General features: G+C 40.1%; 58 protein-coding genes and 2 pseudogenes (2 of these 60 cut by a window edge). 44 read left to right on the top strand and 16 right to left on the bottom strand.

What is annotated here, in order from left to right; all coding sequences use genetic code 11:
* From DWY37_RS07550 to DWY37_RS07470, 17 genes are all read left to right on the top strand, one after another.
* Positions 1–82, top strand: partial view of a hypothetical protein gene (locus tag DWY37_RS07550; RefSeq protein WP_117947126.1) — the end only. Its footprint begins 143 nt before the window's first position; only the last 82 of its 225 coding nucleotides appear in the window; its start codon lies beyond the left edge, outside the window; it ends in the stop codon at positions 80–82.
* An 87-nt stretch (positions 83–169) separates the two neighbouring features.
* A complete protein-coding gene (murI, locus tag DWY37_RS07545) occupies positions 170–946 on the top strand; it encodes a glutamate racemase (RefSeq protein ID WP_118057078.1) in 777 nt (258 codons plus the stop codon).
* Positions 947–1,365: 419 nt separating this feature from the next.
* On the top strand, positions 1,366–2,562 hold the full coding sequence (locus DWY37_RS07540; protein WP_118057079.1) for a cation:proton antiporter: 1,197 nt from the start codon (positions 1,366–1,368) through the stop codon (positions 2,560–2,562).
* A 439-nt stretch (positions 2,563–3,001) separates the two neighbouring features.
* Positions 3,002–4,327 carry an MATE family efflux transporter gene (locus DWY37_RS07535; RefSeq protein ID WP_118057080.1) on the top strand — a complete coding sequence of 442 codons (1,326 nt, stop codon included), beginning with the start codon at positions 3,002–3,004 and terminating at the stop codon, positions 4,325–4,327.
* 39 nt (positions 4,328–4,366) lie between these two features.
* On the top strand, positions 4,367–5,527 hold the full coding sequence (locus tag DWY37_RS07530) for an ATP-binding protein (protein ID WP_118057081.1): 1,161 nt from the start codon (positions 4,367–4,369) through the stop codon (positions 5,525–5,527).
* Positions 5,528–5,613: 86 nt separating this feature from the next.
* On the top strand, positions 5,614–6,093 hold the full coding sequence (gene ybaK / locus DWY37_RS07525) for a Cys-tRNA(Pro) deacylase (protein WP_022242976.1): 480 nt from the start codon (positions 5,614–5,616) through the stop codon (positions 6,091–6,093).
* 46 nt (positions 6,094–6,139) lie between these two features.
* A complete protein-coding gene (locus tag DWY37_RS07520) occupies positions 6,140–6,736 on the top strand; it encodes an HdeD family acid-resistance protein (RefSeq protein ID WP_118057082.1) in 597 nt (198 codons plus the stop codon).
* 31 nt (positions 6,737–6,767) lie between these two features.
* Complete coding sequence (locus DWY37_RS07515; RefSeq protein WP_022242978.1) at positions 6,768–6,998, top strand: hypothetical protein; 231 nt, start codon at positions 6,768–6,770, stop codon at positions 6,996–6,998.
* A 74-nt stretch (positions 6,999–7,072) separates the two neighbouring features.
* Positions 7,073–8,125: an HD-GYP domain-containing protein gene (locus DWY37_RS07510; RefSeq protein ID WP_118057083.1), complete on the top strand. Its 1,053-nt coding sequence runs from the start codon at positions 7,073–7,075 to the stop codon at positions 8,123–8,125.
* A gap of 32 nt (positions 8,126–8,157) precedes the next feature.
* On the top strand, positions 8,158–8,724 hold the full coding sequence (locus DWY37_RS07505) for a TetR/AcrR family transcriptional regulator C-terminal domain-containing protein (protein ID WP_118057084.1): 567 nt from the start codon (positions 8,158–8,160) through the stop codon (positions 8,722–8,724).
* A 155-nt stretch (positions 8,725–8,879) separates the two neighbouring features.
* Entirely contained in the window at positions 8,880–10,964 is a 2,085-nt protein-coding gene (locus DWY37_RS07500) for an efflux RND transporter permease subunit (RefSeq protein WP_118057122.1), read from the top strand.
* A gap of 21 nt (positions 10,965–10,985) precedes the next feature.
* Positions 10,986–13,196, top strand: coding sequence for a hypothetical protein (locus tag DWY37_RS07495; protein ID WP_118057085.1), 2,211 nt, complete (start codon positions 10,986–10,988; stop codon positions 13,194–13,196).
* Between the two features lie 33 nt (positions 13,197–13,229).
* A complete protein-coding gene (locus DWY37_RS07490) occupies positions 13,230–13,805 on the top strand; it encodes a manganese efflux pump (RefSeq protein WP_022242983.1) in 576 nt (191 codons plus the stop codon).
* 925 nt (positions 13,806–14,730) lie between these two features.
* The gene (locus DWY37_RS07485; protein ID WP_158561826.1) at positions 14,731–16,218 is read left to right on the top strand and encodes an ASKHA domain-containing protein; all 1,488 of its coding nucleotides are present in this window, start codon (positions 14,731–14,733) and stop codon (positions 16,216–16,218) included.
* 20 nt (positions 16,219–16,238) lie between these two features.
* The gene (locus DWY37_RS07480; RefSeq protein ID WP_118057087.1) at positions 16,239–17,933 is read left to right on the top strand and encodes a B12-binding domain-containing radical SAM protein; all 1,695 of its coding nucleotides are present in this window, start codon (positions 16,239–16,241) and stop codon (positions 17,931–17,933) included.
* Positions 17,930–18,562: an endonuclease III gene (gene nth / locus DWY37_RS07475; RefSeq protein WP_118057088.1), complete on the top strand. Its 633-nt coding sequence runs from the start codon at positions 17,930–17,932 to the stop codon at positions 18,560–18,562. Before DWY37_RS07480 ends, nth begins: the two co-directional genes overlap by 4 nt.
* Positions 18,559–19,278 carry a 3'-5' exonuclease gene (locus DWY37_RS07470; protein ID WP_118542138.1) on the top strand — a complete coding sequence of 240 codons (720 nt, stop codon included), beginning with the start codon at positions 18,559–18,561 and terminating at the stop codon, positions 19,276–19,278. The genes nth and DWY37_RS07470 overlap by 4 nt, the downstream gene beginning before the upstream one ends.
* On the opposite strand, the gene DWY37_RS07465 is transcribed toward DWY37_RS07470, so the two are convergent.
* Entirely contained in the window at positions 19,275–19,868 is a 594-nt protein-coding gene (locus DWY37_RS07465) for a hypothetical protein (protein ID WP_117841646.1), read from the bottom strand. The genes DWY37_RS07470 and DWY37_RS07465 overlap by 4 nt on opposite strands.
* Before the next feature lie 352 nt (positions 19,869–20,220).
* Between DWY37_RS07465 and DWY37_RS07460 the strand changes: the two genes are divergently transcribed.
* The 11 genes from DWY37_RS07460 (at position 20,221) to rpsI (ending at position 29,581) form a co-directional block, all read left to right on the top strand.
* Complete coding sequence (locus DWY37_RS07460) at positions 20,221–21,846, top strand: VanW family protein (protein ID WP_118087817.1); 1,626 nt, start codon at positions 20,221–20,223, stop codon at positions 21,844–21,846.
* A 117-nt stretch (positions 21,847–21,963) separates the two neighbouring features.
* Positions 21,964–22,950, top strand: a complete 987-nt coding sequence (locus tag DWY37_RS07455; RefSeq protein WP_118087816.1) for an AIR synthase family protein — start codon at positions 21,964–21,966, stop codon at positions 22,948–22,950.
* 31 nt (positions 22,951–22,981) lie between these two features.
* On the top strand, positions 22,982–23,464 hold the full coding sequence (locus tag DWY37_RS07450) for an Lrp/AsnC family transcriptional regulator (protein WP_118087815.1): 483 nt from the start codon (positions 22,982–22,984) through the stop codon (positions 23,462–23,464).
* On the top strand, positions 23,461–24,642 hold the full coding sequence (locus DWY37_RS07445) for an aminotransferase class I/II-fold pyridoxal phosphate-dependent enzyme (protein ID WP_118087814.1): 1,182 nt from the start codon (positions 23,461–23,463) through the stop codon (positions 24,640–24,642). Before DWY37_RS07450 ends, DWY37_RS07445 begins: the two co-directional genes overlap by 4 nt.
* The gene (locus tag DWY37_RS07440) at positions 24,629–25,126 is read left to right on the top strand and encodes a tRNA (cytidine(34)-2'-O)-methyltransferase (RefSeq protein WP_022242739.1); all 498 of its coding nucleotides are present in this window, start codon (positions 24,629–24,631) and stop codon (positions 25,124–25,126) included. The genes DWY37_RS07445 and DWY37_RS07440 overlap by 14 nt, the downstream gene beginning before the upstream one ends.
* 11 nt (positions 25,127–25,137) lie before the next feature.
* Positions 25,138–25,995 carry an energy-coupling factor transporter ATPase gene (locus DWY37_RS07435; protein WP_117841650.1) on the top strand — a complete coding sequence of 286 codons (858 nt, stop codon included), beginning with the start codon at positions 25,138–25,140 and terminating at the stop codon, positions 25,993–25,995.
* Complete coding sequence (locus DWY37_RS07430; RefSeq protein ID WP_118172862.1) at positions 25,983–26,852, top strand: energy-coupling factor transporter ATPase; 870 nt, start codon at positions 25,983–25,985, stop codon at positions 26,850–26,852. Before DWY37_RS07435 ends, DWY37_RS07430 begins: the two co-directional genes overlap by 13 nt.
* Positions 26,846–27,700 (top strand): energy-coupling factor transporter transmembrane component T family protein, encoded by an 855-nt coding sequence (locus DWY37_RS07425; protein WP_117947109.1) that lies wholly within the window; start codon positions 26,846–26,848, stop codon positions 27,698–27,700. The genes DWY37_RS07430 and DWY37_RS07425 overlap by 7 nt, the downstream gene beginning before the upstream one ends.
* A 71-nt stretch (positions 27,701–27,771) precedes the next feature.
* Complete coding sequence (truA, locus tag DWY37_RS07420) at positions 27,772–28,509, top strand: tRNA pseudouridine(38-40) synthase TruA (RefSeq protein WP_118542140.1); 738 nt, start codon at positions 27,772–27,774, stop codon at positions 28,507–28,509.
* A 234-nt stretch (positions 28,510–28,743) separates the two neighbouring features.
* Positions 28,744–29,172, top strand: a complete 429-nt coding sequence (rplM, locus tag DWY37_RS07415; protein ID WP_022242744.1) for a 50S ribosomal protein L13 — start codon at positions 28,744–28,746, stop codon at positions 29,170–29,172.
* Between the two features lie 16 nt (positions 29,173–29,188).
* Entirely contained in the window at positions 29,189–29,581 is a 393-nt protein-coding gene (gene rpsI / locus DWY37_RS07410; RefSeq protein ID WP_022242745.1) for a 30S ribosomal protein S9, read from the top strand.
* Positions 29,582–29,915: 334 nt separating this feature from the next.
* Here rpsI and DWY37_RS07400 read toward each other — a convergent pair whose 3' ends face one another.
* Positions 29,916–30,971, bottom strand: a complete 1,056-nt coding sequence (locus DWY37_RS07400; protein WP_118542136.1) for a tyrosine-type recombinase/integrase — start codon at positions 30,969–30,971, stop codon at positions 29,916–29,918.
* Positions 30,972–31,028: 57 nt separating this feature from the next.
* A complete protein-coding gene (locus DWY37_RS07395; RefSeq protein ID WP_117947748.1) occupies positions 31,029–31,460 on the bottom strand; it encodes a helix-turn-helix domain-containing protein in 432 nt (143 codons plus the stop codon).
* A gap of 147 nt (positions 31,461–31,607) precedes the next feature.
* On the opposite strand from DWY37_RS07395, the gene DWY37_RS07390 reads away from it, so the two are divergent.
* The 7 genes and pseudogenes from DWY37_RS07390 to DWY37_RS07370 all read left to right on the top strand — a co-directional run bounded on the left by DWY37_RS07390 (position 31,608) and on the right by DWY37_RS07370 (position 35,839).
* Entirely contained in the window at positions 31,608–31,844 is a 237-nt protein-coding gene (locus tag DWY37_RS07390; RefSeq protein WP_117947747.1) for a hypothetical protein, read from the top strand.
* Positions 31,845–31,858: 14 nt separating this feature from the next.
* A pseudogene (locus DWY37_RS07385) lies at positions 31,859–32,855 on the top strand (AAA family ATPase).
* A 312-nt stretch (positions 32,856–33,167) separates the two neighbouring features.
* Entirely contained in the window at positions 33,168–33,401 is a 234-nt protein-coding gene (locus tag DWY37_RS16110; RefSeq protein ID WP_243006681.1) for a hypothetical protein, read from the top strand.
* A gap of 54 nt (positions 33,402–33,455) precedes the next feature.
* Positions 33,456–33,761, top strand: coding sequence for a plasmid recombination protein (locus DWY37_RS16105; protein WP_243092097.1), 306 nt, complete (start codon positions 33,456–33,458; stop codon positions 33,759–33,761).
* Complete coding sequence (locus DWY37_RS16100) at positions 33,727–34,413, top strand: hypothetical protein (RefSeq protein WP_243092096.1); 687 nt, start codon at positions 33,727–33,729, stop codon at positions 34,411–34,413. The genes DWY37_RS16105 and DWY37_RS16100 overlap by 35 nt, the downstream gene beginning before the upstream one ends.
* Positions 34,414–34,668: 255 nt before the next feature.
* Positions 34,669–35,523 carry a helix-turn-helix domain-containing protein gene (locus tag DWY37_RS07375; protein ID WP_118544475.1) on the top strand — a complete coding sequence of 285 codons (855 nt, stop codon included), beginning with the start codon at positions 34,669–34,671 and terminating at the stop codon, positions 35,521–35,523.
* Positions 35,524–35,629: 106 nt separating this feature from the next.
* A complete protein-coding gene (locus tag DWY37_RS07370; protein WP_118542130.1) occupies positions 35,630–35,839 on the top strand; it encodes a hypothetical protein in 210 nt (69 codons plus the stop codon).
* A 126-nt stretch (positions 35,840–35,965) separates the two neighbouring features.
* Here DWY37_RS07370 and DWY37_RS07365 read toward each other — a convergent pair whose 3' ends face one another.
* Entirely contained in the window at positions 35,966–36,577 is a 612-nt protein-coding gene (locus DWY37_RS07365) for a hypothetical protein (protein WP_118544476.1), read from the bottom strand.
* Entirely contained in the window at positions 36,577–36,816 is a 240-nt protein-coding gene (locus tag DWY37_RS07360) for a helix-turn-helix domain-containing protein (protein WP_118544477.1), read from the bottom strand. Before DWY37_RS07360 ends, DWY37_RS07365 begins: the two co-directional genes overlap by 1 nt.
* Positions 36,817–36,992: 176 nt before the next feature.
* On the opposite strand from DWY37_RS07360, the gene DWY37_RS07355 reads away from it, so the two are divergent.
* From DWY37_RS07355 to DWY37_RS07330, 6 genes are all read left to right on the top strand, one after another.
* Entirely contained in the window at positions 36,993–37,715 is a 723-nt protein-coding gene (locus tag DWY37_RS07355; protein ID WP_118542464.1) for a TRM11 family SAM-dependent methyltransferase, read from the top strand.
* Positions 37,716–37,829: 114 nt separating this feature from the next.
* Positions 37,830–38,663 (top strand): DNA adenine methylase, encoded by an 834-nt coding sequence (locus DWY37_RS07350; RefSeq protein ID WP_118542466.1) that lies wholly within the window; start codon positions 37,830–37,832, stop codon positions 38,661–38,663.
* A 63-nt stretch (positions 38,664–38,726) separates the two neighbouring features.
* Positions 38,727–39,530 (top strand): DNA-methyltransferase, encoded by an 804-nt coding sequence (locus DWY37_RS07345; protein ID WP_118542468.1) that lies wholly within the window; start codon positions 38,727–38,729, stop codon positions 39,528–39,530.
* Entirely contained in the window at positions 39,520–40,383 is an 864-nt protein-coding gene (locus tag DWY37_RS07340; protein WP_118542470.1) for a type II restriction endonuclease, read from the top strand. Before DWY37_RS07345 ends, DWY37_RS07340 begins: the two co-directional genes overlap by 11 nt.
* Positions 40,384–40,398: 15 nt before the next feature.
* On the top strand, positions 40,399–42,093 hold the full coding sequence (locus DWY37_RS07335) for an AIPR family protein (protein ID WP_118544478.1): 1,695 nt from the start codon (positions 40,399–40,401) through the stop codon (positions 42,091–42,093).
* Between the two features lie 703 nt (positions 42,094–42,796).
* Positions 42,797–43,594: a hypothetical protein gene (locus DWY37_RS07330; protein ID WP_118541968.1), complete on the top strand. Its 798-nt coding sequence runs from the start codon at positions 42,797–42,799 to the stop codon at positions 43,592–43,594.
* A gap of 194 nt (positions 43,595–43,788) precedes the next feature.
* Here DWY37_RS07330 and DWY37_RS07325 read toward each other — a convergent pair whose 3' ends face one another.
* From DWY37_RS07325 to DWY37_RS07310, 4 genes and pseudogenes are all read right to left on the bottom strand, one after another.
* Complete coding sequence (locus tag DWY37_RS07325; protein WP_118177182.1) at positions 43,789–45,168, bottom strand: aldehyde dehydrogenase; 1,380 nt, start codon at positions 45,166–45,168, stop codon at positions 43,789–43,791.
* Entirely contained in the window at positions 45,168–46,379 is a 1,212-nt protein-coding gene (locus DWY37_RS07320; RefSeq protein WP_118057094.1) for an iron-containing alcohol dehydrogenase, read from the bottom strand. Before DWY37_RS07320 ends, DWY37_RS07325 begins: the two co-directional genes overlap by 1 nt.
* A complete protein-coding gene (locus tag DWY37_RS07315) occupies positions 46,372–46,848 on the bottom strand; it encodes a MarR family winged helix-turn-helix transcriptional regulator (RefSeq protein WP_158575674.1) in 477 nt (158 codons plus the stop codon). The genes DWY37_RS07320 and DWY37_RS07315 overlap by 8 nt, the downstream gene beginning before the upstream one ends.
* Positions 46,849–47,092: 244 nt before the next feature.
* Positions 47,093–47,535, bottom strand: a pseudogene (locus tag DWY37_RS07310) (glycerol-3-phosphate responsive antiterminator); the annotation flags it as partial.
* Positions 47,536–47,660: 125 nt separating this feature from the next.
* Between DWY37_RS07310 and DWY37_RS07305 the strand changes: the two are divergent.
* On the top strand, positions 47,661–49,424 hold the full coding sequence (locus DWY37_RS07305; RefSeq protein ID WP_118541972.1) for a glycoside hydrolase family 13 protein: 1,764 nt from the start codon (positions 47,661–47,663) through the stop codon (positions 49,422–49,424).
* Positions 49,425–49,499: 75 nt separating this feature from the next.
* On the opposite strand, the gene DWY37_RS07300 is transcribed toward DWY37_RS07305, so the two are convergent.
* The 6 genes from DWY37_RS07300 to DWY37_RS07275 all read right to left on the bottom strand — a co-directional run bounded on the left by DWY37_RS07300 (position 49,500) and on the right by DWY37_RS07275 (position 54,617).
* A complete protein-coding gene (locus DWY37_RS07300) occupies positions 49,500–50,051 on the bottom strand; it encodes a DUF6548 family protein (protein WP_117696637.1) in 552 nt (183 codons plus the stop codon).
* A gap of 15 nt (positions 50,052–50,066) precedes the next feature.
* Positions 50,067–50,648 carry a sugar O-acetyltransferase gene (locus tag DWY37_RS07295; RefSeq protein ID WP_117696640.1) on the bottom strand — a complete coding sequence of 194 codons (582 nt, stop codon included), beginning with the start codon at positions 50,646–50,648 and terminating at the stop codon, positions 50,067–50,069.
* A 57-nt stretch (positions 50,649–50,705) separates the two neighbouring features.
* Complete coding sequence (locus DWY37_RS07290; RefSeq protein WP_118541974.1) at positions 50,706–51,272, bottom strand: glycerol-3-phosphate responsive antiterminator; 567 nt, start codon at positions 51,270–51,272, stop codon at positions 50,706–50,708.
* A gap of 213 nt (positions 51,273–51,485) precedes the next feature.
* Complete coding sequence (locus DWY37_RS07285; protein WP_022243593.1) at positions 51,486–51,854, bottom strand: DUF1667 domain-containing protein; 369 nt, start codon at positions 51,852–51,854, stop codon at positions 51,486–51,488.
* Positions 51,855–51,858: 4 nt separating this feature from the next.
* Entirely contained in the window at positions 51,859–53,172 is a 1,314-nt protein-coding gene (locus DWY37_RS07280) for an NAD(P)/FAD-dependent oxidoreductase (protein WP_118541976.1), read from the bottom strand.
* Positions 53,169–54,617, bottom strand: a complete 1,449-nt coding sequence (locus DWY37_RS07275) for an NAD(P)/FAD-dependent oxidoreductase (RefSeq protein ID WP_118541978.1) — start codon at positions 54,615–54,617, stop codon at positions 53,169–53,171. The genes DWY37_RS07280 and DWY37_RS07275 overlap by 4 nt, the downstream gene beginning before the upstream one ends.
* Before the next feature lie 248 nt (positions 54,618–54,865).
* Here DWY37_RS07275 and DWY37_RS07270 point away from each other — a divergent pair, with 248 nt between their 5' ends.
* Entirely contained in the window at positions 54,866–55,852 is a 987-nt protein-coding gene (locus DWY37_RS07270) for a helix-turn-helix transcriptional regulator (protein ID WP_117947732.1), read from the top strand.
* A gap of 15 nt (positions 55,853–55,867) precedes the next feature.
* A complete protein-coding gene (locus tag DWY37_RS07265; protein WP_118057102.1) occupies positions 55,868–56,272 on the top strand; it encodes a hypothetical protein in 405 nt (134 codons plus the stop codon).
* 99 nt (positions 56,273–56,371) lie between these two features.
* Here DWY37_RS07265 and DWY37_RS07260 read toward each other — a convergent pair whose 3' ends face one another.
* Positions 56,372–57,671, bottom strand: the 3' portion of a protein-coding gene (locus DWY37_RS07260) for a CTP synthase (RefSeq protein ID WP_118172853.1). The gene runs 311 nt beyond the window's last position; 1,300 of the gene's 1,611 nt are visible here — the last part of the coding sequence; its start codon lies off the right edge, out of view; the stop codon is at positions 56,372–56,374.

Below are 57,671 nucleotides of genomic sequence, written 5' to 3'. Positions count from 1 at the left end.
AAAAGGACTGGTAGACTGTGCTCCGTGTGATGTGCAGGACTGCAATATTAAGAGAGTGCGTAGATGCCCGAGGGAAAACTAAGAATTGCTGCTGAAAACGGAAAATCTGTTTTCAGCAGTTTTTTACGAAAGAAGAGAACCTATTTGTATGCGAAAACAGGGGGCTATCATGAAACAGACCGAAAGACCAATTGCAGTATTTGATTCAGGTGTAGGTGGAATAAGTGTATTACGTGAACTGGTACGCCTGATGCCAAATGAAAATTATATATTTTTTGGAGATTCTAAAAATGCACCGTATGGTGGAAAGAGCTTAGAAGAGGTGCGGAAACTGACGGAATGTCATGTGAGACATCTTCTGTCGGAAGGAGCAAAAGCAGTAGTGATTGCCTGTAATACAGCAACCAGTGCAGATGTCTCGATTTTGAGAAAAGAATATCCGGATGTACCGGTGGTTGGAATTGAACCTGCATTAAAGCCTGCAGTACAGTTTATGGAGCATCCACGGGTACTTGTTATGGCAACGCCAATGACAATCCGGGAAGAAAAATTTCAACGGCTTATGGCACGGTATGAAAAGGATGCGGAGATTTATCCACTGGCATGTCCCGGAATTGTAGAATTTGTTGAGCGTGGAGAATTAAACAGTGCAGGATTGAAGGCATTTTTATACAGGCTGTTGAAACCATATTGTGAGGGAACAGTGGATGCAATCGTTTTGGGATGTACCCATTATCCTTTTGTAAAGGATGCAATAGCAGAAGTGATGGGAAATACGGTGGAATTTTTTGATGGAGGAGCTGGCGTGGCACGGGAGACCAGACGGCGGCTTATGGAAAAGGAATTATTGTATACCGGAGACGGAAAAGGCAGGGTAATATTTGAAAACAGCGCGGCAACACTGGAAAAGTTGCGATTGTGCGAAACATTACTTAATTCTAAATAAAATATAAACTAAATGGGAATATTTTTTTAGATTTTTTTAGAATCCTTTTCGAAAACTGACACACTTTAGACACATTTCATGGATATAATGAATCTATCAAATGAAGGAACGCAAAAATAAAAAAACAGATTTCCTTTCGTTTGAGAAAAAAGTGGCAATAATTTCCTTTTAATAGATGAAACATTTTCATAACTAAACTCCTCGAAAAAACAGTCCGGAAGGGCTGTTTTTTCATGCTAAAAAGAAGGACTGATTTCTAATTGTGAAAAAGTAACAAAAAAATCTGGAAAATATATAAATATTAAGTAACAAAAAAAGAAAAAATATATTGCTATTACCAACAAAAAGAGTTAACATAGTTCCGGGTTTAGGAGAATGTAAAAAGAAAAAACAAGAGAAGAAAGGAAAGAGGTCATATTATGGAATCTTATGAATTTCTGCTTTTTTTAGCAATTATTTTAATTTCAACAAAAGTATTAGGACTTTTCTCACGAAAAGTGCATATGCCGGCAGTAGTAGGAGCACTGGCAGCCGGTATTATTTTAGGACCATCTGTATTAAAACTTATCACACTGGATGGAACCAACGGAGTATACCTTGAAATTACAGCTGAAATCGGAGTTATTTTCCTGATGTTCTCCGCAGGACTGGAGACTGATTTGAAAGAAATCAAGGCAAATGCATTGGCATCCTTTATCGTTGCTTTAATCGGAGTTATTGTTCCTCTGATTGGTGGATTTTTAGGGTATGCATTGTATTTCCATACAGATTTTGCAGATTATCAGGAGGTATTGAAATCTGTCTTTATCGGAGTTGTGCTGACAGCAACATCTGTGAGTATTACAGTAGAAACATTGCGTGAACTGGGACGTTTAAAGGGAAGAGTCGGAACAACCATTCTTGGCGCAGCTGTTATTGACGATATTCTTGGAATTATTGTACTTACCATTGTAACGAGCTTAAAGGATACCAGCGTAAATCCGGTTACTGTTATGGTTAAGATCGTTCTTTACTTTATTGTAATCGGAATTTTATTCTTCCTGGTATCAAAATGCAAACCATTAATTGAAAGCGAAGGTCAGAAAAGACGTGTTACTGTATTTGCACTGGCATTCTGCTTCCTGTTATCCTATGTATCGGAAAAATTCTTCGGCATTGCAGATATTACAGGGGCATATTTTGCAGGACTGATGCTTTGCAGCATGAAGAATGGTGAATATGTAAAAGACAGAATCAACTTCCCGTCTTACTTATTCTTCTCACCGGTATTCTTCGCAAGTATCGGTATTAAGACATCCTTAGACGGAATGACAGGTTCTATGATAGGATTTACCATTATCCTTTTAGTTATTGCTTTACTGACCAAGGTGGTTGGATGCGGACTGGGCGCAAAGTTCTGCCGCTATACAAATAAAGAAGCATTACAGATTGGTGTCGGAATGATTTCCCGTGGTGAGGTTGCGTTAATTGTTGCCCAGAAGGGATATCAGTGCGGCATGTTAGATGATAGATTCTTCGCACCAATCGTACTGGTAGTAATCGTGACAACATTGATTACCCCGATTCTGCTGAAGCTGGTAATGAATGATAAACAGTCTGAACAGCCGGCAGCATAAAAGTCAGATAGCGCAGTAAAATAAAATCCTGCAGACCAAAAATAAATGTAAGTTTGTTACATTTGCGTCCGCAGGATTTTCTTGTAATTGCGCATAGCTATTGATTTTATTATTATTTGCAGCTTGCTATTTAGTATTTGCTATTTAGATAAACGTTTGTGTAGTCTGCCAAAGCAGGGATGCTTATCGGGGCTGTTAGTAGTATCTGGAATTTGTTCTTTATCTGGCAACGCTGGTACAGGGATGTACCAGCGAGGTGCATAGGAACAGGGATGTGACTTTGCACCGGTTGCCGGAACAGAGACAACGAAAAAACAAATTCCAGATACTACTTACACCCTGATACCGCATCCCGTTTTGGCAGACTACACAGACGCCATTCAAAAAGATAAATTATAAAATGTAAAGAACTATCGAAAGAAAAGAAAGAGGACAAAACGTGGAACAAAAGAAAACTCTTGGACAATTGTTTGTACCAATCTGCCTGGAAACATTATGTTATATGCTTTCCGGCATGGTGGATACACTGATGCTTTCATCTGTGGGAGATGCAGCAGTCGGTGCTGTTGGAACAGCCAATACCTATATAGGTATTTTTATCATTATGTTTTCTGTTATTTCAGCCGGAATGATTGCGGTTATGACGCAGTATATCGGTGCCGGAAGAGAGGGGATTGCATATCAGGCAAGACAGCTTGGCATGTTATTTAACGCTATTGTAGGAGCAATTCTTGCGGTATTTTTGTTCTTCCAGTCAGGAATGATATTATCAGCGGTTGGTGTGGCAGATTCTCTGATGGAGTATGCAGAAACATATCTTAGGATTGTAGGGGGCGGATGCATTTTAAACGCACTGATTCCAATTTTTTCCAGCTACTTAAGAGCGTTTGGATATACCAGACAGCCTCTTGTGGCAACGGTATCTGCCAACATTTTAAATCTTATCTTAAATGCAGTATTTCTTTTTGGGTTCCACTATGGAGTAGCAGGAGTTGCTGCAGCAACAGTAATTTCAAGGGTATTGAATCTTGGGCTGGTAATCTGCTTCGGACATTATTATATCCATGCGAAGGAGAAGAAGGAGAGGCTTAAGAACCGTGTAGTATTCGGACAGATTGTCAAGGTCGGACTGCCTTCTGCCATGGAAACAGCACTATATAATGTGGCAATGACTTTGATTATCCGTTTCTTAAATCAGATGGACGCCAATGGAATGAACGTAACAGCCCGTTCCTATGCTATGCAGATTACAAATTTTTCTTACTGCGTAGGTGCAGCGTTAGCCCAGGCAAATGCAATTATGGTCGGCTGGCGGATTGGTGCACAGGATTATGAAGCCTGCGATAAAGGAACCAGAAAAGCAGCAGTTGTAGGTGTAATTGTTGCGACGATACTGGAGAGCATCTTTGCGTTATCGTCCCACTGGCTGATACGGATGTTTACGGCTGATCCACAGATGGTATCTCTGGTTGGAAAGCTGCTGGCTATCGATATTATCCTTGAAATTGGACGGGTGACTAATCTGGTATACGGAAATGCTTTAAAGACCAGTGGCGATGCGGTATTTACTACAGTAATTGCTGCGATATTCATGTACCTGTGTGCGGTGGGGGGAACTTATTTCTTCGGAATTCATCTTGGATTGCTGGTTTGTGGAGCATATATCGGTATGGCAATGGATGAATGTGTCCGGGCAGTGGGAATGATTTTACGGTGGCGGAGCGGAAAATGGAAACAGAAGGTATTGATAAAAGAAAACGCCTAGTATAAAATAAGAGAAAAATTGAAAGTAAGGAGCGGAAGCATGGCGGATACTGAGATTAATCTGGCACAATTAAAAGAATATAAGACTGGTGAATACCAGTTAATCGATATCAGAAATGAGGATGCCTTCCGCTATGGAAGTATCAGGGGAGCAGTCAATCTGCCGGAGCAGGAGATTCTTTTGAGAAAAGAGGAACTATCGGCAGACAAGCGTCTGATACTATTTTGTGCCAAAGGAATCAACAGTATCGGAGTAGCGGAAAGACTAAGGGAAGAAGGTTTTGATGCAGTCAGCTTAGAGGGCGGCTATGGCGCATATCTGCTGGACAGTTTCCAGAAGAAAACATCAGAGAAAGAGAAACGCTGTCAGGAAATTGAGAAGAGCATCCGCAAGAAATTTCATAAAGCAATCTTTAGTAAATTCGCAAAAGCAATCAATGAATACGAACTGTTGCAGCCGGGAGACAAAGTGGCAGTATGTATTTCCGGTGGTAAAGACTCCATGCTGATGGCAAAGCTCTTTCAGGAATTGCAGCGGCATAATAAATTCCAATTTGAACTGGTATTCTTAGTGATGGATCCGGGATACAGTGAGATGAACCGTAAAGTGATTGAACGGAATGCAGAGCTGATGCAGATTCCGATTACGGTATTTGAAACACAGATTTTTGATGCGGTATATGAGATTGAAAATTCTCCGTGCTATCTGTGTGCGAGAATGCGCCGCGGTTATTTATATAGTAAAGCAAAGGAATTAGGCTGTAATAAGATTGCACTGGGACATCATTATGATGATGTCATTGAGACTATTTTAATGGGAATGCTCTATGGTGCACAGGTACAGACCATGATGCCGAAGCTTCACAGCACGAATTTTGAAGGAATGGAACTGATTCGTCCAATGTATTTGATCAGGGAGGATGACATTAAGCACTGGAGAGATTATAACGATTTGCATTTTATCCAGTGTGCCTGCCATTTTACCGATACCTGTACCACCTGTGACCCGGATGGACGTACCGTATCAAAACGGATGGAAATCAAACAGCTGATTGCCAGATTAAAAGAAGTGAATCCATATGTGGAAAATAATATCTTCCGCAGTGTGGAAAATGTAAATTTAAGTACCATTATCGCTTATAAGAAAGATGGGGTAAAACATTCCTTTTTAGAAACCTATGTGAATGGAGCGGATGAGTAACATGCAGAAAGTTTCCGATACGGAAGCTGTAGTTGTTAAAACAGAGACTTTCAAAAAAGTAAAGAACCCAAAAGGAGCATAAAACCATGGGGAAAGAAGTAAAGACCAATGCCATGCGGATTTTAGACCGGCATAAAGTGGCATATGAAATCTTAAATTACGAATGTGATGAATTTATTGACGGACTGCATACGGCAGAACTGACCGGAGCACCGGTGGAACAGACTTATAAGACACTGGTCATGCAGGGAAAAAGCAAGGCATATTATGTCTTTGTGGTACAGATTGCAGAAGAGGTGGATTTAAAGGCGGCAGCAAGAGCGGCCGGCGAGAAATCCGTAGAAATGATTCATGTAAAAGATATTACAAAGATTACCGGTTATGTAAGAGGCGGCTGCAGCCCCCTTGGAATGAAGAAACAGTTCCCGACCATTTTGGATAAAAGCATGGAACAGTTTGATAAAATCTATATCAGTGGCGGAAGAATCGGCACATCCATGGCGTTATCTCCGGCAGACTTAGCAGCAGTAACCGGAGCAGCCTATGCAGATATTACTGCAAAATAAAGGAAAGAAATGAAATAAAAAAACAAGTGGAAGGAGCGTATTTATTATGAAGGAAACATTAAAGAGAATCAAAGCAGATGTTATATTATCCGCTATTCTTTGTGTGGCACTGGGAGTTATTCTTATGATATGGCCTACGCAGGTAACAAAGGTACTTTGCTATATTTTGGCAGCTATTTTATGCGTGATGGGAATCGGACATATTATTTCTTATATGAGAAATAAACTGGAAAGCAGGCTGGGACTGGCAACCGGAATTGCACTGGTTATTTTGGGGGTATGGATTCTGGTACAGCCATTGAACTTTGCAAAGATATTCCCGGTAGTAATCGGAGTCGTATTGCTGATGCATGGTCTGGAAGACTTACGGATGACCATCGAAGCAAAGCAGAATGGTGACACAGCATGGGGAATCCTGCTTTTGATTACAATTCTTAATTTTGCATTCGGAATATTATTAATCTGGAAAGCCATCGAGATGGTACAGATTGCTATGGTAATCGTAGGAATTGCACTGATTTATGACGGACTGAGTGATTTGTTTGTAGTATATCGTGTGGCAGGTGCTGTCAAAGCGGCAAAACAGGCGGCAGAAGCCATTGATGTAGAAGCAGTAGAAGAAGATTCAGAAGAAAATGAATAATTTAGAAGCATAATCAGGAGGCGTATTATCAATGCGGCAGATGGAGTTTAAAATGGAGAGAACCGGGTTACTGGAAGTAGGAGATGTGTTACCGGTGACAGAGAGTAAGCTGCCGACTTCTTATTACTATACACTTGGAAATGCATTTGCAATGTCAGCAAATTATACCTTCCGGGAACGCCTGAAGTCTACCGAAGGGACGGTAGTGGATGTAAAGGAAACACCGAAGGGCTTTTTTGTGACGGTAGAATTTGATGAGTAAAAAAGTTGTAATCGCAGATAAAATGTTATAGAATAGGCGTGTGGGGTAACAAAAGACAAAGAGGAGCAATTTAGATGCGTTATCTACCAATAAAAAGGGTGGAAGCCGGAATGGCACTGGCTCAGGACATATTAGACGGTCAGGGAGTCATGCTTTTAGGCAGACATCAGATTTTGAATCAGGAACAGATAGAGAATCTGGATAAGATGGGTTATCCGGGTCTTTATATTGATGATAAGTTTTCCGAAGAAATAGAGATTGCCGAAGTAATTAAGCCGTCTATTCACTCAAAGAGCCTGGAAATAGTACATCATCTGTTTGTTGACCGCATGGAAGAGGAAGATGTCAGTGAACAGGAATGGCAGATCCGGGAAGCTGTCATGCAGGTGGTGGACAGTCTTCTGGAAAATGAAGAAGTAATGTATAACATGATGAGTCTTAAGAATTATGATGATTATACTTATTTTCATTCTGTAAATGTGGGAATTTTATCCGCAGTAATCGGAGCACATTATGGAATGAATGAGTATGAGCTCCGCATTCTTACTACGGCTGCATTACTTCACGATATCGGAAAGAAATTCTTAGAGATAGATATATTAAATGCACGTCGTGCACTGACCGAGGATGAAAGAAGAATCGTATTACAGCATCCGAAGTTAGGATATGAGTTCCTGAGGGATAATTTTGATTTCGCACCGGAAGTATATCTTGGTGTATTAGAACATCATGAATGCTATAATGGCGAAGGTTATCCGATGCGCAAATCCGGTGATGAAATCAGTATTTATGGAAGAATTATCAAGCTGGCAGATGTGTATGATGCCATGATTTCAAAACGGCCATACCGTGATCCGATGCCGCCGGCAGATGTCATTGAATATATAATGGCAATGAACGGTTCGGAGTTTGATCCGAAGCTGGTGGAAGTATTTTTACGCTGGGTGGCTGTCTATCCGGCAGGCTGTGAAGTGGAACTTTCTGATGGCAGAATGGCAGTAGTAAAGCATAATTATCAGGGATTTGTGCTTCGCCCCATTGTAAAAGTCTGTGATACAGGAGAAATCATAGACCTTAAGAATGATAAGGAAGCAAGAAGTATCACCATAGTGCGACTGGTCGTTTAGACGGCTGTTTGATAGGAAGATGAGAGGAAGTTATGACGAATCAGGGAAGGAACGCAATCGATACACTGCTTGCGGAGAGCCTAAAAGAGCTGACAATCAAGCAACCTATAGAAAAGATTACAATCAAGGAGATAACTGATAAAGCGGGAGTTATCCGTCCGACCTTTTATAATCATTTTCAGGATAAGTATGAACTGTTAGAGTGGATTATCCGGACTGAATTATTAGAGCCGGTAAAGCCGTTGATTCAGAATGGAATGATTGATCAGGCGTTAATTATTATATTTGCTGGTATTGAAAAAGAAAAAGATTTCTATACCAAAGCAAGCCGCCTAGAGGGACAGAATTCTTTTGAAGATATTGTAAAGGAATGTATTACGGGAACATTGATAGAAGTATTGGAAGAGAAGAATCTGGATAAGAAGATTCCATCGCCATGGCTTACAAAAGAGCGGATTGCCCGGTATCATGCCCAGTCCTTATGTTTTCTGGTAATTACCTGGATAAAAAGTGGAATGTCTATGCCGGCAAAAGAGATGTCGGATATTTATAATTATATGATTCGCAATTCTATCGCAGATATTACAGGCGATAATTAATATACAAATTGGCAGATATGTATAGCAACTGTTACAGATTCAACAATTTGTATATTGGATTGATACAGCCAAAAAAGATTGCATATGTTCGGATGCAGTCTTTTTTTTTATACTCTTACCTAGAAAAACATGAAAAAGAAAGAGATGGTAAAGAGATGATTAAATTTGGAAAGGGCGTCGTAAAGCACAGAGTCCTGATACTTATTATCAGTTTTGCTTTACTGATTCCAGCAGCATTTGGTTACTTTAACACAAGGGTTAACTATGATATCCTTTCCTATCTGCCAGATGAATTAGAGTCCATGAAAGGACAGGATATTCTGGTAGATGAGTTCGGTACAGGAGCATTTTCCCTATGTGTCATTGAAGGTATGGAAGATAAAGATATCTCCACCCTTCGGGAACAGATTGCAGATGTAGACCATGTTAAATCTGTTATATGGTATGATTCACTGGCAGACTTATCCGTACCAATGGACGTATTGCCGGATGAAATTTATGACATATTCAACAATGATGAATCGGACAGCACGCTGATGGCGGTTTTGTTTGATACTTCCATGTCAGCAGATGAGACAATGGATGCCATTGAAGAGATTCGTGGAATCACAACAAAACAGTGTTACTTAAGTGGTATGTCAGCAGTTGTAACAGACATTAAGGATCTGACCAACAAAGAGGTTCCGTTTTATGTATTGATTGCAGTATTGTTATCTGTTCTGGTACTTTCCCTGACAATGGATTCCGCAATCATTCCGTTGTTCTTCTTATTAAGTATCGGAATGGCAATCGTATATAATCTGGGAAGTAACGTAATAAAAGGGGAAATTTCCTATGTAACGCAGGCGTTGGCGGCAGTCTTACAGCTTGGTGTTACCATGGACTACTCCATTTTTCTGTGGCACAGTTATCAGGAGAATCAGGAACGGTTTCCGGGAGATAAGAATCGTGCCATGGCACATGCAATTTCAAATACCATTACTTCTGTAGTCGGAAGTTCCATTACTACAGTAGCCGGATTTATTGCATTATGCTTCATGAGCTTTACCTTGGGACTTGACCTTGGTGTGGTAATGGCTAAGGGTGTTATCTTCGGTGTAATCGCCTGCGTAACCATTCTTCCATCCCTGATTCTGGTGTTTGACAAGGCAATTGAGAAAACGAAGCATCGTGTTATCTTACCGGACCTTGGAAATATTGCAAACTGGATTACCAGCCATCATTACATATTCATTATTTTATTCCTGGTAATCTTAGGGCCTGCAATCTGGGGTTATAACAATACGAACGTATATTATGATCTGGCTGGTACATTGCCGGATTCACTGGAAAGTATTGCAGCAAATAACAAGCTGGAAGAAAATTTTGATATGGGTGCTACCCACATTGTTTTAGTAGACAGCAGCTTAGAGCCAAAGACCATATCGAAGATGATTGATGAAATCGATGATGTGGATGGTGTAAAGGCAACACTTGGTCTGGATGCAATCGTCGGACCGGCAATTCCAAGAGATGTCATCCCGGATTCTATCCGTGGCGAGCTGGAAAATGAAAATTATGAACTGCTGCTGATTACTTCCGAGTATAAAGTAGCATCAGATGAAGTAAATGCACAGTGTGATGCCATCAGCGGCATTATTAAGAACTATGATGAAAATGGCATGTTAATTGGTGAAGCACCATGTACGCAGGATCTGATTACCACGACAGACCATGACTTCAAAGTCGTAAGTGCAGTATCTATCGGAGCAATTTTCGTAATCATCGCAGTTGTATTTAAATCTATATCACTGCCGATTATCCTGGTAGCTGCAATTTACTTTGCAATCTTTATCAACATGGGTATTCCGGCATACACCGGTACACAGCTTCCGTTTATCGCATCCATCGTAATCGGAACCATTCAGCTGGGTGCAACGGTTGACTATGCAATCCTGATGACCAATAAATATAAAAAAGCAAGATATAAGGGAGCCGAGAAGAAGGAAGCAATTACAAGTGCCTTGCAGAGCTCCATCCAGTCCATTATCGTATCCGCATTAAGTTTCTTCGCAGCAACCTTTGGTGTAGGACTTTATTCTGATATCGATATGATTAGTTCCTTATGTACATTGATGGCAAGAGGTGCACTGATTAGTATGTTGGTTGTAATCTTTGTACTACCTTCATTGTTTATGATATTTGATAAAGTAATCTGCGTAACCAGTGCTGGTTTCCGCAACAAGAACAAAACGGTATAGATTAAGAAGGAGGACATAACAATGAAATTTTCAGAATTAAAGAATAAATTCAAAAATAAATATGCGATTCGTGTAATCGCAGGTGTGCTGATGGTGGCAATGCTTGGAACCAGTTATGGCGTATGGCAGGTAAATGCAGCAAAGCCATCTACCGAAAGCGTATCAGAGGAGACTACTGAGAAAGAAGCTTCTACGGAGGATACAGATGCAGAAAATGCAGACGCAGAAGAAACCAAATCGGAATTAAAAGACCAGCTGGGAAATCTTCTGAATTCCGATAAGGAAACAGAAGAAACCGGAAAAGATGAAACAGTATATATGATTGCAGATGCAGATGGTACCGTAAATAAAACCATCGTAAGTGACTGGTTAAAGAATAAAGAGAATGCAGATACTTTGGAGGACGCATCTGATTTAAAGGATATCAAGAATGTAAAAGGCGATGAGACCTTCAAACAGGATGGAGATAAAGTAACCTGGGATGCACAGGGAAATGATATCTTCTATCAGGGTACTACGGATAAAGAAGCTCCGATTACCCAGAAAATTACTTACTATCTGGATGGAAAAGAAATTGCTCCAAAGGATTTAGCCGGAAAGAGCGGAAAAGTTACCATGCGTTTTGAATTTACCAATAATGAGAAGACAACAAAGACTATCGATGGCAAATCCACAGATGTCTATGTTCCGTTCTCTGTTGTAACCGGAATGGTATTAAATGATAACTTCACGAATGTAGAAGTTACCAATGGAAAAGTAATTTCTGATGGAAAAAACAATATTGTGGTAGGAATCACAATGCCAGGTTTAAAAGAAAGCCTTGGTATTGATGATGCTGACCTTGGTGATGATGTCCAGTTCCCGGATTATGTAGAAGTAACTGCAGATGTAGAAGATTTCTCACTGGACATGACAGTATCCATGGCATCCAGCAACCTTCTTTCTGAAATGAATGTAAATGGAGATATTGACTTATCTGTATTATCCGATACAATAGATGAGATGACTGATGCATCTGACCAGTTGGTAGATGGCAGCAGCGAGTTATCCGACGGACTGAAAACATTACAGAGCAGTCTTGGAGAATTTAAAGCTGGTGTTGGAACAGCACAGTCTGGTGTGAAAGATTATACTTCTGGTGCATCTGCAGTAGCAGATGGTGCAAATACCTTAAACTCCGGCATTGCAAAGCTTGCAGAAAGTGCTCCGGCACTGACAAGTGGTGTATCTGCATTAAAGACTGGTGTGCAGCAGGCAGGAGCCGGTGCAACACAGATTAATGGTGGAGTTGCCCAGCTGGTAGATGGAATCGGAACCTTGAAATCTACTGTAAATGGCAGTCTTGCAGGAATGGATGCTTATGCATCTTCAGCAGATGCACAGGCAGCATTTACTTCCGCATTGACTGATTATACCAGTGCAGCAGTAAATTATCTTGCAGTATTACAGCAGTTACAGACCCCGGGAAGTACATTAAACGGTGCCTATTCACAGGTAGTAGCAGCAACCGGTGGCGGATTACAGGCGGTTAATGCAGATGCTAATATTTATATGCTGGATGATACAACCAATGCAACACTTTTAGCAGTAACTACCCAGGCAGGCAGTGCGGTTGATTTCAATAGCTTAAGCACAGCTTATGCAGCCCAGTTACAGAATATTTCAGCAGTTGCAACCAAGCTTGGAACTACAGGTGGTGCACAGGCACTGGCTCAGGTACAGGCAGGACTTGCACAGTTTGATGATACACAGCTTGCAACCTTAAAGACTGGAGCAGCATCCTTAGATGCAGGCCTGAATGGTGACGATGGAATTGTAGCAGGTGTTAATACATTAGACAGCTCTGTAAATGGCGCACTTTCACAGGGAATTACAGATTTGACCAATGGTGCAAAACAGCTGGCAGACGGAGCAAATACCTTAGTTGCAAATAATGACAAACTGAATGCAGGAATGACTTCTTTGAAGAGTGCAACAGACCTTCTGATAAATGGTGTAGACCAGTTAGAGGATGGCTCTGAGACACTGGCAGATGGAATGGCACAGTTTGATGAGCAGGCAATTGAGAAACTTGCGGATGCTTACAACGGAGATTTGAAAGAGCTCTTGGATAAAGTAGATGCAGTGCTGGATGCCGGAAATGAATATAACACATTTACCAGAACAGCAGATGGTGTCAAAGGAAATGTAAAATTTATTTGGGAAACTGCTTCCATTAAGGCAGAGGATTAAGTATAATAATTTTAAGAGAAAGGAGGACGGAAGATGAACTGGATAGAAACATTAATAATTGTATGCGGACTTTCCATGGATGTATTTGCTTCAGTAGAATGTCAGGGAGCAATGTTAGCTAAGATTCGTACCAAACAGCTTGTGCTGGTGACATTACTGGTATCCGTATGGCAGGTAATTGTTTTATATCTTGGAAATCTTGGAGCCGACCTCCTGTGTAAATATGATATTAAAGAATCACAGGTTATATTAGGTGAAGTGATTTCAGTGGCAGTATTCCTGTGTCTGGGAATCCGGCTTTTGATTAAAGCCTGGAAGAATGACCGGATTGATGAACGCCGGGAAGAGAATCTTGGCGTACATAAATTCGTACGGATTTGTGCTGTAACATCATTTTATACATTCCTGACCGGTGCAGCATTTGGCTTTCTGGGAACAAGCCTACTGTCATTAATACTGGTTGGAATCATACTAACTGTTGTCTGTGTAGTCGGTGGTGCTTATGTTGGATATCATTTCGGCTATGAACAGAAGACAAAGGTATATCTGATTGGAGGAATTCTTCTTCTGATTGGCGGAGTAGATGTAATAATAAGGTTTATATTATAAATATAAGGGCGTGAAAATACCGCCGGCAACTGCGTTTGGGAGCGCAGCTGCCGGCGGTATTTGTAGTTTAAAGACGTTTTCGTTCCGAAGTTAAATCATGAGAATAGATGGATTCCCGACGAATAAGGGGACCGGTGTGAATAGCGTGGTTGGGATAGCCAAGATTAGTTAAATGTCTGTCAAAATTTGTAATATTTTCGGAAAGGGAAATGGATTGGTTGTGTAATACCATAGAAACAAGATAATAGGGAGCATGTGAATCATAGGGACCGAAGTCTCCGGATTCATCAATAAAAACGCTTAGAATTTTATTTGTCATAGATTTGTCCTTTGAATGATAGATATGTTGAAATAGTAATGGCGGGGAAATTCCCCGCCGCTCGGTGGACCAGGGTCGCTTGACCAGCCCAATTACTTTTTACTTATATGTTACCATCAGTCTATAAGATAATACATTATCTGTCAATTCTTTTTGAAAATTTTTATATAAATTTTATAGATAGGTGTGCTAAGGCAGAACAGAAAAGATTTTCCCCCTTGTTAAGTAGCAATGCCGGGGGGTATAATAGCCACAGTAGTGCAAATAAACAGACTTTCCGGTATTTGATATCGTAGCTGCATTGTCCATCGACTTCGAATGCATGATAAGGGCTGTTAGGGGCACTTAGAATTTTGCCTGCTTCCAGGCAACGCCGGCACAGGGAAGTGCCGGCGAGGCGCAATTGAACATGGATGTGAATTGGCGCCGGTTGCCGGAGTATACGATAGCTATGTCGAAATTCTTAGTGCCCCTTGCAGGCATTATGTTGCATTTGTAGTCGATGGATAATGCAGCGAGGCTATCAAAACAATGGAAAGGCGTTTTCGAGGAATGCTGGACAAGACAGCTTATAGGCAACCACAAGGAAAGGAGGCAGTGACCACAATGCTGAAACTTCGAATTGGACAACTACATCAGGACATTATTATGCAGCCGGGAGAAAGCATCGCACAGGCACTGCTTCGGAAAGATTATAAGGTTCCTATGGCATGTGGTGGAAACGGCACCTGTGGGAAATGTAAAGTAGAGATAGACGGTGCATGGGTGAATTCCTGTAAACTCTATCCGAAACCGGAAGAAGATATTATAATTTCCGCCTTTGGCTGGGGAGAGGGAAGAGAAGAATTAACCCAGATTGCAGGAGTAGAAAAAATAAATATAACAGAAGGCAGAGCACGGGAGGCAAAAGGACAAACGAGAAAAACTTTCCTTGCAGTAGATATCGGGACTACCACCATAGCTGCAGCGCTGGTAGAGAAGGAAACAGGAGCAGTGCTTGCTACAGCAGGCTGCGGCAACAGCCAGCGTATATTTGGACAGGATGTATTAAGCAGAATTAAGGCATCTGTAGCGGGAACGGGTGAAAAATTAAAGACATTAATCCGGCAGGATATTTTAAACCTGTCAGAAGAGATACAGAAGAAACAGAAAGACATTGTAATTGAGCATATTTATATTGCAGGAAATACCACCATGGAACATCTTTATATGGGAGATTCCTGTGAGGGACTTGGTAAGGCACCATTTACTCCGGTCAGTCTTGCAGAACGAAAGGACAGCCTTTCGAACATACCGGTGACGTTACTGCCTGGAATTTCAGCATTTGTGGGCGCAGATATTGCAGCTGGCATGCTGGCGTGTGGGATGGATGAAGAAGAAAGACCTTCCCTGCTTTTGGATTTGGGAACCAATGGAGAAATGGTGCTGGCATTAGAGGATAAGATGATTGCCACCTCTGCACCGGCAGGACCGGCATTAGAAGGTGGAAATATTTCATGCGGTGTTGCCAGTGTGACCGGAGCAATCAGCAAGGTGCGTGTCATTGGAGAGCGGGCAATTATTGGAACGATTGGAAACACACCGGCAACGGGAATCTGTGGAACCGGCGTGTTAGAGCTGGTGGCAGGACTTTATGAAAATCATATCATAGATGCATCCGGTCAGATGAAGGAAAAATACAGGGAAGAAGGGTTTCCGCTGGCACGGATGAAGGATGGAAAACAGATTACTTTTACCCAGCAGGATATCAGAGAGGTGCAGCTTGCCAAAGCGGCAATTCACAGCGGAATCGAATTACTGTTAGAGCAGGCAGGCATTTCCATGGGAGAGATAAAAAAAGTATATTTGTCAGGAGGCTTTGGGGTATATCTGGATGTGCATATAGCAGCAGGCATTGGACTGCTTCCGGCGGAATTAGAGAAGTGTACAAAAGCAGTCGGAAATACATCTCTGCAGGGCTGTATCGCCTATGGAAGTTCGGAAGAAAACAGGAGCCGCACGGAAGAAATGATAAGAAAATGCGAATCAATCAATCTTGCAGAACAGGCGGACTTTGAGGAACGATATGTTGCCAATATGAATTTCCCAGAATAGAAATAAAAGAGGAAGAAATCATGAAGAAAATATTACTCACGGCAGTAAATGCAAAGTATATTCATTCGAATCTTGCGGTTTACAGCCTGCGGGCATATGCCAGAGAATTAAAAGAAAATATAGTACTGGCAGAATACACCATTAATAACCGGACAGAATATATTTTAAGGGAGATTTATCTGAAAAAGCCGGATGTAATCTGCTTTTCCTGCTATATCTGGAATATTTCCATTATTTTAGAAGTGGCAGAGGAATTTCATAAACTTTGTCCCAAGGTTCCGATCTGGGTGGGAGGTCCGGAGGTTTCCTATGAAGTGGAGGCGTTCTTAAAAGAGCATCCGTTTATTACCGGTGTCATAATCGGCGAAGGGGAGAAAACTTTCTCGGAGCTTTGCAGGTATTATGTGAAGGGAGAAGGCAGTTTGGAGGAGATGAAGGGCATAGCCCTTTTTGATGGAGCTGGAAATGTGCAGATTCATGAGTCGCAGGAAATTCTTGATATGAATACGATTCCCTTCTGCTATGATTTGTCGGAGGATTTTTCCCACCGGATTATCTATTATGAATCCAGCAGGGGCTGTCCGTTCCGTTGCAGCTATTGCCTGTCCTCGGTAGAGAAGATACTTCGGTTCCGGGATGTGGAAATCGTAAAAAGAGAGTTACAGTTTTTCTTAGACCAGAAGGTAAAACAGGTTAAATTTGTTGACCGTACCTTTAATTGTGACAAAAAGCATGCCATGGCAATCTGGCAGTATATTTTAGAACATGATAATGGAATCACGAATTTTCATTTTGAAATTGCAGCGGATTTGCTGACAGATGAGGAAGCAGACTTAATTGCAAAGATGCGTCCGGGTCTGATACAGTTGGAAATCGGGGTTCAGTCCACCCATGATGAAACAATCCGGGAAATCCACCGTCATATGGATTTAAAAGATGTGCACCGGATGATGAAAAAAGTCCAGAAGGCAGGAAACATTCATCAGCATCTGGATTTAATCGCAGGGCTGCCTTTTGAAGATTATGAAACATTTACCCATTCCTTTGATGATATTTATGAATGGAAACCGGAGCAGCTGCAGCTTGGTTTCTTAAAGGTTTTAAAAGGCTCTTATATGTATGAACATGCAAAAGAGTATAAGGCAGTATACCAGGCAAAACCACCTTATGAGGTGCTTCGGACGAAGTGGCTTTCCTACGAAGATATCTGTAACATAAAGCTGGCAGAAGAAATGCTTGAGGTATATTATAACAGCACACAGTTTCCGGTGAGCATCCGGCTGCTAGAGACGATACACGAAAGTGCGTATCATATGTTTGAAAATCTGGGACATTTCTATGAGGAACATGGCTACCTTGCCATGAGCCATACCAGAATGCGGCGAAGCGAGATTCTCTTAGAATATGTAGAAAGCCTTGGGGTGGCTGACATGGAAGTGTTCTATCAGGCGGCAACTTATGATATTTACAGCAGGGAAAATGCCAAGAGCCGTCCGAAATGGGCAAAGGATTATGCGCAGTGGAAAGATGTGACAAGAGCATATTGCCCGAAGGGAAGCCTTGCGCATATCGAATGCTTTGACTATAGCTTCGAAGAAGATACATTTGGCAGAAAATGCGGACCATACTATCTGAAATTTGATTATGAAAACAGAAATCCGCTGACAAATCAGGCGGAAGTTACGATAATTCAGTGGGAGGGAGAGACAAAGTGACAAAAAGAACGGCAGAAATATTAAAAAGATTAGATGAAACCTATGGTACTGAATACATCTGTTATCTGAATCATGAGACACCATGGCAGCTTTTAATTGCAGTAATCTTAAGTGCACAGTGTACGGATGCCAGGGTAAATGTTGTGACAGAAACATTGTTTAAAAAATATGACACCTTGGAAAAATTTGCAAATGCAGATCTGACGGAATTAGAAGAGGACATCCGTTCCACCGGATTTTATCACAATAAGGCGAAGAATATCATATCCTGTGCGAGGACGCTGGTTCAGGAATATCATGGAGAAGTTCCGTCTACATTGGAAGAACTTACTTCCCTTGCAGGAGTTGGACGAAAGACTGCAAATGTCATCCGGGGAAATATTTACCATGACCCAAGTATCGTAGTAGATACCCATGTAAAACGTATTTCCAAACGCCTTGGATTTACAAAAGAGGATGATCCGGTAAAAGTAGAATATGATCTGATGAAAGTATTACCGAAGGATCACTGGATTTTATATAACATCCAGATTATAACATTCGGAAGAAATATCTGTTTTGCAAGAGGACCAAAATGCAGCGAATGTTTCTTACAGGATTTGTGTAAAGCAGAGGATAAGCGGAAATGATACCACAGGATTATACAGTAATTGACCTTGAAATGACGGGGCTTCATCCGAAAAATGATGCCATCCTTGAGGTGGGAGCGGCAAAAATAAGAAATGGCGAAGTGACGGATACCATGGACATTTTTGTGAATCCCGGCAGGAAAATTACGCAGGAGATAACAGAACTTACCGGAATTACCGATGCGATGGTAAAGGAAGGCTTAAGTCCGGCAGCAGCATTTCATAAGACAGCAGAATTTATCGGAGATGATATTCTGGTGGGACACAATATCATATTTGACTATAGCTTCTTAAAGCAGCAGGCAGTCAATGAGAAAGTGCCGTTTGAAAAAAAAGCAGTAGATACGTTGAAAGCAGCACGCAAATGTATGCTACGTCCGGGAAAAAAGTCTTTGGAATGTCTCTGCGATTACCTTGATATCGAGCGGGAGCGGGAGCACCGGGCAATCTATGATGCACTGGCAACCCATGAACTTTATCAGTATTTACAAAAGACATATGGAGAAACAAATCCGGAAGTATTTGAACCGAAAGATTTGATTTATAAAACAAAACGCCAGACTCCTGCAACGAAAATTCAAAAAATTCACTTGAAGGAACTGGCGGATTATCATAAAATAGAACTTGACATTGTCTGGGAACAACTGACCAGAAGCGAAGCATCGCGTCTTATGGATAAGTTGATTTCACAGTATGGAAGATGCCCGAAAGATTAGGAAAGTTTTTCTTTGATACGTTTTCTGGAGCCTTCCGGCAGTGTGGCAAGCTTCTGATATACTTCGGTCAGTGAACTGCAGTCGTTTGTTTCTTTTAAAAGAGGAACTAACAACGTATAATTATCTGTAATATCGCTTCCGCAGCGGATGCCAAAGAGCAGAATATCGATGGCGGCTTTTGCTTCAGACTGGTCGCAGAGCAGTTTGCCAAGTTTTGCAATGGTACAGATTAAAGTATTATAATTTTCATCAAACTCGGTCAGAGCTGCAAGGCTGGCAGCACCGTAAGCTAATTTTAAATCGGTATTGGTTTTGCCATTCAGATTAACGATTTTTTTGGCAGACAGCTGACGAAGTGTTTCATAAAGGGTGAGGACATCTTCAGATGCCTGTGCCGGGGGAGTCAGCAGTTCTTCCGGAATAGTAATATAAGGAAGGTTGTCAAGACTGCGGCGGCGGGTGGCGTTGGCTTTATTTTCACGGGCCCAGAACTGCTCGGTAATTTCCTGTTCCTGTTTGGTAATCTGACGCTTTCTGGAGTTTAGAAAAACAACAAAAATGATAAAGCATATGAGTATGATAGGAAACATAGTTTGCTCCTTTCGAAAGTATAGTAGTATAAAAATAAATATGAGGTGAATGAAATGATTAATTTTAAAAATTCAAAAGGGAAAAAATATTTCGCGGGATTTATCGCAATTATTCTCGTTGCGGCAATGGTATTATCCCTTTGCATCACTATTTTTTCATAGAATTTTTTATGCATTCATCATGTCATAATATACAGAAATCGCGTATTTCTGTCAAATATATTAGTAGTTATGACGCTTGAAAATGCAAAGTTATATGATAAAATGAGTGTTAGCAAAACTATCACAGTGTAATCTGCTGAATAAAAAGCTTTAAAATGTCTTGAGGGTTTAAGAGATTGAGAGGAAGAATATGAAAAAAATAAAATTAGTGCTTCCGATTCTGGGACTGGTACTCGCAGTAACAGCGGGTGTATCAGCAACCGCAATTGTGAAAGCGGATGAAAATGCAGAAGTGATTCCACAGAACGTATATATCGGGGATGTGTCTGTAGGCGGAATGAGTGAATCAGATGCAGAGGCAGCTGTAGAAGCAGCAGTATCTGCTTATGAGGATGCGACCTTTGAACTGTCCGCCGCAGAAAACAGTGTAAAGGCAAGCCCTTCTGATCTGGGATTGAGCTGGAGCAATAAGGATATCGTAAAAGAAGCAATGAATTATACCCGTACGGGAAATCTTCTGGAGCGTTACAAAGCGAAGAAAGATCTGGAAAAGGAAAATAAAGTATTTGATATTATATATACCGTAGATACAGACACCACAAAAAGTTTTCTGGAAAATCACGCCAAAGAGCTGAACCAGGAAGCGGTCAACAATGGCCTTACACGTGAGGATGGTGAATTTAAAATCATCGATGGCCAGGAAGGTATCGAAGTAGATGAGGATGCTTCTGTAGAAAGTTTACAGAAATATTTTACCGAAGAATGGAAGGGCGGAGATGCAGCCATCAGTCTGGTAGCAAATGTGGTAGAGCCGGAAGGAACTGCAGAAGAACTTTCCAAGGTAAAGGATTTACTGGGCTCTTTCTCTACCGACTTCAGTGATTCTTCTGCCGGTCGTGTGGCAAATGTAAAAAATGCGGTAAGTAAAATTGATGGAACCGTACTTTACCCGGGAGAGGAATTTTCTGTGTATGAAGCTATTGCACCACTGGACGCTTCCGGTGGATATGAACTGGCAGGTGCATACGAGAATGGTACAACCGTAGAATCTTATGGTGGTGGTGTATGTCAGGTTTCCACAACGCTTTATAATGCGGTTATCCGTGCAGAACTGGATATTACTGAGCGTTATGCACATTCCATGCTGGTAACATATGTACAGCCATCTATGGATGCAGCGATTGCCAGCAATTTAAAGGATTTGAAATTTAAGAATAATCAGGAGGCTCCGATTTATATTGAAGGATACTGCAGCGGCGGTATTGTATATTTCAACGTATTTGGTCAGGAGACAAGACCGGCTGACCGTCAGGTAAACTTTGTCAGTGAAACGGTCAGTGAAGAAGAGCCGACTATTCAGGTGCAGACTACTGAAGACCCGATTGGAACTGTAACCGTTCAGAAAGCACACATCGGTAAATCGGCAAAACTCTGGAAGATTGTTACCGTAGATGGCGTAGAAGAAAGCAGAGAGGTATTTAATACCAGTAAATATAAAGCAACACCTAGAATTATTTCTGTTGGTATGGGCTCTGATAATGAAGAGGCAATTGGAGCAATGAATGCAGCGATTGCAACGCAGGATGAAGCAGTTATCCGTTCTGCAGCAGCAACCTGGTGCTCAGATGCGGTAGCAGCAAGAGCGGCAGAAGCTGCAGCGCAGCAGCAGCAACAGGCGGCTTCCGGTGGAGTAGAGCCACCGGCTGATGCACCTGCCGCACCAACAACACCGACGACACCGACTACACCAACAACACCAACAACACCGACGACACCGGATACAGGAACCGGAGATGGAGCTGCAACCACCCAGTAAAACGGTGAAAGATGATGCAGGCATGCGATTTTTATCGCCATCCGCGTAAATAAGAAGCAAGAAAGGCTGCCTCGGCTATGAGACAGCCTTATGCTGTAAAAATGGGAAGAAGAATCTATGAAGATAGGAAAAGTGCCGGAAAGCGTATTAAAACGCTCCGTAATCAGACAATTGCATACGAAGAGAAAGGAAGTTGTGTTAGGTGCAGGCGTGGGAGAAGACTGTGCTGCCCTTACCCTTGCCCCGGATGAGATGTTTGTAATGTCTACGGATCCGATTACAGGAACAATCCATGAAATCGGAAAGCTGGCAATTCTCATTACTACTAATGACCTGGCAAGTGCCGGAGCAGAACCAATTGGAGTTATGTTAACCATATTGCTGCCGGAGTACACGGAAGAAAGCCTTTTGAAACAACTGATGCAGGAGTTGGAAGAGGCTGCCGCGGCGGTGTCCGTTCAGATTATGGGCGGACATACCGAGATTACCAGGGTGGTAAATCAGCCACTGGTTACTGTATGCGGTGTAGGGAAGGTAAAGAAGAACGGACTCATTTCTACCGGAGGAGCCAGACCGGGCATGGATATTATTGCAACGAAATGGATTGGCCTGGAGGGAACAGCTATTATTGCCCATGAAAAGGAAGAAGAACTCTGTACTCATTTTTCCAGGCATTTTGTAGAACAGGCACAGGCACTTGACCGGTATTTATCTGTAATGCCGGAGGCCGCCACCGCCGTGAAGTCTGGCGTGGGAGCAATGCATGATGTAACAGAGGGCGGAATATTTGGAGCACTCTGGGAGATGGCAGAAGCATCCGGCGTCGGACTGGAAATCGACTTAAAGAAGATTCCGCTTCGGCAGGAGACAGTAGAAGTCTGTGAGTTTTTCCATATCAATCCCTATGAACTGATCTCCAGCGGCTGTATGCTGATGGCAGCAGCTGATGGAAATGAGCTGATCAGAAGATTAAAGGAAAATGGTATTGAAGCAACGGTAATCGGAAAAGCAACTGCGGGAAATGACCGCGTGCTTATGAATGAGGACGAACGCAGATTTTTAGAACCACCGAAGACGGATGAATTATATAAAGTAATTCAGTAGTAAATCAGAAATCAATTGGAGGAATTGAAGCATGAGAGAGAAGATTTTAACCTTTATAGAGAAGAACAGCAGAATTGATTTAAAAGAGCTGGCTGTTGTATTGGGCGTAGAAGAAGCAGTCGTTATGAATGAATTAGAAGCAATGGAGAAAGAAAATATCATCTGTGGCTATCATACCTTGATTAACTGGGATAAAGCCGGCGTAGAAAAAGTATCCGCATTAATTGAAGTACGGGTTACTCCGCAGCGTGGTATGGGATTTGATAAAGTAGCAGAGCGTATTTATAATTATCCGGAAGTAAATTCTGTATATCTGATTTCAGGAAGCTTTGACCTTTTGGTGACCATCGAGGGAAAGAGCCTGCGTGAAGTATCCCAGTTCGTATCTGAGAAACTTTCTGCATTAGACTCCGTATTAAGTACACAGACCAACTTTATTTTGAAAAAATACAAAGACCACGGAACCATTATGGCAGCAAAATCAAAAGATGAAAGGATACAGATGATACCATGAGAAATCCATTATCAAAAACAATCGTAACGATACAGCCATCTGGAATCCGGAAATTTTTTGATATTGTAAATGAGATGGAAGATGCTATTTCCTTAGGAGTAGGCGAGCCGGATTTTGATACTCCATGGCATATCCGGGATGAGGGAATTTATTCCTTAGAGAAGGGACGTACCTTCTATACTTCCAATGCCGGATTAAAAGAATTAAAAATAGAAATTGCAAAATACTTATTCCGTAATTATGACTTGCAGTATGATTATCAGCATGAAATCGTAGTAACCGTGGGCGGAAGCGAGGCAATTGATATTGCCATGCGTGCCATGCTTGACCCGGGCGATGAAGTGTTAATCCCGATGCCAAGTTATGTATCATATCTGCCATGTGCCGTGCTTGCCAATGGTGTGCCGGTGCCGATTAATCTTAAGGCAGAAAACGATTTCCGTCTGACTGCAGAAGAATTAGAAGCGGCAATTACACCAAAAACCAAGCTTCTTGTTATGCCTTTCCCGAATAATCCGACCGGAGCAATCATGGAGAAAAAGGATTTAGAAGCAGTGGCAGAGGTAGTAAAGAAGCATGACCTCTTTGTCATCAGTGACGAGATTTATTCTGCACTGACTTATACCGAGAAACATATTTCTATCGCATCCCTTCCTGACATGAAGGAGCGTACCATTGTTATCAATGGATTTTCCAAATCCCATGCGATGACCGGATGGCGTTTGGGCTATGCCTGTGGACCGAGAATCATCTTAGACCAGATGTTAAAGATTCATCAGTATGCAATTATGTGTGCACCGACTACCTCACAGTATGCAGCAGTGGATGCACTTCGGGCAGGGGATGAAGATGTCCAGAGAATGCGGGAAGAATATAATGGCAGAAGAAGATATCTGATGCACCGTTTTGAAGAAATGGGCTTGGAGTGTTTTGAACCATATGGAGCCTTTTACTGTTTTCCATGTATCAAAGAATTTGGAATGACTTCTGAAGAATTTGCCACCAATCTCTTAAAGACAGAGAAGGTAGCGGTTGTTCCGGGAACTGCATTTGGTGACTGCGGAGAAGGATTTATCCGTATTTCCTATGCTTATTCCCTGGATAATCTGAAAGAGGCATTAGACCGTATGGAGCGTTACATAACAGGATTGCGAGGCGGGAACAATGGCGAAGCTTAATATCGTACTTTATGAGCCGGAGATTCCTTATAATACCGGAAATATCGGAAGAACCTGTGTAGCAACCGGAACCAGACTGCATCTGATTGAGCCGCTGGGCTTCCATCTGACAGAGAAAGCAATCAAGCGGGCAGGAATGGATTACTGGGACCAGCTGGATGTGACAAGATATGTCAATTATGAGGATTTCTTAGAGAAGAATCCGGGTGCAAAGATTTATATGGCAACCACCAAGGGGCGCCATGTTTATACAGAAGTAAATTATGAGCCGGACTGTTATATTATGTTTGGAAAGGAAAGTGCGGGTATTCCGGAAGAAATTCTGATACAGCATCCGGATGAGTGTATCCGGATTCCTATGATCGGAGATACCCGTTCCTTAAACTTATCCAATTCAGCAGCAATCGTATTATATGAAGCACTGCGCCAGAACAATTTTGACCATATGCGGCTGGCGGGTGAACTGCACAGATTACATTGGTAGAAAGGTAAATTATGGGCATCATCAAAGCAAAAGATTTGGTACATGAATATATAAGACGTGATGAAGAAGGCAATGTGGAGTCTATCCAGACTGCACTTGATAAAGTAAGCCTGGATGTGAAAAAAGGCGATTTTATTGCAGTGCTGGGACATAATGGCTCCGGAAAATCAACACTTGCCAAACATATCAATGCAATTCTGGAGCCGACCGAAGGAAGTCTCTGGGTAGATGGATTTGATACCACAGAAGAGAAGAACATCTGGGATATCAGACAGCGTGCCGGAATGGTATTCCAGAATCCGGACAACCAGATTATTGCAAGCGTGGTTGAAGAGGATGTCGGATTTGGCCCGGAAAATATAGGTGTGCCGACAGATGAAATCTGGCAGCGCGTGGAAGAAAGTTTAAAAGCGGTTGGCATGTTAAAATACAGAGAGCATTCCCCAAATAAATTATCCGGCGGACAGAAGCAGCGTGTGGCAATTGCCGGAGTTATGGCAATGCAGCCGGAGTGTATTGTTCTGGACGAGCCGACAGCTATGTTAGACCCGGTTGGAAGAAAAGAAGTATTAGAGGCTGTCCATGAACTGAACCGGAAAAAAGGTGTTACCATCATTCTGATTACACATTATATGGAAGAAGTAGTTGATGCTGACCATGTTTATGTTATGGATGCAGGAAAAGTTGTGATGCAGGGAACACCGCGCAGCATCTTTTCCCAGGTGGAACGGTTGAAGGAATATCGTCTGGATGTACCGCAGATTACGCTTTTGGCATATGAACTTAAGAAAGCGGGACTGGATATACCGGATGGAATCCTGACCAGAGAAGAACTGACGGAGGCGTTGAAAAAGCTATGTCAATCCTAATAAATGAATTAAATTATGTTTACAGCTCAGGCACTGCCTATGAGATACATGCCTTAAAGGATGTTAATCTGAAAATAGAAGATGGAGAATTTATCGGTATCATCGGACATACCGGTTCCGGTAAATCCACCCTGATTCAACACTTGAACGGACTGGTAAAAGCTACCAGCGGCGGCATTTATTATAATGGACAGGATATTTACGAAGAGGACTTTGATATGAAAGCCCTGCGTAGTAAAGTGGGACTTGTCTTTCAGTATCCGGAGCATCAGCTTTTTGAAACTACTATTTTTGATGATGTATCCTTTGGACCAAAGAACCAGGGACTGACCAAGGAAGAGGCAGGACTTCGGGCATTTGAAGCATTACGGAGCGTAGGACTTCCGGAAGAATTATATTATCAGTCACCATTTGATTTATCCGGTGGACAGAAACGCCGGGTGGCAATCGCAGGGGTGCTTGCCATGCGGCCGGAGGTGCTGATTTTAGATGAACCGACAGCGGGACTTGACCCGAAGGGTCGTGATGAAATCTTAGATTTGCTTGCAGCAATGCATAAGGAACGAAAGATAACGATTATCCTTGTTTCCCATAGCATGGAAGATGTAGCAAAATATGTAAGCAGGATTATCGTAATGAATCAGGGACAGGTTATGTTCGATGATGTCCCGAAGGAAGTATTCCGTCATTATAAAGAATTAGAAGCAATCGGACTTGCTGCACCTCAGGTAACTTATCTGATGCATGAGTTAAAAGAGGAAGGCTTTCCGGTGAGTACAGATGCAACTACAGTAGATGAGGCACGGGATGAAATCCTGCGTGTGATAACAAAGAGACAGGATGGAACAGTATGTTAAGAGATATTACATTAGGACAATATTATCCGGCAGATTCAGTCATTCACAAGCTGGATCCGAGGGTAAAATTATTTGGAACGCTGATTTATATTATTTCCCTGTTTGTATTTAAGGGACTACCGGCATTTATACTGGCAGCAATCTTTCTGGTAGTATTAATCAAGCTGTCAAAGGTGCCATTTTCCTATATGGTTAAAGGATTGAAAACCATTGTACTGATTATGTTATTTGCAGCGGTATTTAATTTGTTTTTGACACCGGGAACAAAGCTGGTTTCCTTCTGGATTTTTACCATTACTTATGAGGGATTGAAAAATGCTGTTGTCATGATGGTTCGTCTGATTTTCTTAATTATCGGAACCTCGCTGATGACACTTACCACAACACCAAATGAGTTGACAGATGGTCTGGAAAAAGCGTTATCTCCATTAAAATATATTAAAGTCCCGGTACATGAAATTGCAATGATGATGTCTATTGCATTACGTTTTATCCCTATCTTAATCGAAGAGACAGATAAGATTATGAAGGCGCAGATGGCAAGAGGAGCAGATTTTGAACATGGAAATCTGATTCAGAAAGCGAAGAATATGGTGCCGCTTCTGGTGCCGTTATTTGTATCTGCATTCCGCCGTGCCAATGACCTTGCGATGGCAATGGAAGCCCGCTGTTATCGTGGTGGGGAAGGTAGAACCAAGATGAAACCGCTTCATTACCAGAAACGTGACCGCATGGCTTATCTGACTTTACTGGTCTATCTTGCGGCAGTCATCGGACTTCGCATCCTCTGGATTAACGTATTGTCTGGTATGGCAGCCGGTATACTTCCGGGAGCATTCCCATTATGAGTATAGAGATAAATCCGGTTGTGAACATAGAAGAGGTAGAAGAGCAGAAAACTCCATCTGCCCCAAACCGACTGAAACGGGTGAAGCTAATTGTAGCCTATGACGGTACGAATTATCACGGCTGGCAGGTGCAGCCCAACGGAGAGACAATAGAAGGCGTGCTAAACCGCACTTTAAGCAGTCTCTTAGGGGAAAAGATTGTTGTGACCGGAGCATCCCGGACGGATGCAGGTGTACATTCTATGGGGAATGTTGCAGTATTTGATACAAAAAGCCGCATTCCGGCAGAAAAGATTTCTTATGCCCTGAATCAGCGGCTTCCAGAAGACATTGTAGCGCAGAAATCAGAGGAAGTACCAGCTGATTTTCATCCGAGACACTGTGACAGCCGCAAAACTTATGAATACCGGATATTGAACCGGGAATTTCCACTTCCGATGTATCGGAACAATACGTATTTCTGTTACCGCAGGCTGGATTTAGAGAAGATGCAGCAGTCGGCCGCTTATCTGGTAGGAGAGCATGATTTTAAAAGCTTTTGCGCAACTGCAGCAGTCGTGGAGACAACCGTCCGGACTATTTATGAGCTGACGGTAAGCAGGCAGGAGGATATCATTACAATCCGTGTTACCGGAAATGGATTTCTTTATAATATGGTCCGGATTATTGCAGGAACCCTGCTTCAGGCAGGCATGGGAATGATAGAGCCGGAAGAGATAAAAACAATTCTTGCGGCGAAGGAAAGAAGTGCTGCAGGACCAACGGCACCGGCACAGGGATTAACGATGATTGGAATCGAATATTTATGATAATAAGATATATGGTATATGGCGAATGTTGTGGAAAATATTTGTATAGAATTCACTTGACACACGAGGGGTCGTGTACTATAATATCTAAGTCTGACATAGTATAAGAATGTCAATCCAAAGCCCCGGAGCGACATTTCAACTATAGAAACAAGAGTGTGGAACGCAAAGCAGACTGCGTCCGGACATTACGCGGAATGTATATGTTCCTTATAATTTCAAGGAGGTAAACCAATGAAAACTTTTATGGCTAGTCCAGCAACCATTGAGAGAAAATGGTATGTAGTAGACGCTGATGGAAAGACATTAGGACGTTTAGCATCAGAAGTTGCTAAAGTATTAAGAGGAAAGAATAAACCAACATTTACACCACACATCGATACAGGTGATTATGTAATCGTTGTAAATGCAGAGAAGATTAAAGTAACTGGTAAGAAATTAGACCAGAAGATTTATTACCATCATTCCGATTATGTAGGCGGTATGAAAGAGACTACATTAAAGGAAATGTTAGCAAAGCATCCAGAAAGAGTTATTGAGTTCGCTGTTAAGGGAATGCTTCCAAAGGGACCTTTAGGAAGAGAAATGTATACTAAATTATTTGTATACGCAGGACCAGACCACAAGCATGAAGCTCAGAAACCAGAAGCTTTAACATTTTAATAGGAGGTAAAAAACATTGGCTAATACAAAGTATTACGGAACAGGAAGAAGAAAATCCTCTGTTGCCAGAGTATATTTAGTACCAGGAACAGGTAAGATTACAGTAAATAAAAGAGATATCGATGAATATTTCGGATTAGAGACTTTAAAAGTTATCGTTCGTCAGCCATTAACAGTTACTGAGACAGCCGACAAGTTCGACGTATTGGTAAACGTAAAAGGTGGCGGATATACAGGACAGGCTGGAGCAATCCGTCATGGTATTGCAAGAGCATTACTTACCGTTGATGCAGATTACAGACCAGTTCTGAAATCTAACGGATTCTTAACAAGAGACCCACGTATGAAAGAAAGAAAGAAATACGGTCTCAAAGCTGCACGTCGTGCACCACAGTTCAGCAAACGTTAACAAAGAGATAATCTTTCAAGAACGAAGATATCAAGAAAAGCCCATTTTTCAAGGGTTACAGAAGTTGTGGAATGCCGTCAGATGTGTTGGAATTTACATCGAATGCAACACATATGCAGCAGGTATACAACAAAGATATTGATATGTATAGGACATTTTTCAGTAGAGATACTGGGGAATGTCCTTTTTGCGCGTTTCTACAAGCGGTGCATTTGCTGGTGAATATTGGATGGGAGTGCTTGCACTCACAGACACATATGCGACGGCAAATATAGCGCGCCAGCGCGACATGAGCAAAATCACGAAGTGATTTGCGAATGGCACTGATTGTTTCCTAAATTTCATTAATCGCATCTACAAGCTCCTTTATATCAAAGTGGGTATACACTTTCTCTGTGAGTGTCATAGTACCAGAGTGTCCCACAATTTTCTTGATAATCGTCTGATTAATACCGGCTTCTGCCAACATAGATATACATGTATGTCTGCAGCAGTGTGGTGTACGATTAATATTAAGTTGTTCCATAAGTGGTTTGAAATAGCTATCATAGTAGTTCCTGTATTCAAAATGTTTTCCGTCTTCTGTATGAAGCAGATATTCACATTCGGGGCAGGATTCATACCAGGCTTTGTAGTATGGCAGAATTTTGTCGGCGATTGGAACTTTTCTGATACCATTCTCTGTTTTACTACAGATAACATCAAAATACTGTTCATCCAGATGAACATTTTCTTTCTTTAGATCGAGCAGTTCTGAAATTCTGACGCCACTATATATGAGCATCAGTACTATCTGATAATATTTGTCTTCTTTCTGCACCCATAGAAGGTCAATCTCATTTTTCTCAAATTTGTTTCTGTCGTATTTGTTAGGATTGCGATCCTTGTACTGAACAACATCTACATAGCTTGAATAATCTTTGTTGCATATATCATTCTTTAAGGCGTAATCATATAGCTGATTAAATAAGACTTTGATTTTCTTTAGTGTGGGATAATTCTTTCCACAGGTATCAATAACTGTCTGTAAATCAACAAGTTTGATATCCTTAAATACTTTGTTGTAAAGGGATTCACATGTCTTATACGATGCAGTATATCCTTTTACATTAGATTCAGAAATTGTTGGAAACTTACGCTTCGACCATTCATCATATACATTTGAAAATGTCATCTTGGCGGCAGTAGTATCAAATGGATTGTTGTTATATTCAGCAAGCATTTGCAAGCCTTCAGCTCTGGTAGCTGCATATCCAATTGTAATCATATCCTGAACCTGTTTGTCTTTTCCCTTATCATAGTGCCAGCCTACAGTCTTTCGCACGATATAAGGTTTTCTTCTCTTGCCGGAAAGTTTTACAACGCTTCCGTATCCGTTGGGTAACTTCATAAGCACCATCCTTTCGCTATTTACTAGAAAGCTGATAGCAAACGGATAAAATGATTATTATTCGTGGGTTACCTTTGTCACACTTGGGCGAATTGTTTTCCATATCTCATAGTTGTCCTGTGTCTGGCTGCCAGATGCAAGAAGTTCTTTCATAGCCTGCCAGTCCTTTAAGAACTGTACAAGATTCTTATCAGAGAAAAATATTCCCGGCTCGCCATCAATGTCTTTGAGAGACACATCAAACTTTTCATCAATTGCAAATAGTAATGGTAGTACATCACCATCAGCTTCAATATCAAATTCTGCTAATGAATTGACATTTACATTAAGTGCTTCTGCAATCTTTCTTAATTGTTCCGGTTTAGGAATATTTTTTCCTAATTCATACTTGCGGATTGCAACTTCGTGTATTCCGCATGCTTCACCTAATTCCTTTTGGGTTAAACCACGAAAGGTTCGTATCAATTTAATCTTTTTACCTGTATTCATTGCTTCAACCTCCTGTAGTTGTAAATGTAACATACTAATAAATGATAGCCAACATTAAAATTTAAACTATTGACAGAGCAAATAAAGGTCTGCATAATGCAAACATAACAGAGCAAGAAGTGCTCTACAACAGAGGAGGTGGTAAATATGCCAGATGTTATTTATAAGGTTGATTTGCCAGCTTTTACAGGAAGAAATGTACCAATAAAGGAGATTGCAAGTGCGATAGGTAAGGATGCACAGTATGTAAGGCTGGGATTACAACAAGGAATACTCAAATTCGGATCAGCGATAAAAGTGGAAAATTCAAATGAATATAGCTATTATTGTCCGGATAAACGAGTGTGGGAAGAAACAGGATATTTTAACAAAGAAGCAGTATGACAAGGAGGAAGATTATGAATGAACAACAGAAGGTAGAATTGAAACTCATTCACATGGAAGATGCGATTTCAAAAGAAGTTGAATGGCTTTGGTATCCATATATACCCTATGGAAAGATAACCAATAGTAGAAGGAGATCCGGGAGAAGGAAAAACAACTCTGGTATTAAAGTTAGCGGCAGCCCTTAGCAGGGGCTTGCCACTTTCCTGTAATGATGACAGGGAACGAGAACCAATTCATATTATTTATCAGACAGCAGAGGATAGAATTGATGATACGATAAAGCCAAGACTTGAAAAGGCGGGTGCGGATTGTTCCATGATACGAGTGATTGATGAAACTGAAAAAGAATTAAGTATGACAGATGACAGGCTGGAGCAGGCGATTGTTGAGACTGGAGCGAGAATGGTTATTCTTGATCCGATACAGGCGTATATAGGGGCAAAGGTTGATATGTACAGGGCAAATGAAATAAGACCAGTGTTAAAGCATTTGGGAATGATTGCTGAAAAATATAACTGTGCAATAGTTCTTATCGGTCATATGAATAAGGCGGCTGGAAGTAAGTCAACCTACAGAGGTTTAGGCTCGATTGATATTCAGGCAACAGCAAGGAGCGTGTTGTTGGTAGCAAGACTTCGGGACAAGCCTAATATAAGAATAATGGCACATGATAAATCATCACTTGCACCAACAGGAGATGCTATAGGATTCGAGATGACAGAGGATAGTGGAATGGTATGCATAGGACCTTATGATATCAGTATAGATGAGCTTCTGTCGGGTAATGAAGGGAGAGGTGAAAAGAAGCTGGATATAGCAGAGAATTTTATCAAAGAGTACTTCGGCTCAAGCAAAGAAATCATATCGAATGATATTTTGCAAGAGGCAGTAAGAAGAGGAATAAAGAGGAACACTCTGTTATCAGCAAAGAAAAAACTGGGAATTACTTCGGGTAAAGCTAAAGCGGAGGATGGAACAAGTTATTGGACTTGGCTCTTACCACAATAAAGAATTTAATAATCTGAATGTTTGAGGAAACAGATTCTAAATTTTTATAAGAGTTTAGAGTCTGTACTTCTTAAAAGGACAGATTATTAAATTCTTGATATGTAACACATATGTATCAGTTGTATCGGACTGGTGTATATGTAACCCTCGGAGAGCCCCCGCAGTTATGACAGAACAATATTCACAATGACGATTGTGGATTTGGACTGACAGAACTGCTAGGGAGTTATCATCTATGGCAGAGCCAAGATGATAACTGCACTGCTCCGATAGAAACACAGATAAGAATAGAATACAGATAAGGAGATGCGAATGGGAAATATTTCATATACAGCTCATGTGAGCAATAAGAAAAGTGCCATTACATCGAAATCTAAGTTAACTGCTGTTGCAAAACACAATCTGAGAAAATATAAGTCATCAGATTACAGCAAAGACAACATTGTTATTGTCTATGGAACATCAAATCTGATTGATGATGTAAAGACAGTATATCACAAAGAATTCGATGAGGTATTAGAAGAATATAATAAAAAGCAGACATGACCTGACCGACGGATAGAAGATTATTTTGAACATGTCGCTGGTAAGGAGCAGGATATGGCGGTAGAGATAATCATTCAGATAGGCGACAGGGAGTTCTGGAAAGAATATGATGATACGAAATCATATATAAAGCTATCGTATGAGATAATATTGGGTGAGCTAATAAAGAGACTTCCACAATTTGTTGTGGCAAATGCAGTAGTTCATCTTGACGAGGATAGTCCTCATATGCATATAGTGGGAGTTCCAGTAGCAGATGGATATAAAAAGGGACTTAGAGCAGGTATCAAAGAGAAAAGTGTTTACAAGAGAAGTGCTTTCGCGAGTGCTGCAGGACGAGCTAAGGGAGGTAGCCAATAAAGAGGTCAATGATTGGTTTGTGGAACAAATAAAGGAAAAGTTGAAAGGACGTAATCATGATCTGACAGTTGCGGAATATAAAGTAGCACAGGAAACAGAGCATTTGGAACAGATACAGGAACAGGTGAGTGATGCGGATATTAAGTTGTTTGCTTCACAAATTGCCTATAAGGAATTGGAGCGTAGACAGACTAAGGAACTTAATGAAAAGCGTTCAGAACTTCAATCGGTAAAGCAAGAGCTGGCAAGCGTGACAAACAAAGCAAATGAAGCAGTAGAATTGCTTGATAAGATCAATGCTTTTGTATCATCATTCAGATTATTTGCACCGACAATAGAAGAATATGCTAATCATGTTGAAGGAGATAAGATTATAGAAGCAGGAAACTCATTCAGAGGAATATTGTATGAGATAGGAAAGCTGCTGGAGACATTTAAGGAACTGATAAAAGAAGGATTATGCTGGTTTCCGAGACTTATGCGATGGAAAACATCTAAGGGCGAAGTGGCTCCGATATTCATAGAGAAAAGCAATGGATATTCATATTCGGTGTATGGATATATGAATGTGGAGACTAGGGAATATTACAGCAAAGAGTCAATTCAGTGGGAGATTAAGGCAGGTAACAGGACAGGAACAGTTGGATGCTAATGTTGAAGCTATGGCAAGAGATTTGCAGGAGATATTAAGGATTGGAGCGGAGCAGAAGAGGTTGTGGGAGGTGTATAATAAATAGCGTTGAATAAAGTGATTAATAAAAGGTCGGATTCGTAAGTAACCACCAAGGTTTTGACGCATCCGGCTTCTGTATTACAGAAATATGATATTAAATGGATATACGATTCTGTCGATATAAGGTATAATTATTTGGTAGTTAATGGTGTAAAGTGAAAGGTAATAGACTAGATGGATGAAAATATTCTCGGGAAAAACATTAAATATTTGAGAACAATGAATGGAGAAACATTAGAGGAATTAGGAAATGTTATTCGTGCATCAAAAAAGACTATCCAGGGATATGAGAGTGGAAGACGTATGCCAGATATTGCAACTATAGAAAAAATTGCACATTATTATGGTAAAATGGTTGATGAATTAGTTCATAATAAATTATATGAACTTGAAAAAATTAGTTCTGATAAAATAATAAAAATGGACGAGATAATGGATACATTGCTACATATTTTACCAGTTATTGAGACAGATGAGGCATGTAGAAACAAATCATTTTTGAAAGGTGTTACAGAAATAAGAAATATGATTAGTTCATTTCGTAATGGAATAGAAGTACAGGGAGTGATTATTTCAGAAATTATTGATTGCTTTATCATCGCAATTGGAGATGATATTATAGAGGCTGTTGGTAATATGATTTGGTGCATATTTTTTCTTTGGACGCAGCAATATACCGATTTAGATAAAATAAAAAAATTACAAGTACGGATAAACAAAGGAGAGTCTGATTGGAAAGAATTTAAATATGAATATCAAAAAGATGTAAAAAAGTCATCATCAAAGAAGAAAGCATTTGTATACGATTATGATGAGTTGCTATTTGAATTGATTGGTGAGCTTAAAGCAACAAAGAAGTGGTCACAACTTGGCGATTATTATCTGGCATTAAGATATGTGGTAGGATTAATTGATACTGGATATTCAGATGAAATGAATCAAGCTGTGGGAATTCAGATGTTAATTGCATTTGCTCAAGTAGGAAATAAATATTCTTTAGATTTTTTAGAAACAAGTAACAATATCTGATTATTAAATCAATGATTTTATGTCCGCGTTAAGCGGACTTGGTATTGTTGAATGTTTTGTTTATTAGAGTTATTCTTTTCTTATCAAAAGAGAAAGGAAGATTTTTATGAAAGAAGATATTATTAAAAATGGGGAAGAAGCTGGTAAGGAATTATTCAAAAATACAAATGTTAATATCACTCTTGAGGGTTGGCCATGTGCGGTAGCACTTATTGGCTTCGGACTTGTATATGTTATGGCAACAAAAATTAAATGTGATATACAGACGAAACAATTAAGTAATGTTGATACAAAAAGAATAGAAAAAGTTGCATAAACATTAGCTGTATAATGATGTTTAATAGTAAATATGAGAGGTGGAAGAATACTCATAAGAAAATTATATAATATCAATGTAATAATGTAGCAAGCTGTTATAACGGGTTGGCAGCTTGCTACAGAGTTAATCTAGGTACCATAATAATTTTGCATCAGAATTGTATTTCGAATGGTTTTTATTATCTTGGCAGGTGTATTTAACAGCAGGTGGGGTGTTTCTGCAAATTCGATATACAATCTGATCAATTTCTTGGTATGAAGCAATAAAGGTTCGGATCCATCCATGAATATAGAGAGCTGGTGGGTTAAAAGTGCTTTTATTACCATATCCGATATTCTGTTCAATTATGAATAGTTGAGCAAGAACTGCTGTGATATCAATTGGATTAATGTATTGTGTAAAATGAATGTTATTGAGAGGTTGAATAGCTTCTAATGGTTCTACACCATAAAATATTTTATCAAAAGCAATTAGCAGCTCTTCTCTACATTGAGGCAGTTCTCTGGCACGTAACTTTAGGTCTATAAGCAGTCGAAGATGATTAGGTCGGAATGGCTTATCATTTCCTATTTTAAGAAAAATTTGAAAATTCTTATTTACATCATAGTCTTTGAAACGATTGGGAAGAGTACTGGGACGAAAAATTAAAATAGATTGTTCACCATTATTGTATACTTCTGTCATAGTATCAAATGGTAGTTTTAAAACAAAATTTAGCATATCATCATATTTCATTATATGTTTACCTCCTTAAAAAAGTCATTGATTTCAACACCAAGTACATTTGCAATCTGATTAAGTACAGATATGGAAAGACTTTTATCACAACCAGAAGCTTCAATTTTAGAAAGATAACTGATACTGATTTGAGCTTTTTCTGCAAGCTGCATCTGTGTTAAATTAGTTTGTTGTCTATAATGTTTTATATTTGAACCTATAGTACGATATAGGTCAGTATCATTATTAAAATGCATAGCTACACCTCTTTCACTATTTGTGAATATTATCTCATGCTATGAATGAGATAAAAATTCACTTATTGTGAAAGAAAAAAGATGGCTTTTTTAATTAACCTGAGGTAAAATTAGTTATGTCATTAATGCAAGAAGCATTAAGATGTATTCAAATCGAGAAGAAGGGGGCATGACTTATAAGTTTACAACCAAATAATTTCAAGCTTGAACCAACAACAATCTGGTCGTTTCCAGACAGAGGAAGTTGGGCAACGCATTCAGGAAAGTATCGGGGAAATTGGTCACCATATGTACCAAGAAATCTGATACTTCGATATTCTAAATCAGGTGACTGGATTTTAGATCAATTCATGGGTAGTGGAACCACACTGGTTGAGGCAAAACTACTAGGTCGTAATGCGGTAGGTATAGATATTAATCCGCAGTCAGTTTCAATTTCAGAAACAAATTTACAATTCCAATGTGATACAAGTTCAAAAATATATATACGGGAGGGAAATGCAGTAGATTTGCATTTTATCAAAGATGCTCATATAGATTTTATCTGCACTCATCCACCATATGCTGATATCGTAAAGTACAGCGAAGACATAGAAGGGGATATTTCCATGCTGGGAGTAAAGCCATTCATAGATGCAATGGATAAAGTGGCATATGAAGCATATCGTGTGTTGAAAAAGGGAAAGATGTGTGCTGTTATGATTGGTGATATAAGAAAATGTGGAAAAGTTGTTCCGTTAGGATTTCGTATGATGGAGTGTTTTTTGCGTGCTGGATTTACCAACAAAGAAATAATTATAAAAGAGCAGCATAATTGTAAATATACTGGTTACTGGGAAAAACAGAATAATAACTTTTTGCTTCTTGCACATGAGTATATATTTGTCTTTGAGAAGTAATGGAAGTATATGGGATTCACATGGAGTGAAAGTTTTGATTGTTATTTTCTATGTTAGCAAGTATAATAAATTTATGAGATGTTGTCACTTAGTGACTAGAGAAGAGGAATCAAAATGAGTAATTCAAGTGTCGCTCCATTTGTGAAGTGGGCTGGAGGAAAACGTCAGCTTATTCCGCAGATAAGAGAAAGAATGCCTGAAAAATATAATGATTACTATGAACCGTTTGTAGGTGGTGGCGCTGTAATATTTGATCTACTGCCAGCAAATGCTCTGATTAACGATATAAATATAGCTTTGATTAACACATACAGAACGATATGTAATGAACCTGATGCTTTTCTGAAAGAGGTCAACAGGCTGGATAATGATATGTGGGAAGATGGAAAAAAATATTATTATTCTATCAGAGAACATTATAATGACAAGCTTATGCGGTCTGAATATGATGTAGAGCTGGCAGCATTATTTGTATTTATAAATAAGCATTGTTTTAATGGATTATATCGTGTGAATGGCAAGGGATTGTTTAATGTTCCATATAATAATAGTCGAAGAGTTTCTATTGATGAAGAGGCTATTATGGCTGCATCTGAGTATCTCAAAGGGGTAACTATTATAGATGGCGATTTTGAACAGGCTTGTAAGAATGCAAAGAAAGGTGATTTTGTATTTATAGATAGTCCCTATGCACCTTTGAATCCTACATCCTTTGAATCCTACACAAAAGAAGGGTTTGATATAGAAAGCCACAAGCGATTAGCAAAGCTTTATGATGAATTAACTGCCAGAGGCTGCTACTGTATGCTCACGAATCATAATACAGAGTTGATAAATGAGTTATATGGAAATAAAGATTATAAGATAGATGTTGTAAGCGTAAAGCGTATGATTAATTCAGATGCATCTAACAGAGTTGGCGAAGAAGTGATTATATGCAATTATTAAATGGAGATAATGCATCTGTTCGTAAAGATTCGCATTTAGTTAAGAAAAACAAGGAGACATATAATGGATAGCTTATTTACTAAGAAAGTGCCATTATACTTTGAGACTGATGAATCATGGTTAATTACAGGTGATTCATTTAAAATTCTAACAAAAATGAAACCAGAATCCGTAGATATGATATTTGCGGATCCACCATATTTTTTAAGTAATGACGGAATTACTTGTCAGGGTGGAAAGATGGTTTCAGTAAATAAGGGCTCATGGGATAAGCTTTCAGAAGGCGGAACCAGTGTCGAAGAAAAACATAAGTTTAACAGAAAGTGGATTAGGTTATGTAAGAGAGTACTAAAGCCAGATGGCACAATATGGATATCAGGAACATTACACAATATATATTCGATTGGTATGGCATTGGAGCAGGAAGGCTTCAAAATAATTAATAATATTACATGGCAGAAAACAAATCCACCACCAAACTTAGCATGTCGATGCTTCACACATTCTACTGAGACTATCTTATGGGCAAGGAAGAATGAAAAGAAGTGTCGGCATTTTTTTAATTATCAGAAAATGAAAGAAATGAATGATGGTAAACAGATGAAAGATGTGTGGACAGGTTCATTGACAAAGCCATCTGAGAAGACAGAAGGAAAGCATCCTACACAAAAGCCGGAATATTTGCTGGAAAGAATAGTATTGGCATCTACGGAAGTGGGACAAGTTATATTAGATCCGTTCTGTGGTTCGGGAACTACAGGGGTTGAGGCTGTGAGATTCGGACGAAAGTTTATAGGAATTGATGTAAGTGAAGAATACTTAGAGATATCTAAGAGAAGATTGGAGAAGGTAGCAAATGACAAATAGAAATTTTGATGAATGGTTGAATAAATTCAGACCGAGTATATCAAGCTATGATTATTACATAGATTTTGAAAAGGTAATTAAGAATGTTGATGAAATCAAGGTAGAGCTTAACATTCTGAATTCATTAATAGGCTCTAAAAACATAGAAGATGAGTTCGAAAAGATTGTAACAAAGTATCCAGAAACATTAAAGTGCATTCCATTATTACTTGCAGTTCGTGGAAATGAGATTTATGCACAGGATGAGGAAGGCGCATTTCTATACAACTTTAAAACTATGAATTATGATGTGGAACAGTACAAGGTGTTTATGCGTAAAACAGGATTATTTGATATGATTGCAAATCATATTGTGAATAACCTAGTTGACTATGTATTAGGTATTGAAACAGGTCTGGACTCTAATGGTCGTAAAAATCGTGGCGGTCATCAGATGGAGGATTTGGTTGAAAAATACATCGTGGCAGCAGGCTTTGAAAAGAATGTAAATTATTTCAAAGAAATGTATCTGAAGGACATTGAAGCCAAGTGGAATATTGATTTATCAGCACTTTCGAATCAGGGAAAAGCTGCTAAGAGATTTGATTTTGTAATTAAGACTGACAAGATGGTATATGCAATTGAAACCAATTTCTATGCGGGTGGTGGTTCAAAGTTAAACGAAACGGCAAGAAGTTATAAGATGCTTTCGCAGGAAGCAGATACAATAGATGGATTTACATTTGTCTGGTTTACAGATGGAATTGGATGGAAGAGTGCTAGAGGAAATTTGAGAGAGACATTTGAAGTTATGGATACTATTTATAGTATTGATGATATGGAGAATGAAGTAATTACAAAGATTTTTATTTAAAGGAGAAATAAAATTATGAATGTACAGGTTACGAGAATTGCAACTAAATTTAGAGAAATGTTTCATAATGAAATTGATATGAGTGATATAAAAGAACCAGATAAGTATGAAAATTGCTTTAATAGCAGATGCCTAGCAGCGTATGCATTAGTCATTCAATGTGGTATAGAAAATGAAGTTGCAGCGAAATGTATAACTGATGGGTACAAAGACTGTGGAATAGATGCTGTATATAAGGATGAAAATAGCAAAATATTATATGTTATTCAGGCTAAATGGAGTAATGATGGAAATGGTACAATATCACAAGGCGATTCTTTAAAATTCATATCCGGAGTTGAAAAAATATTGAATATGGATTTTGAAGGATTTAATGATAAGGTAATAAAAAAGCGAATTGAAATCGAAAGTGCTGTTAAGGCAATGGATTATCAGATAAAATTGATTATTATTTATACATCTAATAATGATTTTCCAGATGAAGCAAATAATGGAATAGAAGCGTTAAAAAAGAGAGTTAATGATGATTGTAATGAATTGTTATTATCAGATATTGTGAAATTAGAAAATGTTTATAATTGTTTAGCTAATGCAACACTTAATCAAGAGATTATTTTGGATGATGTTTTAGTAAATGATTGGGGAGTTATTCAAGAGGGGACAATTGAAAAGGGATATTATGGAATGATTTCAGCAAGTGATGTAGCTATTTGGTGGAAAGATTATGGAAACAAGTTGTTAGCCAAAAATATAAGATATTTTAAAGGCGATACAGAAGTAAATAGCGGTATAATGAAGTGTTTAAAAGAGAGTCCAGAGAAATTCTGTTATTATAATAATGGAATAAAAATTATAGCAAATAAGATAACCAGAAAGTTAGCTCATTCTACGGATAGGAAAAATGGGCTATTCAGATTAGAAGGTGTTAGTATCGTAAATGGAGCACAAACAACAGGAAGTATAGGAAAGGCATATATGGAAAATTCAGATATGGTTGAAAAGGCAAAGTTGATGGTACAGATTATTTCACTAGAAAATAGTGCTGAGGATTTTGGAAATACTGTCACAAAATTATCTAATACACAAAACAAGATAGAGAATAAGGCATTTGCATCTATGGATCCACTACAAGAAAAATATAGAAAGGATTTAATGATGGATGGGATAGAATATGTGTTTAAAGATGGGGATTCAAGTGCTGGTGATAAAATATGTAATATAGATGAAGCTGTTGTAGCAATAGGGTGCTATAATTCAGATGTATCTTTAGTGACGTTAATTAAGAGAGCTGTAGGTAGTATTTTTGAAGATATTTCTAAGGCACCATATAAAACAATTTTTAATCCCTCAACTAATTCATATTTAATATGGAATACAATCAAAGTAAGCAGAATGTTTGATAAAATAAATGGTGCATATCAAAGCGAAGTAAATGGTATAAAAAAATTAATATCTGTTCATGGAAATAGGTTTTTGTTACATATGATTTTTGAAGAACTTAGAAAAGAATATACGTTCGATGAAAAATATATTGACATTGATGAAAATATTATTAAAGAACTTGTTATTAAATATATTGATTTGATTGTCACAGTGAAAAATAATTTATATCCAGATGCTTATCCTGCAAGTATATTTAAAAATGCAGGAAGATGTAAAGAAATCAAAGAACATTTATGCGATGAGCAAAATGTGAGTATGTTAAAGTAATGAGTAGTTCTTGGAATGTGTGAGTAGTGCTACGCATATAACAGATATGTAACACTACCAGATACAAATTCCCAATTTATGGGCTTTTCATGCTCTCAAAACGTTAGTCGTTTCCGAATTATATTCAAAACATTCAAACAATATTCCCGGAAGCTTTGAGCTTCCGGGATTTTTATCTAAGTACCAGGTCAGGTACACATTTTCCAATATATAGAAATAGTCTTATAAATAGCATTATTTTAACAGAAATCAAGATTATATAATTTCAGATTACCGTTACAATTTAATGATAAGCATTATCATAATCAGGATATGATTACATTTACAAGCTGCTACTGGCGACTATTGCAGCACAAAATGAGAGATTCAGGGAAAGAGCTGTAGAGGAGAAGGCATAGTTACAGCACACAATGAGAGATTCGTGAAAAAAACTGTAGAAAAGATGGCACAGTTACAGCACAGGATGAGAGATTCGAGAAAAAGGCTGTAGAAAAGATGGCACAGTTACAGCACAAAATGAACATTTCGGGAAAAAAGCTGTAGAAAAGGGTGAAAAGTTACAGCTGAATTTGGGAGAGCCGGAGAAAAAGCTACAGAAGGGGTGATTTAGTTACAGCTGAAAATGAGAGGGGAGAAGAAACAACTGTAATAGAATGGAAAAGTAGAGTTATTTATTGCAATTAATAAGAAGTGGAGGAAATGCATGAAGGGGTTAAGAAAATTATTGATAGAGGAATACTTGAGATTGGAGAAGATTGCTGGAAAGCTGAGAAAAGAATTGGCAGATATGCCAGAGGGAACGCTCAGGGTATCAAAGTCTCATAATTATACTCAGTTTTGTCATGTGAAAAAAGAGAATGATATGAAATGCCAAAAATTTCTTCAAAAATCCGAGATGGATTTAGTGAGAAAATTAGCTCAAAAATCATATGATGAAAAAGTATTGAGAATAGCAGAAAAACGGCTGCAACAAATGAAATCGCTGGTTGGGACATATCATGATAATGAAATTGAAGAAGTATATAAGAAGGAGCATCCTGCCCGAAAAGCATTCGTGATTCCGGTGGAACCAACAGAGGAGCAATTGGAAATGGAATGGTATAGGAGAGAATACAAGGGAAAAGAATTTCAGGAGGGAGTGCCGGTTATTATTACGGAAAAAGGGGAACGTGTGAGATCAAAAACAGAAAAAATGCTGGCAGACTTCTTTTATAGAAAAGAAATCTTATATAGATATGAAAAACCATTATATTTAAAAGGATATGGGATTGTTTATCCGGATTTTACATTCTTTTCCAGAAAAAAGCGAAAGGAAATTTATTGGGAACATGAGGGCATGATGGATAACCCTGAATATGCAAGAGCAGCAATAAGAAAGATTGAATCTTATGAAAAGAACGGAATATATCCGGGTGAAAATTTGATACTTACATTTGAAACTCAACAGAATGTGCTGGATTTTAAAATTATAGAAGAGATGATAGACAGATATTTACAATAGATATATAAACAAGCAGGGCGCTTTTAAAGCTCCCTGCCAGCCAATAGCCCGGGCATTAGACCAATAGCCCGAGCATTCAGCCAATAGCCCGGGAATTCAGTCAATAGTCCAGCACTTAGCCGAAGCCCGATCATTCAGACAAATAGACCGGGCATTAGACAATTTCTCTGGAAAATACCCGGAATATCTTCCTGTTATTTCAGAAAGAACCGGATAAGCCTGTCATGAAGAGAAGTATATGGCTGGTATCTCATAGGCAGATCAATCCAGGTTTTTTTATCAACGATGCTTTTGTAATGGGAAAAGGTATCAAATCCGGTTTTACCATGATAAGAACCCATGCCACTTTCACCGAAGCCGCCAAAGCCCATTTCTGTTGTGGCAAGATGAATGATGGTATCGTTGATACAGCCACCACCGAAACCAGTATGGGAAATGACTTCGTCTGCAGTCTTTTTGCTTGAAGTAAAGATATAGAGTGCAAGAGGATGAGCCATGGAATTAATTTTGCCGGTAGCTTCACTCATGTGTGAAAAAGTTAATACAGGCATAACCGGACCGAAGATTTCTTCTGACATGACGGCATCTTCAAAAGTCACATGATCCATGACGGTTGGCTCAATCTGCAGCGTTTCTTCGTTGGAATTACCGCCAAAAATTACTTTTGAAGAATCAATCAACCTATTGATGCGATAAAAATGCTTTTCGTTGATGATTTTGCCATAATCGGAATTATCAAGAGGAGATTCCCCATATTGCCGGATGATTTCTTTTTTTATTTCTAAGAGCAAAGCATCTTTGATCTGCTCATCGCAATATACATAATCCGGTGCCACACAGGTCTGGCCGCAGTTGAGATATTTCCCAAATACGATTCGTCTGGCGGCTAATTTCAGGTTGGCATCTGCTGCAACGATGCAGGGACTTTTTCCACCAAGCTCAAGTGTTACCGGAGTAAGGTGGGAAGCTGCATGCTCTAAGACAGTTTTGCCGACCGCCTGACTTCCAGTAAAGAATATATAGTCAAAGTGCGACTGCAAAAGAGCCGTATTTTCTGCCCGGCCACCGGTTACAACTGCTACATATTTCTCTTCAAAACATTCTTTTATCAGAGATGTGATGATGGCACTTGTGTTAGGCGAGTAGGCGCTTGGCTTTAAAATGACAGTATTTCCTGCGGCAATTGCATCGATTAATGGGTCAATGGTTAACAGAAAAGGATAATTCCAGGGGCTCATAATCAGTACAACACCATATGGAGATGGTTTTTTGTAGCTTCTGGAATGAAATTGTGCAAGGGGCGTATGAACGGTTTTTTCACTGGCAAATTTTCTGGTGTGCTTTATCATATAGGTAAGTTCGCTTAAAGCCAGTCCGGCTTCGCACATATAGCTTTCGTGGGCTGATTTTCCAAGGTCAGCCTTAAGCGCTGCTAAAATTTCATTTTCATGGTTTGAAATAGTATTTTTCAGCTTTTTTAAAGCGGCAATTCGGTAAGCAACAGATAATGTTTCACCGGTTTTAAAATAATTGCGCTGCGTAGAAACAAGTTCTGTTATTTCAGCTTCAGTCATTATTTTTCCTCCTCTGGCATAAGCATATAATAGTATTTTTCGAGCTCTTTTGCATTCATCAGAACTGGAACCGGATAAAGCGGGTTTGCTTCTTTATCGGCATATCTGGAAAGCTCTGGAATATCTTCTTTTTGAATCTCGGAAAAAGTATCACCAATCTGGAAATATTTTTTCATGTCTTTGATGGCAGAGATAAATTTATCAGCAGCTACTTCATAATCATCGGATTCGTCAGCAATACCTGCATAAACAGCAAGTTGGTAGAGCTTTTTGTAAATGGTAGAACCATAATCTTCTAATACCATCGGAAGTATTGTCGCATTGGCAAGTCCGTGTGGAATATTATATTTGCCGCCAAGGGAGTGGGCTACGGCATGGACATAGCCGACATAGGATTTGGTAAAAGCACATCCGGCAAAGAAAGAGGCTTTCAACATTTCTTTTCTTGCTTCTATATTCTGACCGTCGTCATATGCTTTGTAGATATTGTCAAAAATTAATTTAGTTGCTTTTTTAGCATATTTTCTGGTATGCCTTGTAGTAGAACCGCCAATATAAGCTTCTACGGCGTGGGTTAAGGCATCCATACCGGTGGTGGCGGTAAGAGATGGCGGAAGACTTATGGTTACTTTCGGGTCTAATACAGCATATGCAGGAATTAAAGGAAAATCGTTGATGGCATATTTATGTCTTGTCTGGGCATCTGTGATAACAGCAGCGAGAGTGGTTTCGCTTCCGGTTCCTGCAGTTGTCGGAATCGCAACCAATAAAGGCAGTTTTTTATGCACTTTTAAGATACCTTTCATTTTGGATAAAGACTGCTTAGGTTTTGCAATTCTTGCACCGACGGCCTTGGCACAGTCGATACTGGAGCCACCACCAAAACCAATGATAGCATCACAATGTTTTTCAAGATAAAGCACTCTTGCTTCTTCTACATTTGTTGTAGTTGGATTAGCGACCGTCTTATCATAGATAAAATAATGGATGTTATGGTGGTCAAAATGCATAAGCATCCGGTCTAAAAGACCAAATTTGCGGATACCGGCATCTGTAATGATTAATATAGTATCAATGCCTTTTTCTTCAAAAAGCCCGGTCAGTTTGGAAGTGCTGTAAAAAACTTCCGGATGTCTGTAAGGCAAAAAAGGGATTGCAATTTTAAAACATTTCTGAAAAATTCTGCAATATGCAGCTTTACATTTATTCATGATCATCATTCCTTTCTAATTCATTACAATATTGTTCTAAGTTTGCGGAAATTGTTTTTAATGCAGAATAAAAAACAGCCCGGGTTTCATCGGAAAGATCTGAGCCGCCAAAAGATACCGCATTGTTGATTGCGGCATTTACTTTTTGGGCATAAGAAATCCCTTTGGGTGTAAGGATGACTTTGGCACGGTATTTCCGCTTGTCGGACGTATCTTCTGCGTTGACATATTCTACCAACCCCTGTTCTAGGAGGTCGGCAAGCGCCCTGGAAATACCAGCCTTGTTTTCTTTGGCGAGAACACAGATTTCAGCGGCAGTAAGACCTTCCGGAGAATTGTTTAGAAAATTCATGCATGTAACATGAGTGCCCTTAAGACCAATTTTGTTCATCTCATATTTCTTTATTTTTACAATGTTTTTGTAAAGCGATGCAATATTGGTGGTAAAGGTTTCAAATCGTTCAATCATAGCTGCCTCCATAAAGCTACGGAAAAGTGTATTATTTTCCGTTATTTACATAAAAAAATGTTGCATACTCAACATATAAAAGCATAACAGTTAAAAGTTGAATAGTCAACATCTTTGCACGTATATAGAATAAAAAAGTATTGGAAGCGAACTAATTCAATATAGAAAGAATAAATCTCCGGTTTCAGTTGGAGTTTACAGAAACCACACATCCGGATTGGTGGAAGAGATGCAGACAGCTCAGGCATATGTGGGATACAACCTTAGGCATCAGTGCCGGCAGGATTTCGATGTAATCCGGTTTAACAGAGCGAAGCTGCTTTTCGATGCTGCTGTAAGCCATGGAATCGATGACAAAGAAACGCAGAGTCGTGGAAAGTTCTAATTCCCTGGCTCGTTTAATAAGGGCTGGTTTGGTAGTGATAATACCGTCAGCCCGGGTAAATTTCTGAATGAAATCCACGGCAATCTCTTTCCCGGAAAGACCGTTAATTAAATCAATGTGTACCATAGCGGTTTTTCCGGCAGATTTCACTTTGTCTACAATATCTGAAATATTGCAGATATCTCCAAACAGAATAAAAAAACCTGGCTGTCACAGGTCAGACATTTTTCTAATCCTGTCATATCTTTAATCGCCGCAATAATCGGTGAATTATCCATAGTGTCTCTACAGTTGGAAAGCATAATATAACCGCCTTTCTGAATCTTTGTAACTATTATACCTGTATTTGAAAAAATGATAAAGAGAAATGAAAAGAAATATGTTATAATTTAAAGACAAATACATTGCAAAGAGAAAGAGGAAACAAATGGATTTTAATGCAGTTTATCATCAGGCGAGTGACAATTATTGTTATCCGTTGAATGAAGATGAGTTAATTATTAATATTAAGACGGGATATGATGTGCAATCGGTATCCATCATATCAGGAGACCCATTTGCTGCTGGTATCTTAGGTGGCGGAGAGCATTGGGATGGAACGGAAGAGGCAATCATTTATAAGAAGCGTCTGAAAAATCAGATTTGGTGGACAACAACCGTCCGACCGGAGTATAAACGTCTGAAATATTATTTTAAGTTACAGACAGAAAATGAAAGCTGGTTCTATTTTGAGGATGGATTTGTCAGTGATGAGCAGATGCATCTGGAAGGCAGAAGCCGCCAGTGTTTTGTATTTCCGTGGATGAATCCGTGCGATGTGCCGCGTACACCTGCATGGGTAAACGATACTGTGTGGTATCAGATTTTCCCGGACCGTTTCTGTAACGGCGACCATTCCATTGACCCGGAGGATGTAGTGCCGTGGCGTGAGCATGGCAGAGTGAAAAATGAGGAATGCTTTGGCGGAGATCTGGCTGGAATCACAAGTAAGCTGGATTACCTGCAGAATCTTGGAATCAATGGATTATACCTGACACCAATCAATGAGTCACCATCCAACCATAAGTATGATACGACGGATTATACAAAGATTGACCCACGGTTCGGAGATGAAGAGACATTGATTCATCTGGTGGAAGAAGCACATAAACGTGGCATCCGTGTAATGTTAGATGGCGTGTTTAATCATTGCGGATATTATTTTGCACCGTGGCAGGATGTTCTGGAAAAGGGTCCGGAGTCAGAATATTATGACTGGTTTATGATTAATGAATGGCCGTTTGACCGGAAAGGAAAGGCAGCAAAGAAAAAACAGATTTATACCTTTGCTTTTTATGATGGAATGCCGAAAATCAATACCAATAATCCGGAGGTCAGAAAATATTTTGTCGATATCTGTGCAAACTGGGTGGAGCATTATGGTATTGACGGAATCCGTCTGGATGTGGCAAATGAGGTATCTCATCGATTCTGTAAGGAGCTGCATGCCAGAGTGAAGGAAATTAACCCGGACATTTATATCCTCGGAGAAATCTGGCACAATGCACTTCCGTGGCTTCGCGGGGATGAATTTGATGCCGTTATGAATTATCCACTGGGACAAAGTATTAAGGATTTCTGGATTGATAAGAGTCTGACCAATGAGGATTTTGAGTATACGATTAACCGCTGCTATACAAGCTATATGCAGCAGACCAATGATGTGCTTTTCAATCTTCTGGATTCTCATGATACAAAGCGGCTCCGCTCGGATGTGAAAAATCTGGATGAGTATTTTGCGCAGATTGCAGTATTATTTGCAATGCCGGGCAGTCCTTGCATTTATTACGGAACGGAAATTGCAATGGAGGGAAGCTATGATCCGGATTGCAGACGTTGTATGCCTTGGAAGGACATTGAGGCTGGAAAATATGCTGAACGCAGTAAAATTATTGCAACACTGATTCACCTGCGCAGGCAGGAACCACTTTTAAAAAGCCGCAATTTCCATTTCCCAAATGATTATGCCAAGTACAAGCGTGTTATCCAGTTCCGGAAAGTGGATTTTCCGGATTGTTATGTGGAGGTAATCATCAACTGCTGTGAAGAAGATGTTGAAGTGGAACAGCAGGGAGAAATCCTGCTTGCCCGCCACTACATTGATTCCACACTTTTGTCAAATGGCGTGTTGATAAGAAGAATAAGAAAGTAGGTGTAGTAAAATGAATGAAGATGAAAAGGGATTTGAAATGATTGGACAGAAATTAATACAACCAGAAATAGGGAGTTAAATTATAACTCCAAGGTAAATGAAAAATAGAACAATGAATGCAATAACAATCCCAATAACAATCCATGTCCAGTGAAAATGCATGTTTTGTGGTTCTCTATCAGCTTCATTGGCATAGAGTGGGTTATATGGCATCGTTCTATGTTGCATAGACTGATTTGGTGTGGAGACACTATTAGCAGAAGTATTAGTATTTCTGTTAGGAGAAAGCAACTGATGTTTTAGGGCAAGAGGGTCACTCTGGTTTAATAATCGCTGATAAAAGGACTGAATCCACAGAGTATCATCTGAGGTAGCGAGCGAACCAGGAGATGTATTGATATCATGGCTGAGCTGATTTCTGAGATAGAGCAGATATTTCAGCTTTTTTAAATCAGAATTCCAGTTGGGAATCATTCTTGCAACTGAAAAGGGAGTATGCTCCATATCTTCAATATAATATTTAATACCACTTTTATAGTTTTTCTCCCGCTCTTTCTGATACAGATCATCACAAAAGCTGGCTGACTTTTTGTATGCTTCATAAAATTCATTATCGGTTGGTGTCATTTTTTACTCCCCCTATTATTTCTTTGCAATGCGGTCGGCCTCTGTAATTGGACGGAGAACACGGCATGGATTGCCGGCGGCAACGACATTGGAAGGAATGTCCTTTGTGACGACGCTTCCGGCACCGATAATGGTATTTCCACCAATGGTGATACCTGGAAGAATGGTGACATCACCGCCCATCCAGACGTTATCGCCAATAGTAATCGGAAGCGCCTTTTCCAGCCCAAGATTGCGTTCTTCGGCGATGGTAGCATGAACGGCTGTATACATGCCGCAGTTTGGACCGATAAAACAGTGGCTGCCAAGAGTGATTGGAGCACAGTCCATCAGATAGGCATTGTGATTGATAAAGCAATCAGAGCCAATGTTACAGTTATAACCATAATCGGTATAAAATGGGGAGAGAATGGTAACACGTTCCCCCATTTTTGGAAGCAGTTTTTTAAGAATATCTTCCCGCAGCTCCTTTTCCTTTGGTGCAGTATGGTTGAAAGTGAAATATAAATCTTCGGCTTTCTCACGTTCTTCTGATAATTCCTGGTCATAATTGGCATCATACCAAAGTCCCAGCTTCATTTTTTCTGATTCTGTCATAGGAAACCTCCTGATTCGTTATAAATAGAAATTGTATAAAATTAATTGAAAATCATATTACAAAAACCACACATCCGGATTCGTAGATGAGATGCAGACTGCTCCGGCATTCAGCATGGAAACTACATCTTCTTTATCGGAAATGAGTCCGCCGGTAATAACCGGAACTTTTGAAAGCCGGCATATGCGGGATACAACCTTAGGCATCAGTGCCGGCAGGATTTCAATATAATCCGGTTTTACAGAACGAAGCTGCTTTTCAATGCTGTCATAAGCCATGGAATCAATGACGAAGAATCGCAGAATCGTGGAAAGCTCTAATTCCCTGGCTCGTTTGATAAGGACTGGTTTTGTAGTGATAATTCCATCGGCGTGGGTGTATTTGCGGATGAAATCCACAGCAATCTCTTTTCCGGACAGACCATTGATTAAATCGATATGTACCATAGCCGTTTTCCCTGCAGCTTTGACCTTATCTACAATATCTGCAATATTGCAGATGTCTCCAAACAGGATAAAAATAACCTGGCTGTCGCAGGTGAGACATTTTTTCAATCCTGCCATATCCTTGATGGCTGCAATAATCGGAGAATTATCCATAGCATCTTTACAATTTGAAAGCATAGTAAAACCGCCTTTCTACGCATCGTATTTTCGTATTTATAAATATTATACCGTCATTTCCGGAAATGATAAAGGAAAACTATAAAATCATAAAGAAAAACAAACAGATACGCCAGCATCTGACCCCTCAATCAGATACTGGCGCACCAAAACAGTTATTCCCCTGGAATAAATATTTATCAGAATGATGTGAATCATTTGATAACAATGAGATTATAATTTTGCAGGAACATTTTTTGTGGCAACAATATCCACGCCGGTGCCTGCAACGTCCTGAACCAGAATATCTCCGATAGAGACCGGTGCAGGAACAGTGACGCCACAGAGAGCATTGATAATTGCAAAAATCTTTTCTTTTGGGATATCCTCTTTGGTTTTGCAGGACACCATCGGAATCGTGCCACCAGATACCCGGACGGTAGAAGTTACGATTCTGGTTGGATGGGTAACTTCCTTACGGGCATAAGCATCGCCGCGTTTGCAGGTGTTGCCGGTAACATCAAGAATTTCTGCATTTTCCATGGTTACGGTAATAGAGCAGCCTAAAGGGCAGCCGATACAGGTTAATTCACGTTTTTCCATCCTCTTACGCCTCCTCTATACAAATGGTAATCTGCTCTAAATCAGGGCAGTTGGTAAGCTGTTCTTTGGTAAGGACAACGGATTCCATCTCGCCCGGAGCCATAACCGGACGTTTCCGGAAGCTGATACGTTCTTTGCCGAAGTAAGTGGCAATTCCGCAGTTTTTATAAATTTGTCCCACGCGGAACCGGACAGTAACTTTGTCCGTCATAGCCTCCGGCCGGATGTATTTTGGAACGGTATAGCGGACGCCACCGGTTGGAATAATTTCGACAGATGGCTGGCTGCATTCGGAAACGGATGCATCGGAATGCTGGCTGCTGGTATTACATGCATCAGCAGTGTTGCCGGATAAAATATAATGTGCAGCATTCGCTCCGGCGATACCGGCTTCTTCAGAAACATAATCCACCAGGTCATGGACATGCAGGACATTTCCACAGGCAAAAACACCGGAAATACTGGTTTCTAAGCTGTCATTTACAACAGGACCGGAGGTGACCGGATTTAAAGTGACACCGGCACTGCGACTTAATTCATTTTCTGGAATCAGACCACAGGATAAGAGGAGCGTATCGCAGGAATAATATTCTTCTGTACCGGCAATTGGCCTTCCATCGGAGCCGACTTCTGCAATGGTAACACCGGTGACACGCTCTTTTCCTTCAATATCAATAACGGTATGGCTTAATTTCAACGGAATATCAAAGTCATTCAGACATTGAACAATATTACGCTTGAGACCGCCGGAATAAGGCATCAGTTCTGCTACGACTTTTACTTTGGCACCCTCTAAGGTCATGCGGCGTGCCATAATCAGACCGATATCACCGGAGCCTAAGATAACGACTTCTCTGCCCGGCATATAGCCTTCCATATTGACAAGACGCTGTGCCGTTCCGGCGGAGTAGATACCTGCCGGACGATAGCCCGGAATATTAAGGGCACCACGGCTCCGTTCCCTGCAGCCCATGGCAAGGATAATTGCTTTTGCCTGAATCTCAAACATGCCATCTTTCCGGTTCATGGCAGTTATTTTTTTCTTATGGGAGATATCCATTACCATAGTGTTTAACTTGTAAGAGATGCCAAGAGCGAGTACTTTTTCAATAAAGCGGAAAGCATATTCCGGCCCGGTCAGCTCTTCCTTAAAGGTATGAAGGCCAAAACCGTTGTGGATGCACTGGTTTAAGATGCCGCCCAGCTCTTTGTCACGTTCAAGAATGAGAATATCATTTATTCCATTTTCTTTTGCGGATACAGCGGCTGCAAGTCCTGCAGGACCGCCGCCAACGATTACTAAATCATATGATTTCATGGCATTTCCTCCTGAATCTCTTTGTTATATCCATAGACAAACTGTGAAGAGCCACCACATTTGCTGATGTCCGTCATTTCCATAGGAACTTCTCTGGCAAGAATTTCCATGGTACGCGGGGAACAAAAACCTGCCTGACAGCGTCCCATGCCTGCTCTGGTACGACGCTTGATGGCATCTAAAGAGCGGGCACCCAGCGGGCGGTGAATAGCATCGAGAATTTCTCCTTCTGAAATCATTTCACAGCGGCAGATAATGTTTCCATAGGCAGGCTGCTTTTTGATCAGTTCATTTCTTTCTTCTAAAGAAAGCTTTTCTGGTCTTAAAATTCCTTTGCGGGTGGCAATGAAATTTTCTTTTTCGGTTAAATGCATCTTATCCTGCACCAGCCTGGCCATCATGACGCCAATGGCTGGTGCAGAGGAAAGCCCTGGAGATTCGATACCAGCGGCATCAAAGAAGCCGGGAGCATCAGCTGCTTCGCCAATGATAAAGTCGCCATTATCTTCATGGGCACGAAGTCCAGCAAAAGAAGTAATGACCTGACGCATCGGAAGATTCTTAACGCTGTGGGAGGCTTTTTCGGAAAGAGAAGCAAGTCCTTCTCTGGTGGTATTGATGCCTTCTTTGTTATCGGTATCCTCTGCGGTCGGACCAACGAGAAGATTGCCGTGAACCGTAGGAGTAACCAGCACACCTTTTCCCATTTTACCCGGTAGCTGGAAAATCGTATGGGATACATGAGCTCCGGCAGATTTATCAAGAAGCTGGTATTCGCCTTTCCGGGCGGTAATGTGAAGCTTTTTGCTGCTTACTATATTGTGAAAAACATCTGCATATACACCGGCAGCGTTGATAACAGTTTTTGCGGTGATATCCTGCTTATCAGTGGAAATCAGGTATCCATCTTCTAGGCTGGTGATAGAAGTTACAGCAGTATTTAAAAAGAATTCAACGCCATTTGCAACGGCATTTTCCGCGAAGGCAATTGTCATATGAAACGGACAGACGATACCACCTGTGGGCGCGTAGAGAGCACTTGTGACATGAGCGTCTAAATTTGGCTCCATGGTGAGTAAGGCTTCGCGGTCAAGAATGCGTAAGCCTTTGACCCCGTTTTCTTTCCCCTGTTCCAAAAGACGTTCCAATTCGCTGGCATCCTGTTCATCGGTGCAGACCACCAGAGAACCGTTTCGTACAAAAGGAATGTCCAAATCCTTAGAGAGAGTATCCATCATGGCATTTCCTTCTACATTAAGCTTTGCTTTCAGTGTGCCCGGTTTTGCGTCAAATCCGGCGTGGATAATGGCACTGTTGGCTTTGGAGGTTCCGCAGCAGACATCCTCTTCCCGTTCAATGACACAGATGCCTGCCTGATAGCGGGATAACTCTCTGGCAATGGCACAGCCGGTGACTCCGGCACCAATAATTGCAATATCGTACATAAATGACTCCTTTCTGCTGGCAACAAAAAAGGCAAGATAAATAAAAGCGATGCTCTCGCTCTTCTTTACCTTGCTCTCGTCTCTTGGTAATTCAATCTTTATTTATACATATTATAACATGAATTGGAATGGGTGACAATTCCTTTTTTACAGTAAAATGAAAAACATAATTTAGGCGGGTGACGAGAAATGTCAGAAAATTTAAAAAACAGGTATCACAAAGTTTTGCCCTATGCTATACTAGAACTATGGGAAAAACAGAGCATCAGAAACTGAAAATATTATATATATTAGAACTGCTGTATGAACAGACGGATGAGAAGCATGCTGTCAGGATGAGGGATATTATAGCATATCTGAATCAGAAAGGTATTTCGGCAGAACGCAAAAGTATTTATCGGGATTTGGAGATGCTGCAGGACTTTGGTGTGGATATTTTAAGGGAACAGGAGTACCGAGGCGGATATTATATCGGAAGCCGTGATTTTGAACTGGCAGAATTGAAACTTTTGGTGGATGCGGTGCAGTCATCGAAGTTCATTACACAGAAGAAATCAAGAGAGCTGATACATAAGTTGGAGAAGCTGGTCAGCGTCTATGAGGCAAAACAGCTTCAGCGTCAGGTGGTGGTAACCAACCGGAATAAGACCATTAATGAGAATATTTATTATAACATTGATATGATTTACAATGGAATTTCCGGAGATGTAAAAATCCGTTTTCAGTATTTTTCGTGGAATATCGAAAAAGAAATGGAGCTTCGACGGGACGGAGCATTTTACGAGGTGAGTCCGCTGGTGCTTTCCTGGGATGATGAGAATTATTATCTTATAGCATATGATGAGGAAGATAGGATTATCAAGCATTTCCGCGTGGATAAGATGCTTAAGATTTCACTGACCAGAAAGAAACGGGAAGGTCTTAAGCAGTTTGAAACCTTTGATATTGCATCTTATTCAAAGAAAACTTTTGGTATGTTTGCTGGTGAGGAAGAAACGGTGACACTGCTTTGTGAAAATGATATGATTGGCGTGGTGATTGACCGGTTTGGGCAGGAAGTAAATGTCAGAAAAGCAGATGATATGCATTTTAGAGCAAGACTTCATGTGGCAGTCAGCGGACAGTTTTACGGCTGGCTTTGTGGTCTTGGAGAAAAGGTTGAGATTATTGAGCCGGCAGAGATGAGAGAAAACTATGTGACATATCTTCAGAGGATACAGAATAAATACAGTTAGCAGGTGATGGGAAGAATGGAGACAGAAGTTAAGTATTGTAAGATGTGCAGAAAGGAATTGCCGCCTTTGTCAGACAGGGAATACTGTTATGCCTGTGAGGAACTGCTTCTTTTTGATAAAGTGCGGGAATTTGTACGAAACAATGATGTAAATGAATATCAGGTGGCAGAGTATTTTGATATTCCGGTACGGATGGTAAAGCAGTGGATTAAAGAGGGAAGAATTGAATATAAAGAAAAGGATAAAGCAGGTATTATGTCGAATTATTGTTCCCGGTGCGGACAGCCGGTTTCCTTTGGAACACTTTGTCCACAGTGCCTGCGTCTTTTAAATGGAGAAAAGGCCAGAATGATTGGCTTCTCAAAACCGGAAGAAGGGGAAGAGGGCGAGATGCGTTTCTTAGACGGAGAAAGAAAGTAAGCAGTACTGCTTTGATTTTAGGTTATATTTGTAAAACAGAAACAGCCTGTGATTTTCATGATGTATCATGAAAATCACAGGCTGTTTTTAAAATAAAGTCTATTTCTGCTTTCTGATTTCAGTTGCTGCTTTAATAAAGCCTTTGAATAAAGGATGTGGACGGTTTGGTCTGGATTTTAATTCTGGATGGGCCTGGGTTGCAACGAACCAAGGGTGTCCAGGAATTTCTACCATTTCTACGATACGTCCATCTGGAGAAAGACCACACAGCTTCATGCCGTTTTCGGTAAGGATATTACGGTAATCATTGTTTACTTCATATCTGTGACGATGTCGTTCATGAATGGTTTCTTCTCCGTAAACCTGATAAGCAAGGGAATCAGTATCCAGAACACATGGGTAAGAACCAAGACGTAAGGTTCCGCCGATATCTTCAATACCATCCTGATCCGGCATCAGTGCAATAACAGGATGTGTGGTATTCGGGTCTAATTCAATACTGTGGGCATCATTGAGCTTGCAGACATGTCTTGCATATTCAATGATAGCAACCTGCATACCAAGACAAAGTCCTAAGTATGGAATTTTATGTTCTCTTGCATATTTTGCAGCAGTAATCATTCCTTCTACACCACGGTCACCGAAACCACCCGGTACAATAATTCCGTCAGAATTACCAAGAATTTCTTCTGCATTTTCATCATTTAATAATTCGGAATCTACCCAGTTTAAATTAACGGTTGCACGCTCGGCAATTCCACCATGTTTTAATGCTTCTACAACAGAGATATAAGCATCATGAAGCTGTGTATATTTTCCAACTAAGGAGATATTTACTTCCTGAATCGGATTGCGTAATGCTTCTACCATATCGGTCCAGTCTTTTAAATCCGGTTCCGGGCATGGAAGATGAAGGGAATCGCAGGCAACCTTTGCCAGATTTTCTTTTTCCATGGCAAGTGGTGCTTCATAAAGATACTCTACATCCAGATTCTGCAGTACATGATCGTTTGGGACGTTACAGAACAAAGCAATTTTATCCTTTAAGCCCTGGTCTAAAGGATGCTCGGAACGGCATACGATAATATCCGGCTGGATACCCATTCCCTGTAATTCTTTTACACTGGACTGTGTCGGTTTGGTCTTTAATTCACCGGATGCCTTGATATAAGGAATCAGTGTTACATGAATCAGAATTGCATTTTCATGTCCGACTTCATGCTGGAACTGTCTGATAGACTCTAAGAAAGGCTGGCTTTCAATATCTCCAACAGTACCACCTACTTCAATGATGGCAATATGGGTATCATTGGAAGTAAAGTTACGGTAGAATCGGCTCTTGATTTCATTGGTAATATGTGGAATTACCTGAACAGTACCTCCACCAAAGTCTCCACGG

Origin of the sequence: Roseburia sp. AF25-13LB (assembly GCF_003478915.1) — a bacterium.
Classification (GTDB): Bacteria; Bacillota; Clostridia; order Lachnospirales; family Lachnospiraceae; genus Roseburia_C; species Roseburia_C amylophila.
The sequence above is the reverse complement of the archived record's forward strand: the minus strand, read 5'-3'. Positions and strand labels throughout refer to the sequence as shown.

Coding starts and splice junctions, on each gene's coding strand:
- DWY37_RS07315 (WP_158575674.1), bottom strand. CDS start 46,848: ATGATTGAACGATTTGAAACCTTTACCACCAATATTGCATCGCTTTAC.
- DWY37_RS07540 (WP_118057079.1), top strand. CDS start 1,366: ATGGAATCTTATGAATTTCTGCTTTTTTTAGCAATTATTTTAATTTCA.
- DWY37_RS07485 (WP_158561826.1), top strand. CDS start 14,731: ATGCTGAAACTTCGAATTGGACAACTACATCAGGACATTATTATGCAG.
- DWY37_RS07370 (WP_118542130.1), top strand. CDS start 35,630: ATGAAAGAAGATATTATTAAAAATGGGGAAGAAGCTGGTAAGGAATTA.
- DWY37_RS07500 (WP_118057122.1), top strand. CDS start 8,880: ATGATTAAATTTGGAAAGGGCGTCGTAAAGCACAGAGTCCTGATACTT.
- DWY37_RS07395 (WP_117947748.1), bottom strand. CDS start 31,460: ATGAATACAGGTAAAAAGATTAAATTGATACGAACCTTTCGTGGTTTA.
- DWY37_RS07400 (WP_118542136.1), bottom strand. CDS start 30,971: ATGAAGTTACCCAACGGATACGGAAGCGTTGTAAAACTTTCCGGCAAG.
- DWY37_RS07495 (WP_118057085.1), top strand. CDS start 10,986: ATGAAATTTTCAGAATTAAAGAATAAATTCAAAAATAAATATGCGATT.
- DWY37_RS07350 (WP_118542466.1), top strand. CDS start 37,830: ATGAGTAATTCAAGTGTCGCTCCATTTGTGAAGTGGGCTGGAGGAAAA.
- DWY37_RS07340 (WP_118542470.1), top strand. CDS start 39,520: ATGACAAATAGAAATTTTGATGAATGGTTGAATAAATTCAGACCGAGT.
- DWY37_RS07320 (WP_118057094.1), bottom strand. CDS start 46,379: ATGAATAAATGTAAAGCTGCATATTGCAGAATTTTTCAGAAATGTTTT.
- DWY37_RS07345 (WP_118542468.1), top strand. CDS start 38,727: ATGGATAGCTTATTTACTAAGAAAGTGCCATTATACTTTGAGACTGAT.
- DWY37_RS07450 (WP_118087815.1), top strand. CDS start 22,982: ATGAGAGAGAAGATTTTAACCTTTATAGAGAAGAACAGCAGAATTGAT.
- DWY37_RS07510 (WP_118057083.1), top strand. CDS start 7,073: ATGCGTTATCTACCAATAAAAAGGGTGGAAGCCGGAATGGCACTGGCT.
- DWY37_RS07300 (WP_117696637.1), bottom strand. CDS start 50,051: ATGACACCAACCGATAATGAATTTTATGAAGCATACAAAAAGTCAGCC.
- DWY37_RS07435 (WP_117841650.1), top strand. CDS start 25,138: ATGGGCATCATCAAAGCAAAAGATTTGGTACATGAATATATAAGACGT.
- DWY37_RS07305 (WP_118541972.1), top strand. CDS start 47,661: ATGGATTTTAATGCAGTTTATCATCAGGCGAGTGACAATTATTGTTAT.
- DWY37_RS07470 (WP_118542138.1), top strand. CDS start 18,559: ATGATACCACAGGATTATACAGTAATTGACCTTGAAATGACGGGGCTT.
- DWY37_RS07480 (WP_118057087.1), top strand. CDS start 16,239: ATGAAGAAAATATTACTCACGGCAGTAAATGCAAAGTATATTCATTCG.
- DWY37_RS07440 (WP_022242739.1), top strand. CDS start 24,629: ATGGCGAAGCTTAATATCGTACTTTATGAGCCGGAGATTCCTTATAAT.
- DWY37_RS07520 (WP_118057082.1), top strand. CDS start 6,140: ATGAAGGAAACATTAAAGAGAATCAAAGCAGATGTTATATTATCCGCT.
- murI (WP_118057078.1), top strand. CDS start 170: ATGAAACAGACCGAAAGACCAATTGCAGTATTTGATTCAGGTGTAGGT.
- DWY37_RS07445 (WP_118087814.1), top strand. CDS start 23,461: ATGAGAAATCCATTATCAAAAACAATCGTAACGATACAGCCATCTGGA.
- DWY37_RS07465 (WP_117841646.1), bottom strand. CDS start 19,868: ATGTTTCCTATCATACTCATATGCTTTATCATTTTTGTTGTTTTTCTA.
- DWY37_RS07490 (WP_022242983.1), top strand. CDS start 13,230: ATGAACTGGATAGAAACATTAATAATTGTATGCGGACTTTCCATGGAT.
- DWY37_RS07335 (WP_118544478.1), top strand. CDS start 40,399: ATGAATGTACAGGTTACGAGAATTGCAACTAAATTTAGAGAAATGTTT.
- DWY37_RS07455 (WP_118087816.1), top strand. CDS start 21,964: ATGAAGATAGGAAAAGTGCCGGAAAGCGTATTAAAACGCTCCGTAATC.
- DWY37_RS07360 (WP_118544477.1), bottom strand. CDS start 36,816: ATGCATTTTAATAATGATACTGACCTATATCGTACTATAGGTTCAAAT.
- DWY37_RS07425 (WP_117947109.1), top strand. CDS start 26,846: ATGTTAAGAGATATTACATTAGGACAATATTATCCGGCAGATTCAGTC.
- DWY37_RS16105 (WP_243092097.1), top strand. CDS start 33,456: ATGGCGGTAGAGATAATCATTCAGATAGGCGACAGGGAGTTCTGGAAA.
- DWY37_RS07530 (WP_118057081.1), top strand. CDS start 4,367: ATGGCGGATACTGAGATTAATCTGGCACAATTAAAAGAATATAAGACT.
- DWY37_RS07460 (WP_118087817.1), top strand. CDS start 20,221: ATGAAAAAAATAAAATTAGTGCTTCCGATTCTGGGACTGGTACTCGCA.
- DWY37_RS07275 (WP_118541978.1), bottom strand. CDS start 54,617: ATGTACGATATTGCAATTATTGGTGCCGGAGTCACCGGCTGTGCCATT.
- DWY37_RS07280 (WP_118541976.1), bottom strand. CDS start 53,172: ATGAAATCATATGATTTAGTAATCGTTGGCGGCGGTCCTGCAGGACTT.
- DWY37_RS07430 (WP_118172862.1), top strand. CDS start 25,983: ATGTCAATCCTAATAAATGAATTAAATTATGTTTACAGCTCAGGCACT.
- DWY37_RS07375 (WP_118544475.1), top strand. CDS start 34,669: ATGGATGAAAATATTCTCGGGAAAAACATTAAATATTTGAGAACAATG.
- DWY37_RS07270 (WP_117947732.1), top strand. CDS start 54,866: ATGGGAAAAACAGAGCATCAGAAACTGAAAATATTATATATATTAGAA.
- DWY37_RS07325 (WP_118177182.1), bottom strand. CDS start 45,168: ATGACTGAAGCTGAAATAACAGAACTTGTTTCTACGCAGCGCAATTAT.
- ybaK (WP_022242976.1), top strand. CDS start 5,614: ATGGGGAAAGAAGTAAAGACCAATGCCATGCGGATTTTAGACCGGCAT.
- rplM (WP_022242744.1), top strand. CDS start 28,744: ATGAAAACTTTTATGGCTAGTCCAGCAACCATTGAGAGAAAATGGTAT.
- DWY37_RS16110 (WP_243006681.1), top strand. CDS start 33,168: ATGGGAAATATTTCATATACAGCTCATGTGAGCAATAAGAAAAGTGCC.
- DWY37_RS07330 (WP_118541968.1), top strand. CDS start 42,797: ATGAAGGGGTTAAGAAAATTATTGATAGAGGAATACTTGAGATTGGAG.
- DWY37_RS07505 (WP_118057084.1), top strand. CDS start 8,158: ATGACGAATCAGGGAAGGAACGCAATCGATACACTGCTTGCGGAGAGC.
- DWY37_RS07295 (WP_117696640.1), bottom strand. CDS start 50,648: ATGACAGAATCAGAAAAAATGAAGCTGGGACTTTGGTATGATGCCAAT.
- DWY37_RS07285 (WP_022243593.1), bottom strand. CDS start 51,854: ATGGAAAAACGTGAATTAACCTGTATCGGCTGCCCTTTAGGCTGCTCT.
- DWY37_RS07515 (WP_022242978.1), top strand. CDS start 6,768: ATGCGGCAGATGGAGTTTAAAATGGAGAGAACCGGGTTACTGGAAGTA.
- DWY37_RS07265 (WP_118057102.1), top strand. CDS start 55,868: ATGGAGACAGAAGTTAAGTATTGTAAGATGTGCAGAAAGGAATTGCCG.
- DWY37_RS07390 (WP_117947747.1), top strand. CDS start 31,608: ATGCCAGATGTTATTTATAAGGTTGATTTGCCAGCTTTTACAGGAAGA.
- DWY37_RS07290 (WP_118541974.1), bottom strand. CDS start 51,272: ATGCTTTCAAATTGTAAAGATGCTATGGATAATTCTCCGATTATTGCA.
- DWY37_RS07365 (WP_118544476.1), bottom strand. CDS start 36,577: ATGAAATATGATGATATGCTAAATTTTGTTTTAAAACTACCATTTGAT.